Below are 57,671 nucleotides of genomic sequence, written 5' to 3'. Positions count from 1 at the left end.
GGACATTTCAAGTGAGTCATGAAATGGCCCGCTCATTAATTCTGGTGGAGTCAAACCCATTTCTGCGCTTTCTTCCCTCATAATTTGCATAATATTTTCGTTACAAAATCGCGGCCCATTTCTCGTATCTTCATGGATTGTGTAGGTCAAGCCGTGCTCAGCTGCTATGTTGTCTAGGTCTTGACGGAAAGCTTGTTCAATTTTATCACGTCTACTTTCATCAATATCACGAAGATCTACAGTGAACGTAACTTTTTCGGGAATAATGTTGCGCGAATCTGGAAAAACTTGCAGGCTTCCTACTGTGCTGACGGTCGGTGCCCCATTAACTTCTTGCGCTAATTCATTTAATTTTACGATGACTTTAGCAGCACCAACTAGTGCATCTTGTCGCATGGCCATAGGAACAGATCCAGCATGTCCGGCTAGTCCTTCCATTTCAACTGTCATCCACAGCGGTCCCGAAATACCTGTCACTATACCAATCGGTTCTTCCTTTGCTTCGAGCACAGGTCCTTGTTCAATATGAAGTTCTAAAAATGCTACTATCTTGGAAGTGTCAATCAAACATTCTTCAAACTTTGATGGATCACAGCCAAATTCAATTAGTGCCTGACGTCTCGTCATCCCCGTCTTGTCCTGTCGTTCCAACTCACCCTCTTCTAATTTATCCAATATCCCTCTTACACCAAATAAACCTTTATTGAAACGCGAACCTTCTTCGTCCGCAAACGCTATGACAATAATAGGAATATCCGGTGTAATTCCTTGTTCATGAATGGACTCTAGAACTTCAAGTGCTCCAATTACGCCAAGTGCCCCATCATATTTTCCACCGTAAGGCTGCGAATCAATATGTGAACCAATCACCAAAGCAGGTGCATCGTTTGCTACCCCGTCCATTCTTCCAATTAAGTTGCCGAAATGATCAATTTTCGTCTGCAAACCAATAGTGTCCATATGTTTTTTAACATGTAGCACAGCTTGCTTATCTTCAGGTGAATGGGCTAGTCTCGATACCCCTGTTGAACCGATTTTTCCTATCTGGGCTAAGTTTTGAAGATTGTTATTTAACCTAACTGCATTAATAGCCTTTGACAGTGCTTTCATTCCAACACTCCTTCTACTCTATTTCTTTATTATTCTACTAGTAAGTGTATAGCTAATTCTGTCAATCCTTGTTATACAAAACGTAAAGTGATTACATGGAAAAATTCACAGATAGTCTAGTCTTTTTGTTTACTACTATAAATTTTTGGTAGTAATCAACTGGCCATTCGTTCGTTGGCACACTTGTCGTACAAATCCCAACGAAGCTTCCCGTTATAATTAAAAACTCTCTAACCAAAAATCTGGCTAGAGAGTAAACTATCATGTGTAAATGTTATAAACGAGAATTCCAAGAGCTAGGTTCAAAAAAATCGTACCTACTTAGCAAACCGCTCAATCAACTCGCGCGTCAAGTTAAACCGCGGTTCCGATCGATCCCCATCTATTTCCTCTACCCCAATTAAAACTGAAATGACCCGCTCCCCATTAAATACTCCAGTCCCTGTAAAACATGGTCCCGCCGCATCTGTATATCCGGTCTTTAATCCATCCAGACCCGCCATCTGCATTCGCATACCCGGTAGAAGTAAATTCGTATTCCACATCGTCATTCCTTGTCTTGATTTAAAGCTAGGCAGCTTGGTGAATTCCAGTACATCGGGATGTTGTTTAATAAGCCGATCCGCGATAATGGCTACATCATGAGCAGACGCCAGATTGTTTTCATCCTCGCCCCTTCCTAAATAACGGCCATCTAACCCGTGCGGATTGTAGAACGTTGTATGCTTTAGTTTAAACGCACGCGCTTGTTCATTCATAATCGAGACAAACTCTTCTTCACTACCCGCCACGAGTTCCGCAAGGGCAAGCGCGGCATCATTCGCTGAGATGACCGTCATCGCGACGAATAGTTCATGTACGGTATAGCTTTCATTTGCTTTCATACCTAGTTTTGACGCACTCGCAAACTGTGTAAGGTTCACTACCGTTGCACTCGGCTGATAGACAGTGTCCCATGTGAGTGAACCGTTTTTAATCGCATTCAAGACAATATATTGCGTCATGATTTTCGTCATACTGGCAATCGGTAATGGCTCCTTGCTATTTTTCTCATAGACAACCTTGCCTGTCTCTGCGTTAAGAAGTATCATCGCCTCTGCCGATACGCTCCAGTTTTCTTCATCTACTGTAAAGTCGTCCCATTCTGTAACCCAGATATAAATTCCTAAGCACAAAAGTAAAATAAACACGATTTTTTTCATTCATACACCTTCCTATACTATACATTATGCGATAGGTGTCTTAAGAATAATAGTGAATGTTTATAAAGAATGTATGAAGAATAGGAAAAGCACGTTGTCCGAGAGGTATCTAGGGACAACGTGCTTTTACTATTTATTGAACATAGCTTCTTACATAGTGCTTCACATATCAGAAGGATATTTCATACTCGAACCCATTTCGACATGTAACACCGAGCCAATTTGCTGCACATTTATATGAATACCTGTGTATAAGCCTTTACTATCTGGGAAGGCAATCTCGAACATCCCTTTTTTCTTAGCCACTACATGGAATCGGTTGGTGTCGGGGTCTCTTGTAACAGTGCCAATTTTCTCTGCATTATTCGGAACTATGTATCTACCAATTGTTTCATCCTCACCCAAGTCTAGCATGGCTGTAGGGTTTTCCTTTAATGTCCAGATGGAATAATGAAAGTTTGTATTAATCAACTCTGCATTGACCGCATACCGTACTTTTTTCCCTTTCGCAAAGTGGAGCACGGCAATATACTGTCCCGCTTGATCGATATCGATACAAACATTGACCTTCGCACCGTAGCCACATTTTTTGAAGTCTACGCTGTCGGATAGCATCTTACCATCCATTGTGGAAAGGGAAATAGTTTCAACTGGCTGATTATCCACTAGAAATTCTGCTTGGGTTGGTAAAATATCATCCGATTCTTCTAATGTCACTTTTAGTTTGCCATTCACTTCTTTGACATGTACATAATATTTCCTGTAATTCCTCTTGTCGGGATCGCCCATATTCGTTTTGCCGAAACTTAGCGTACCTGTTCCTTCTTTAAGTGGAATAATCTTAATGGTGTTAAGAACGAACTCGTTTGGCTTCTGACCTTCGAACGTGATATTGAATACTTCAGAATCCGTATCATCACCCGTTGTCCAGCCAAAGTCATCCCAATTAAATTTATTCGCATGTAGCGTGATGATTTGCGACTTTGCTTCTTCCGTTGCTCTCATCAGTTTAGCCGCCTGTCCCCTTGTGATAAATGCATTCGGACTAAATGTGTCAGTAGACGTTCCTGTCGTGATGCCAAGTCTATAGATGATCAGAATATTCTTATCATGACCTGACATCCATTTCACATCTTTAAACGGGTTTTTGCTTGCAAGGAATGGGTAATCCGGCAAATCGAATGCTTTTACTAGAATCGAAGCCATCTGTCCGCGCTTGATCGGATCATTCGGACCAAAGCGCCCATCCCCATAACCACCAATTATTCCTTTCTCCGCCAATGCCGCAATCGCCTTGTAGTAGCCATTCGCTGTCGAAACATCCTTAAATCCAGGATTCTTCACATGAGTCGTATCTAATTTAATCAGCATTGTAATAATTGCAGCTGCTTGGCCTCTCGTAATCGAATTCCCCGGTTTGAACGTCCCATCCGGATAGCCCCCAATAATCTTGCGTTCCGCCAACTCATAGACTGCTTCCGCAAAGTGCTTGGTTGATGGTACATCTGAAAATAATTTTGTGCTTGCTACGCCTGATAAAGGTAGACTACATGCTAGCAAAAGTACACCAAGTACCGTTAGAAACTTCTTCCTCATATATGTTCATCCTTTCCGTAGGCTAGTTATCATTCTAGCAACGTACAGACGCAAAATTCTTGATAATGTTTCAAATGAAACAAAGTTATTTCCGATCAATAACCACGGAACAGGCATGACACCATTTTATACGGTTCTATCGATTTGGGTCGGCTGTTTGTTGCTAATTTCATTACTGTCTACAGACATTAACCGTGAAGGTTCATTCACTTCAAGACAAATTTATGTTGGCCGACTGTTCACATTCGTTTTAATCGGTTTAGTACAAACACTTATTGTGACTATTGGCGATATCGTTCTGCTCGGAGTAACAGTCAAAGAGCCCATACTATTCATCTTATTTGGTGTACTAATTTGCATAGTATTCATGTCGATCGTCTATACACTCGTTTCAGTCTTTGGTGATGTTGGAAAAGCGATGGCTATCGTCTTGTTAGTACTGCAAATTGCAGGTTCAGGCGGTACATACCCTATTATGCTGCTTCCTTCATTTTTCCAATGGATTAATCCGTTCCTTCCTTTCACGCATGCGATTGATTTGATGAGAGAGGCCGTCGGTGGTATTGTCTGGTCCCGCGCTTTACGAGATATTATATTTTTAGCAATCGTTGGGATCGTTCTGATTACATTTGGTGTACTTTTCAAGAAAAAAGTGAATAAGGCAACAAATCAACTATTAGCGAAATCACGTGAAACAGATCTATTTCATTGAACCCTTCCATTACATTGTGGAATTTCAGACCGGCAAACAGGACGATGTCCAGATTTCCCGCCAATATGACTATATATGTAGTATCTACACAAAAGTATGACATCATTTAGGGTAGTTCACATATACTAACATGAGGTGAATATATGCCAAGAGTTAAATATCGAGATACAGACGTTGATGTAATGGCACGGATGATGCGGGCCGAAGCGGAGGGTGAAGGAAATCTAGGGATGTTGTTTGTCGGAAATGTGATTGTCAATCGCGCAATTGCAGATTGTTTAGATTTTAACGATGTCCGAACAATCAACGATGTGCTCTTTCAGATTCAAGGTGGAAACTATTCGTTCGAAGCGGTACAAAAAGGAAATTTATTTTATCAACGGGCTCGATCTTCAGAAAAGAGATTGGCCGAACAGAATTTAAAATATTGGAGACAGCACCCAGCAAACTATGCTCTGTGGTACTTCAATCCTTATGCACCATGTCCACCCACATGGTATAACCAGCCTTTTACCGGTCAATATAAAAGCCATTGTTTTTATGAACCTATAGCAGGGACTTGTGAAAGTGTTTATATTGGGTGAGTAACGTTCCTAAAGTCATGACTTCTAGATTCTACATCTAGAGGGCATGGCTTTTTATGTTTCATTATTCACGTATCGATCTATAGCCGCCAAGCGCATCAATTACCATGAAGGATTAAGTGAAACTTTTGACGAATAATCACTAGTGAGTAGTATTCATTCGTAAGGTTTACGTTGTATATTGGAACGCAATGATCAAGACTAGTTACGTAATTGATTATGGTACTAAATTGAAGGAGGACGATATTCACATGAAAAACTTACACTCAACAACAAGACTATCTAATGGTGTAGAAATGCCTTGGCTAGGACTCGGCACGTATAAAATTCAAGACGGAACAGAATCAACAAACGTTGTAAAAACTGCCATCCAGCATGGCTATCGTAGCATTGACACAGCCACACTTTACGGTAATGAACGTGGTATCGGCGAAGGAATAATAGCGTCTGAAATAGATCGCAAAGAATTATTCATTACGACTAAAGTTTGGAATTCTGATCTAGGATACGAAAAGACATTAGCTGCATTTAATGAAAGTCTAACAAAGCTCTCTCTAGACTATTTAGATCTCTACCTCATTCATTGGCCAGTTGAAGGGAAATTCATAGAGGCGTGGCAAGCATTAGAGACGCTATATATTGAAGGTAAAGTAAAAGCCGTTGGTGTATGCAACTTTCAAATCCATCACTTAGAAGAGTTGATGAAAGATGCAAAAATTAAACCAATGGTCAATCAAGTCGAGTATCATCCTCGATTATCACAAAAAGAACTACAAGCATTTTGCCAACAACACGGAATACAGCTAGAAGCTTGGTCGCCACTTATGCAAGGTGAATTGCTAGAAAATAAAGCGTTACAAGAAATAGCAGAGCGTTATAACAAAACAGTTGCACAAGTGATTTTACGCTGGGATTTACAAAACGGTGTAATTACGATACCGAAATCAACGAATGCTTACCGCATCGCTGAAAATGCTGACATATTTGACTTCGAACTTGCTCCTGAAGATTTGAAACAAATCGATATGCTAAATCAAAACTACCGTATTGGACCAGATCCCGACAATTTTGATTTTTGATAAGTAAAGCCCTAATTTTTAACGGGGCTTTTAAATTGATTTAAAATTACTATATGTTTATGAAAGCCATAGTCTAAGACTACATAACGAGCACTGTAATATGTACATCTCTTTCAGACCCTAGTCTAGTCATTTCCCGATTCGCTTTCCCCTCAGGTGAAGTCGTATTATCCCATTCACCGTTAGGGAATAACTGCGGAAACTAGATAAACAGATTGTCATACTGTTGATATTTTGTGCTACCTCGTTGAAACCCCTGATAGCTAGGACCAAATACATTTGCCACATCAGCACATGATCTTTCAAATGCTTCCCTTTTGAATATATGTTTCTGGTGAAAACTTCCTTTCTATTTCCCAAGCAATAAATGCGGTTCTTAAATCCTTTACTTTTTTATTATTCACATTTTAGCTTCCCATCCTGTACTACATTCATTTCGTTTTTTGATTTTATCTCCTGGATAGATCAAATACTTTCTGCCCGTTGAACGCTCCTTTTGCTCAGTATATAGACACCAACATGCAAAAGGTAGACAGTGTGAATTTGTAAAATCAATAAAAATATACAACGTCGAGATTCATCTCGACACTATCTTTATTTTTATAATTCTTAAGTTCTTAAGTAATAGGCTTACCCAAACTGGGTTGATGGATCACATCAAATTGGGTTGATACAGCGCTCCATAGTGGATTGTCGATCTACCCAGTTTGAATAAGGATAGATGTTTAATACCATTTCCTGCTAATCGCATACGCTAAAGAAACTATATTACGTTGAAAGATGTGTAAATTATGGATTCTAGGTATACAAATCAGATGGGGCAGCAAACGATGTCACCCGAATTATGTGCTGCAAAGTTTTCATTACTAGGAGCCCACTTTCCACATTGGGTAACGACCTCTATACCATCGGAGCTGCAATTGCGCTCAGAGGGTTAGAGAATTCCGACCTATAAAACGTACAGAAACAAGAAGAAGTATCGAATCAATTAAAGGTTATACGACCGCTAGCATTTCACTCGATTTAGCAAGGAGCATTCGAAAAGAAACTTCCTACATAAAGCTGTTATCAAACAATCCCCCCATCCTTGCCAAAAACTCACCTATCCAACCTCACAATATCCACACAATCTATTCCTTATCATCCTTCACATCACACGGTGGCTTTCGAACAATCGTTTTACTACTAGAATACAACCCACTCGCAGACAACCCCATAATAATTCCGCTAAGTACCCCCGATTTCCAATCATCCGGAAATAGATAGAAGATCCCGCCACAAACTCCAAAAATAAGTGCAAAGACCGGCATTAGTTTCTTCGGTAATCCATAGACTTTCATGACCTCGATCAAACCAATAATGACTGGGATCAGTACAATATCTGTAATTTCCAACGCGTGTCCCTCCCTTTTTTTCTATTCTATTCACACTCTATGCAAGATGAATCGGCGCTTTGCATAGAGTGTAGAAGAAACTTTGGTGAAAGGAGATTACTATGGTCGCTGGATTGCTTATTATTTTAGTATTAGTGCTTTTTCTGCCTTTTACGGTTTCACGTATTGAACGTAATTTGGAGCTGTTTTTGTTTGTGATGGGTTGTGCTGCGGCGTTTGTTAGCGGTGTGCTGGATCCCGAGTTATGGATGCAGGCTGTGCGTGATCCATTGCATATTACGTTAGCGGTAATTGTAGCGGGGATATTATTTCGCTGGTTACGCAAGCCATTCGAGAAGGCCGTGCTGTCAGGTAGTCGGATTGTTCCGTTCCGATTGTTTCTTGCGCTCGTGATTATGGTGTTAGGACTGATATCGAGTATTATTACCGCCATCATTGCGGCTTTAGTGCTTGTGGCGATTGCTTCGGTATTACAGATGGACAGACAATCGGAAATTCGTTTTGTTATTCTCGCGTGTTATTCGATTGGTTTGGGGGCGGTTCTGACGCCAATTGGAGAGCCACTTTCAACGATTGCGACGAATAAATTGAATGAGGATTTCTATTATCTGATGAATTTGCTTGGGACCGATATTGTAGCGGGCGTTTTTGTCTTTGGTATTCTAGCGATTTTGTTGATTCGTCCACGCAATCGTTCGTTGTCGCGTTCATCCAAACAGACGGCAGAATCGTACATAAGTATTCTAGGACGTGGGTTGAAGGTGTATGTCTTCGTTCTCGCCTTGACGCTTCTTGGTGCGGGGTTCGAGCCACTGATTAGTTTGTACTTGCTCGATCTTCATCCGCTGACACTGTATTGGATTAATATGATTTCTGCGGTGCTTGACAATGCGACGCTCGCTGCGGCGGAGATTAGTCCTGCCATGGATGAGTCTACTATTCAGGCGCTATTGCTCGGTTTACTAATTAGTGGTGGGATGCTGATTCCGGGGAATATACCGAATATTATTGCGGCGGGTAAGTTAAATATTCGCAGTGGCGAATGGGCTCGGGTAGGTGTGCCGTTAGGATTGCTTGCGATGGTTGTGTATTTTGTAATATTGCTTGGCAGACAATGAAAAAGCACGCTAATTGATTTAGCAGATTGGGAGGATGCTTGGAAATTTATTGTAACAACGTTTTTGGGAAGGAAAGGTTTTGCTACTATCGAAAGGGCAACATGTTATACTAATAGAAGGAAATGTTGTAGATAGACAAGGAGCGGAAACTTTGAGGTTGAATCAATATATTAGTTCTTCGGGATTCTGTTCTAGAAGACAAGCGGAGCGGTATATTACTGCTGAAAAAGTGCTAGTGAATGGCAAAATTGCGCCTCATGTGTATTTTGTTGAAGCTCATGATCAGGTCGAAGTAGATGGTCATAAAATCAAGCACACTTCTCAAGAAATTTATATAATGCTTAACAAACCAAGCGGGATTATTTGTACAGCCTCGCCAACCATTGCTAATAATATTATTGACTTTGTATCCTATCCTGAACGTATATTCCCAGTAGGACGTCTGGATAAAGAAACAGAAGGTCTTATTTTATTAACAAATGACGGTAGCGTTGTAAATGAGTTAATGAAAGAAGAAAACCATCATGAAAAAGAATACATTGTAACAGTCGATAAAAAAATCACAGATACATTTATAGTCGGTTTATCAAGCGGTGTAGATATTTATAATCCAAGAAAAAAGGGCTATACACGAACGAATCCTTGCCCTGTCATTCAGTTGGATGAATATTCTTTTCGCATGACACTGTCACAAGGGTTGAATCGACAAATCCGCAGAATGTGCAGACGTTTTCAATATACCGTTACACACTTACAAAGGGTTCGAATCAAGCATATTCAGCTCGGCTCATTAGACCGCGGTCAATGGCGCTACTTGACTACAGAGGAAATAGCAGGGCTAAATAGGTAGAAGGGGGAAAACCAGTACTGGTTTTCCCCCCTTTTTATTATAAAATCCTTAATACAAATTATAAATAAATTTTTTATAATCGATAAGATCGATAAGAAAGTATAAGTCCCTTTTTATACAAGAATGCCACTGTATTCAATAAAGAGCTAGGAACTTTCTTCATAAAAAAGTATTTTCTGTAAAATTGACAATACGCATTTTTAAGATCACTCCATTGTCTACAGTCTTTGATTTGTCTATACCGTGCAACATCAATGAGCTTTATTTCATCATCGGGCGTGATGATTATATTACGCAAGTGAATGTCAGAAGGATTCAATCCCCTTTTTGAAGCCAATAATAGTGCGTGATCAATTTCTTTAATATGATCCACAGTAATCATTTTCCCTTGTGTTATACATTCAAAAAGTGTATCCCCCTCAATGTAATCCATGACAACATAATTCAAGCCAGTTTCATAAATCGATGGAAAGTACTGAATGTCTTCAAGCGATGTATAAATTTCAGCTTCTTCCCTTGCGATATACGCAAAATCAGGAAAGAACACTTTGATAGCTTTGTTTGAAGACTTCACTCTGAAAACAAACGCGCTTCTGCCTATTCCTACAATCTGTAACGATGGATCGCAGCTAATTAAACGATTTTTCTTGTTGATGATAACTGAATTTACAAGTTCTAGATAAGTACTCAAAGTGTGCCCTCCAATGATTTTCGGAATATAAAAAAGAGACATCAAGACCGATTATTGGTCATCATGTCTCAAATAATATAAAAGACCTCACCAAATAATTGGTAAGGTCTCGCAAACAACGTTAGTTGCCAATAAAGCCGAGGATCTATATCCTGTATTGACGACTTTTACTGTAGTAGCTACTCCCCTTAACGGAAGTTAAACGTATGATATTGTAGATTTACTATAAGTTTAATAAGCTCAAATGTCAATTCATATCCCTACTAAAGTTTGTCCTATTTTTTATCGCTCTTTAATCCACACTTTATATTTCGAGTCACCTATTTCCACGAGTTTCGTGGTAGGGTTCGGCGCTCGATTTTTCCGTACGAAACCAGCATCGAATGTAGATGTTGCGGTGCTTTCATCTAATGATTCTTCGCTAGGTCAAAATAATAACGCAATCGGGATCAAATAAGTGTCTAAACCTACAACCGAAAGAAGCGCAAAAATTATGTCTCCGTCCATAGTTACTACTTCCTTTTTTGCCGACTCACTAGACATACTCGATTAGTCGAGTGGTTTCTTCATAGAGACAACAGCCAGGCTTGTACCATCAGGTCTATGTAAAATTTCTTCATCGTAAATTGCATAGCCTATGTTTTGATATAGCGTAATATTTTTCGCTACATCTGCGCGGACTTTGCATAACAAGGCAGGCTTGTTGTGTTGTCTCGCATAATCTTCTAAAAACCGCAGCATCTTTTTTGCGATTCCTTGCCCTTGTCTTTCAGGAATGACAGAAAATCTTGAAAAGTACATACCGTTGACTTGCTGGCGAAAACGAATCATCGCGACTGGCTCATCGTCCATATAACCGATGAGCGCTTCTTCACCATCTTTCATTGCTGCTGTTATACTTTGCACGGTTTCTTCAAGTGCGGTAGTTGGCGGTGTTGCATTTTTATATTCCTGGAATGCTCGAATCATTAAATCGTGAATGATCGGTGTATCTGTGATTTCAGCTACTACAATTTTCATGACGGTCCTCTTTTCGTTTAGTTTGTTTTTTCTAGTAGACTTTCTACAGTACTATAAAGAGTGAATGTTTCTTTAATTATAGCATAGTAGGGTAATTCTCCATAAATGGATACAAAAAAACACCGCCAGTATAGACGATGTTTTTTGTTCTTCCCTCTTATAGACCTATTGAGAATAGGATAACTGCAAGCACCGCACCTAGTAAAGGTACAACGACAGACAATGCTCCAAACGCTGGGTACGCGTCTTTATGCGTTTCACCAGCAATCGATCGGATAGTCGTTACAACATATCCACCTTGAGGCAATGAATCCAAAGATCCGGAAGATATAGCTACCGTACGGTGTAATGCATCCGCATCTACACCTAAATCTAAATAATGTGGGGCTAGTAATGGTAGCGCAATTGCTTGTCCACCTGAAGATGATCCAGTTAATCCGGCAATGACCGCTACTGCAAGTGCTCCACCAATTAGCGGGCTACCTGGTATATCCGTCATTACATTCACCGCTACTTCAAAAGCAGGTGTCGCTTTAACTACCCCACCAAAACCAACGACTGCTGCTGTATTGGCGATTGCAATCACAGCGCCCATTGCACCTTCTCCAACGGCATGTCCAAAGTTTTGGAAGTACTTTTTATTGAGTAGAAATGTTGCTAATATACCGCCACTCAGAGAGATAATTAGCGCAGATGTTCCAAGTAAGTTGTGGAAAACTAATGTGATGCCAAGAACAACTACTAAAGGAATCATGCTAAGAAATGGATTCGGAAGTGCTCTTTGCATATCTACTTCCTTATCCGTATCTCTAGCTACAAATTTTTCCCCTTTAGCAACAGCTTTTGAAATCATACGCTTTAGCCACCAATACCCGAATACGAACATGAAGATGGCTACGAAAAGGCTAACTTGCCCTCCTGCATATGGAGTCGTTCCTAAAAACTCAATTGGAATCCAGTTTTGGATTTCAGGAGAACCTGCAGATGTCATCGTGAATGTTGTTGACCCAAACGCTAATGCAGCGGGTATGAATCTTCTTGGAAGATCGGCCTGCTTAAAGAGACTTAACGCCATCGGGTACACCGAGAACGCAACAACAAACAAACTGACACCACCATAAGTTAACACCGCACAGGCGATTACAACGGCCAATGCTGCCCGCTTCATACCAATTTTACTAACAATCCATTGTGAAATACTATCGGCAGCACCACTATCTTCCATGACTTTACCGAAGATTGCACCCGTCAGAAACATCAAATACCAAGAGGCGATGAATCCAGTAAATCCACCCATATAGTTCGTTAAGAAGTTAACCGCGCCTTCCTCTACTAACTGTGGGAAAAGAGGTATGCCATTCATAATTGCGATAAACAGTGCTGTGATTGGTGCCGCAATGAGAAGGTTCATCCCCTTCATTGTCAAAAAGATCAAGATCGCTAGTCCCCCAAAAAGGCCGATCATTCCTAACATAATTATTCCTCCTAAATGCCTTAACGCCTCAAAATCTTACGTTAGTTTTTGCCGTATCGCTTGACGCGAAGATCTGCTTGTCTAGCGTGTCCTTCAAAGTTTTCCAAACGGCAAAGGCGTGCTGCATACTCACCGATATACGCTGTAGCTTCAGGCGTTACTTTTTGATATGTAACCGTTTTGATAAACTTACCAACCCATAATCCACCTGTGTAACGAGCAGCTCCTTTTGTCGGTAACGTATGATTTGTGCCAATTACTTTATCTCCGTACGCAACATTTGTTTCTGGTCCTAAGAATAAACAACCGTAGTTTGTCATGTTCTCAAGGAAGTAGTCAGGATTCTCTGTCAAAATTTCTACGTGTTCGTATGCTAGGCGATCCGCTTCTACGCGTGCTTCTTCAATAGAATCTACAACTAATACTTGACCGTAGTCTTCCCATGAAACACTTGCCACGTCTGCTGTTGGAAGTGTTTCCAACTGACGAGCGATTTCTTTAATCGTTTCGTGTGCAAGTTCTTCAGAAGTCGTAATCAACGCCCCTGGAGATGTTGGACCGTGTTCTCCTTGACCCAACAGATCCGTAGCAATCATTTCCGCATCCGCTGTATGGTCTGCAACGACTAATGTTTCTGTAGGACCTGCAAAAAGATCAATACCTACGCGGCCATACAATTGACGCTTCGCTTCAGCGACGAATGCATTACCAGGTCCGACAATCATATCGACAGATTCAATCGTTTCTGTCCCAATTGCCATTGCTCCCATTGCTTGAATGCCACCTAACAAGTAAATTTCGTCTGCTCCTGCTAAATACATCGCCGCAATTGTAGCTTTTGGAATTTCACCATTGATGGGTGGTGTACACGCGATTACTCGCTTCACTCCTGCAACCTTTGCAGTCAAAACACTCATATGTGCTGAAGCTACCATCGGATAACGTCCACCAGGGATATAACAACCTACACTCTCTACAGGAATGTTTTTATGTCCAAGAATAACGCCAGGAATATTTTCAACTTCCACATCGTGCAATGAAGCCAATTGTGCTTCTGCGAACGCTTTAATATTTGTTTGTGCAAATTTAATATCCTCAATCACATGATCAGGAACTTGCGAGACAATTTCTTTAATTTCAGTTTCACTTAATTTAAATGATTCTGGCGACCACTTATCAAACTTCTCAGAGAGTTCTCTTACCGCTTGATCTCCGCGAGTTTCCACATCTTTTAGCGCTCCCGAAACGATTTCGGCAACCTTCGTGTCGTTAGCTACCACTTCTTCTTGTGATTTACCTGCTTTAATTACTTTTACCATCATTACGCCTCCTATTTTTCCCTGCCTTTTAAACCGCTTACAACCGATTTACTTAAGAGCATATCCTATTTGCATACGTATGCAAGTTTCTCTACGGGAAAATACTATTCTAATTTTCCGTTAAAGTCAATACCTTTACGTTGTTTTTCTTTCAACTAATTTCCCATCGACTTCGATTGTACGTACAACCCCTGTGTAAGACGTAACTTCTTCCATCAAATACGTTACGGTCGCTTCAATCATTTCTTCAATCGGTTGTTCCCATGTTGTCAGTTCATACGCGGGCCAAGAAGCCAAATCGATATTATCGAATCCAACGATTTTAGTATGTTCCGGAATCAAAATATTATACTTGCGGAGCCCATCCATTAAACCAAGTGCCATAATATCATTTGCGACAAAAAACGCAGAAGGTAATTGATTTTCTTTTAGTACAGTCATTGCTGTGTTATAGCCACCTTCATAGGTGTAGTCTGAATTATATGTATGATAGGTCACTTTTTGCTGATCAAGAACTTCGCAAAAACCTTTTTTACGCTCGATACTTGTAGACGTCTGTTCATCTCCTGTTACCAATGCCAATTCAGTTGCACCTTTGGATAGTAAAAACTGTGCAATCGAACGACCAGCTTCCAAATTATTACAACATACAGAATGAAACGTGCCCGTACGTAGCTTTCTATTAAAGAAAACGAGTGGAATATGATTCTTTTCAAACTCTTCTCCCACTTCTTGCGACATAGTAGCATCGGTCACAATAACACCCGCAACATTATAGGTAAGTAATGTTTCAATGTCCTCATCCTGAATTTCATCATTATTTGTATAGACAAATAAGATGCTGTAGCCTTGTTCTTTAAAAATTGAACTGAAGCGTTTCAATACGTGTGCGTAAAATGGATTTTGTACACCTTTCATAACAAGTCCAATAATTTTCGACTGGTTTGTTATGAGACTTCTTGCGTATACGTTAGGGCGATAGCCAAGTTCTGCTGCTGCTTCAAGAACTCGTTTCTTTGTTTTTTCAGAGACAGTAGCCCCTTCAAAATACACTCTTGAAACTGAAGATTGTGATACTCCTGCCAGTTTAGCAACGTCCTTCGCAGTTACCATTTCTTTCATTTCATCCATTCCTTTACAATCATTTTCTATTCCCAGTATGACTTCTTTGTCTTCTGAGATTTACTATATAGCATTAACTGTCTTCCAGCCTATTCCCATGCTAAATCAATAATTGTAATTATACCAAATTGTGAAATAAAAACTCCACTGTTCTCGTTAAACGACCTGGAATCTTTTCACAATCCGATACTAGTATTCCAAAGACATACAAAAACATTCGAATAAGTAAAAGCACCGCCAGTGAGGCAGTGCTTTTACTTATTTTCTTCGCTTCGTCAAACGTCCCAACACAAACGCACCCGCCGCCAATCCTATCATCGTATTGGTCTTCTTATTAAACACTTGCTTAACCATCAAATTCATATTTTGCGGACGTTCGGCCAGTCTTCGCATGAAGTACCCGTACCAATCCTCACCAAACGGAACATATGTACAGAAGCGATAGCCTTCGTTTGCTAGCGACAGTTGCAAATCTTTACGGAAGCCATACAACATCTGGAACTCAAACTGATCAAGTGGAATATCATGTGCTTTCACGAATTGTTTAACGTGATCGATAATTTTATCGTCATGCGTTGCAATCGACGTATACGTACCGTGAAGTAAATGTTCTTCGATAATTTGGATATAGTTTGCATCAATTGCCTGTTTGTCCTGATACGCGACGTCTGAAGACTCTTTATATGCACCTTTTACTAGACGAATCCGTGTGTCATGATACTTTCTCGTATCATCTAAGGCACGATGAAAGTACGCTTGAAGCACCGTACCGATGTTTGTGTAACCGTTTTCTTTGAGTTCATCTAGCAAACGCAATGTTGATTCGAGTCGTGGATAGTTTTCCATATCCATATTGACGAAAATATCATCTTTACTCGCTTTGTCGACGATTTCCTTGATTTGTTGTTTACAGAAATCGTAGTCAATGTCGAGACCGAGCTGCGAAGGTTTTAAAGAGATGTGCGCATCCGCTTGTTGTTCACGGATCGCGTCCACTACTGCTAAGATTTGTTCTTTTGCTTTGATGGCCTCGCTCTTTTCAAAAACAAATTCACCTAAGTTGTCAATCGTACAAGAAATACCTGCTTGGTTCAGTTCTTTGACGCTTTCCATCATTTCTGCAATATTGGTTCCCGCCACTACTTGTTGAGCTCCTAGTTGTAAGCCGTATTTTTGGGCAGCGGTGTTCAATAATTGGTTTTCCGATAAACCGATAAAGAAATCTCGTAGCATAAGTTTCCACCTCATTTGTATAATTCGTATACTGAAATTATATCACTATCCCTCTTACTATTCCTATCTTTTGCCGTATCTCTAATTTCCGATAAATGTCATCATGCGATCAGCTGGACTTCCTGGTTTAATGAGATCTTGCAAATCAAGTAGCGGGATCGGGAAATACGGGAAGCCTGCGACGTATGGAGAGATTTCATATAGTTGGAAATAGACGACGAGCGATGTATCTGCGATGTAGAAATCTTGATTTGGGCTAATTTGCTTAAAAGGCTCAAGTACAGGAATTTTCCATTGCTGGATATGCCTTCGAACGTATTCTGAAATACGTTGCACATAGGGACTCCCCGGCTTAAATAGATCAGGCAGGTTATACATCCTTCCAGTACGCGTGTCGAACGTCAGTGATTTCACGACGGTCATGCCGTGCGCTCCACCTGTAAAGAAATAGACGATTAAGTTGATACTTAAAATTCCTCGCTGATTATTTTTGATTTCATAAGTGGCGAATAATTCCACAAGACTCGGTTCATAATAACTATTATCAATGAGTAATTTATTCATTTCTTTGAAGAGCATTTGATTAAGTTGTCGCTGCATGTTGGAATCATCTAGCTGAATGATCACCGGATAATAAATATCTACCTTTGGCCTAGTATTTGATACATGATACGTCTGAATGACGGCAGGCATTTTCATCGATTCATCCTTTCGAGACATTTGTCTACTATATGCAATGGATGAACGGAAAGTTTCTCGCTTTTTTTGTCGTCCTATGGTAGGATGGACTCTTAATAGAATGAGGATGTGAAGTAAAATGATTACAATTCAAATACCAAAACCAGATGTAACGATCGTTCGCAGAAAGCAACAACTAGGACCGGACGAAACACCGATTAAGCCGATCTACGGTTTTATCGACTTTCATGAGATCCCTCGTGATAAGGGCGGCCTTTTGTTGTTCTTCAACCAAAGTGATGAACTTTTATTCGTAGGAAAAGCAAGAAAATTGCGCCCACGTTTGAAAAAACATTTTGAAGATCAAGTGTCTCCACTACGAAATCATCGTGAAGAAGTAGCTAAGATTTCTGCTATTTATGTCGATGATGCAATGGAACGCGAAATCTACGAGACGTATATTATTAATACGCAATACGCGAAGTATAATACTGAAAAAGCTTTTTACAAAAACTAAGCTGTCTGCACTCGCAGATGGCTTTTTATTTTGCCTTTATGCCCCATCGACGTTTTTGGCTAGTTGTACGTCCATGATATCAGCTACTTGAATAGTTTCCGTGCCGAACGGATCGCGTAGGATGATGGCGGCAGATTGCAGATTCAGTACTTCAATGATCCCTTGATGACAGCGCACTTCCCCATCGTGCCATGTTTTCAGAAACACTTCACAGCGACGTCGGGACGCTACGTCTAACGTCTCTTGCATCGCCTGGAGTTCCCAATCCGATAACTCTGGCCGTTCAATGTAGTCATCCTCCTGCTGCCATTCACGCAGCCTTTCCAAGTGCTCCGGCAACATTAATGAAGTCCATTTAATCGATCCACGGTCCCGATTTTTATCCATAAAAACCTCTCCCTTAGTTTACGTATGTATGTTCGCTAGTATACAGAACGTACATTCTAATTGCAATGTAAATAAGGACCAATCGGAGAAGAAGCCTCCAGCATAATCACAGGACGTAGTTGCGCGATCACACAACACAAAAAGTGCTGAGAACTCCAATGAGTTTTCAGCACTTTACAATTACACGTCTTTCGGCAATTTGAACGAACCAACAAACACTTCAAGTTCATGTGCCATCGTATTCGTTTGCGTTGAGCGATTGGCAATTTCTTCGATACTCGCTGTCGTTTGCTCGGCAGCTGCCGCAATATTATTTGTCATATCTTCAATTTCTCGTACAGAATGTGTTAAATTCTCGATTAATTGTGCAACTTCAGTTGACTTTTCTGCCTCTGCTGTCATCAAATTCGAGATATCCTTAATTTCCTTCACCGTTTCCGCAACAGCTGTAGAAATATTGCTCAATGACTGGGAAGTAAGTCGAACGGTTTCGGTACCTTTTGTAATATATTTCGTATTTTCTGATGTAGAAGAGATCACTTGCTGGATGCGTTCAGATATATCTTGCACCAACTTTTCTACTTCCAATACTTCTTGATTGGATTGCTCTGCCAATTTCCGAACTTCCTCGGCTACTACCGCAAATCCTTTACCATGTTCGCCTGCACGTGCAGCTTCGATGGATGCATTCAGTGCCAGCAAATTCGTCTGGGCGGCAATAGCTGCGATGGAGCCTGTGATATTCTGAATCTTCGTCATTGATTCGACTAAATTTTGAATCGTGTCGCCAACTTCTTGAGAACCGTTTCGGATTAATTCCATATCGCGACTAATTTCATCCGCACGTTCCGCACCTTCTAATGCAATCTTCATCGTTTCATTGGAATTAAAAAGCATTGCATCGGCATCCTGCTTTGCATTGCGTAAGTCATGGGCTAATGTTGACAGAATGCCCGAGGCGCTTTCAGCAGTTGTTGTGCCGTCTGTTACAGCGGTAGCGACTTCTTCTATACTATTTGCGACCATAGTAACGGCTTCACGCATTTCCTCTAAAGAAGAAGAGGTCTCACCCGCATTTTCTGATAGATTATGAGACGTCGTATTCATCGTAGAAATCATTCCTTGCAAATTCACCGTCATACGATTCAATGTGCGAGCCAAGTCGCCTACTTCATCGTGTGAAGTCACTTCAGTCGCTTTCACGGCTAAATCACCATCCGCAATTTTCTTCGCTTGTTCAATCAAGCTAGAAATCGGCTTCGTTTTACGGCGAATCAGGAAAACTGTACCGATAGAAGCTAGAACCATCGGAATAATACTGATCAAAATCCCATCACGCACAACATCCCATGTACGGTTTTTGACAATATTCGCATCAAAATCAATGACGCTGAGCGCGACTACTTCTTTACTCGTATCGTGATCTTTGTAAATAGGCGCGTAGCCGGATAAACGTTTCGTACCAGCGAAATCGTAGGGTTGTGAGTAAGTCGGGTGATTATGCGCTAATAATTCATCTACTGCTTCCCGATCAAATTGGAACGCATCGCCTGGCTTGAATCCTATCGCTTTCAAATTATCATCTAAAGCAATTATATTTCCATCTAAATCTAAAATATATTGTGTTTCAAATATATTTTTATGATCTGTCGTCCAGTTCAAGATCTCCCCTAGTTCGTCCTGTATTTCAACATCCCCAGATAATGCTTTTTGCATATCTTCTGGTCGAATCAAACCAGTAGTAATATTGGCACACCCATACGCCTCAATTCCTGCTGCGTCATACAATTTATCATACGCAGTTTTATAAGTGGCAATTGATGATATCATTAACATGACCAATAAAATACCTGCAATGATTGTCCCAAGTTGAAATGTCAGTGAATCCTTTAACTTCGTCAAACCTTATGCCCACCTTTCATACTTTCATCATCTAGTTCATTCGATGTCTTTATAATACGCTACTACTCATCAATAAAAAAGGACTTAATGAAAAACTCTTTCAATTTTAAAGCAAATAATGCAGAAACATGAAATCTTTGTCATAGAAATGTTCTAATTCGCTAAATTGCTGTATGATAAATAGTATATAAACATAAAGAATAAGGATAAAGGGAGGAGTTTAACTTGAAAGAAGAACAAACGATTTTTGATTTGCTGCATATAATGGATCAAGTGACGAATAAAATGCTCATTCGCTTCCAACAAGAGTCCAAGCTGTCCCTTGGTATTTCACATATCCTAGTACTGCTTGAATTACATACTAAAGGGGAACAACGTCCTTCCGATTTGGCCGAGACGCTAGGCTTCACACCTGCCTCTCTGACACATTTATCTACCAAGTTGATAAAAAATGAATATATAACGTTGCGAAATGATGAAAATGATCGACGCACGAAATATTGGAACCTCACACCGCTCGGCTTGGAAATTTTGACGGATGCGAAAAACTACGGCCAACAGGTTCGAACAGAGTTTTTCAGTCATTTATCCAAAGACGAACGACAGAACTTGCTAGAGATCTATACGAAGCTTAACAATACGTTTATTTGATAAACAACGAAGCTGGGACACAAGCAAAAAATCTTGTGTAACTACCAAAATGGACAATACTAAAACCGCATGAAGCCAAGGTTCATATAACTTGGCTTCACGCGGTATTTTAATTTTATTGAGTGGTGTGCCAGCCTCATCGTTTATCGTAATTTAATAGAACCGCCATCGACCATCATCGTCTGGCCTGTAATGTAGTTTGCATCTTCACTCGCTAAGAACACCGCTGTACGTCCTATATCCGCTTCTGGGTTGCCTAGGCGGCCAAGGGGGTTCTTGTCTAGCATCGCTTGGTACGTATCTGGATGCGCAGCTGCCCATTGCTCGACACCTGGTGTAAGGGCAATAGGTGAGATCAAGTTACACGTGATGCCGTACTGGCCCCATTCATTCGCCGCCACTCTTGTGATCGCACGGATCGCCTCTTTTGCCGCTGCATAGGAAGCTTGATGAACGTCGCCGTTAAGTCCGGCACCTGATGCAAAGTTGATGACTGTTCCTTTCGTTTCTTTTAAATGTGGTAACGCCGCCTGCATTAAATAGAACGTTGGATAAAATCCTGTGTTGAATGAGAAATCAAAGTCCTCTTGTGTGAGATCTTCGAATGATTTCATGCGAGATGCATGTGCATTATTGACAAGAACATCTAACTTGCCGTACGCTTTGATTACTTGGTCTACGATGGACGGCAATGCTTGCGTGTCAGATAAATCCGCCTGAATAAACATAGAGTTTGGAGAGATTGCCTGCAATTTTTTGATTGCTTCTTCGCCTGCTTGCTGATTCAGGTCGACAATCGCTACAATCGCTCCTTCTTTGGCAAACGCAGTAGCGATTCCCAAACCGATGCCTCCAGCGCCACCAGTGATAATCGTAATTTTGTTTTCTAATCTCATCTAAAACATCTCCTTCACGCATCTAGTTTAACATTAAAGTAATTCTAATGGAAATATATTATACCTCGGTGTTCTATAATCAAATGGAAATACCCTTCTGCTTCAGCCATTCAACATCCTCTCCTTACTTGATTCCTTCCGCTAACGGAACCGCGTCGATGGACAGCCCTTTTCCGAAAAACTTCCCTGCCACGCGCTGCTTCTCCTCATCTGTTGAAACACTTTGCACATACTTTATAACAGTTGCATTTCTTTGTATTTCTAGTTATTTGGTGAGCTAGTGTTTAAGTTGCCTCGATTTGTGGAAAGACAAGAATATAGAACGTTTACCCTTTTCGATTGAGTATTTGACGTTTAACAGGTAAGATTTTTAAAATGCACTTATTATGTGGAGGTGACTAGAATGAAGGTACTTTTGTACATTAGTGCCATAGTCGCCGTTGCGGCTTTAGTGGTCATTGCAATTGCTATTATCAAAACAGCCAAAGCGGTTAAGAACGCGCTGAAGGACATCACAGACACGATGCAACGAGTAGAATTAAAAGTGGGCGGCATTACGGAGAAAACAGAACAGCTCATGAATCAAACGAATGACATTGCAGAAGATGCGAACGCGAAGCTGCAATCCGTGGAAGGATTAGCCGCATCAGCGAAACAACTAAGCGAAACCACCGCCTACGTTCAGCATTCTTTGACGAAAATGGCCGACCAGGTAGCAGCGCCTCCTGGTAAATACGCAAAGTTGATGCAACAAACGACTGCTTTGTCAGAAGCGGCATCAAAAATGTATTACAGCATGAAGCAGAACAATGGAAAGAGGTGAACTTGATGGATTGGGTACTAGGTATAGGCGTCTTGCTCATTGGCATCGCGCTACTCGTGATCTCATTTGTATTGATTAAACCCCTTGGAAAATTAGCTGAAGTATTGGAGAGCGTCAAACAAACAACGGATACCTTGCCATCAACGGTAGCGGATATCACAGGTCAGACACAACAAATTCTCCATACTAGTAATGAAACGATTAGTAATGTAAACAAACAAATCACAGAAATTACACCGGTGTTTCAAATTGTTGGCGATGTAGGAGAAGCTTCACGCGAAGTAACAACTGCCGCACTCGATACAACGATACGTTTCAAAGATCGTGTAGCCAACGCTAGTGATTTTGTTAAAGAGAAAAAGTACAAAGGGTTATACGGTGTTGTGACATTGGTGTTTTATTTAATGCAACAGCGAAAAGTATTAAAGAAAATGCGCCCGTAAGATGCGCGCGTGCTGGGAGTCCTTGGATTCCCAGCATTTTTTTGTGGTGGTTTTGAAGGCTATGAGCGTACGGACTAGTTCTATGAGCGTGAAACCTAGTTCTATGAGCGCCTAGCCAGGTTCTATGAGCGCACAACCTAGTTCTATGAGCGCCTAGCCAGGTTCTATGAACGCACAACCTAGTTCTATGAGCGCCTAGCCAGGTTCTATGAGCACGAAAAAAGGATTTGAAAGCATAATAACTTTCAAATCCTTTTTCTATACGCGCTTCTATTTAATTTGCATCAGGTGCGGGTAACTTTTTAACTGGTTGTGTTGTCGTAGCAACTCCAGACTCTTTACGTTTCTTAAAGATGTAATAACCTAACATCGCCGAACCGTAAATGCTTCCTAATTTTTTATTTTGATCCGACACATCGGTGTGTGCTCCCTTTTGTTGGACTGACGATGTGACGTCAACCAATGATGAAGTTAGCATATGTGTCGATTCACCTAAATCACCAACTACTTTAAATAATGGCGTGAGATTTTCGATCTTTGAATTTAAATCCGCTAATGAATTATTACTGTTTTTAAGTAATGTTCCGGTTTCACCCAAAATACCATCTAACTGGCGAGGAAGTTCCTCTACCGTTTTGTCTACGTCTTGTAAGATGTTACCAACTTGTTGCAATACTTTGGCAAAATAAATCGCCAAAATAATAAAGGCAATGCCGATTAATACGACGCCAATTCCTACCAGATCCATTGTCATTCCTCATTTCTTATCTTAGTAAGTATTTTTCGCATCTTCTTTACCGCGCTTCCATGATTCCAGAAGTTTTGAACCAAACTCTCCATATTGAATCGCTTGGATAAAAGGTTCTGTTCCCGGGAGTGAGCCGTCCTCTTCAAATTGCTTCGTTCGTTTATTCACTTCTTCACTCAAGTATTGACTTGAACGCCCGACATTTTCGATCGTTTCGAACATCGGTGTCGTAGCAACCAATTTTACTTGTACATCTGTTGCCAATTGTTCGGTTTCATGTAATGTTGCATATAATTGCTCTAGACTTTGATCCAACTCCGCTTCTACATCTTTTACAGTGTGGGTTACGGTCAATAATAAATGAGACGATTTTGTCAGTAACAATGAGAAATAGATAGCGATGATCAAAAGTGAAGTCGCGATAAATAATAAGCCAAGATACGCCATACACACATCCTCCTTTCTACAAACTTAAATACACCTTATCATTCTATACCACTCTGCATTTTTCTAAAACATCAAAAAATCCTACACTCCATAAAGGAAGTGTAGGATGCTTGTATTCATCAATCTTGGTGACGACCGACACAGCGTTCGCACTCATACATCATAGACTCTCGCTTTTCAGTGAACTTGTTTCCACACTCTGTACAAACCTTTTCAACCTTTTGTCTTTGCTCTGTTGTCATTTTCATCTTTCATTCCCCCATTCGTTTTTTTGTACTCCTCTGTACTCATACAGCTTCTTTTCTTAAAACTAATATATAACAGAAGGTGTGACCTTGTCACCGAATTCGGATAAAAGCGGTTATTTGACGACAGAATACAAAAGAGTGCGACGGAATAAAAAGAACAATTTGAATTGCAAAAAAATTCAGCGTGCCTAGTGAATAGCACACTGAATTTACTTCTTTACATGATTAAACTGTAGACCATTACCGCAACGATGATCACAAGAGTGATGACAAGCATCGTCCACTGGGCATTATCCGGCTTTTCGGGTCTGCTATCCCATTTTTGCATGGTGTAACACTTCCCTTCATAAAATTAACTAAATACCTTTTGTCTTATTAGTTTCCCCTCGCATTTGGAATTAAACCCACAGTTTATTTCCAATTGAAAATTACAAACATATTGAATAAAAATAGAAAAGAAATAACGAACCGCGCATTGAATCAACACCTTCCACACCTAGCAAACGCTTACATATAAAGAAGTTCAAAGATTTGAAAGAAAGTCCGTTAAATAAACGCACAATTTAGAACCTTCTTGTGTTCAATCCGATTTTTTCATGTTATTATGAGTAAACGTTAGGTAACGGAGGTTAAATTATATATTATGAAGGTGAAAAGTATGGAAACCCAAAGTATTCAAGTAGAAGATATCTTAATTGCTAATCAGCTACTAAAGGATGTAGTAGCACACACACCGTTACAGAAAAATGATCGTCTATCGGAAAAATATGACTGCCATGTATATATTAAACGCGAAGACTTGCAGCACGTGCGTTCATTTAAATTACGCGGTGCTTATTACAAGATGAAGCGAATCGAATCAGAAGCGCGTAAGCAAGGAATTGTTTGTGCGAGTGCAGGAAACCACGCGCAAGGCGTGGCTTACGCTTGTGCCAAACTGGATATCGACGGCAAGATTTTCATGCCACAAACAACACCTAAACAAAAAGTAAATATGGTGAAAATGTTCGGGCGCGACCGCATTGAAATCATTTTGGTCGGCGACACATTTGATGATTGCTTCGAAAAGGCCATCGAATTGGTGGATAAAGAAAAGCGCATCTTCATTCACCCATTCAATGACAAAGATATTATCGCAGGGCAAGGTACGGTTGCGGTAGAAATCATGAATGATATCGAAGAGCCAATTGACTATGTTTTTGCGAGTATTGGCGGCGGCGGTCTAATGTCCGGACTAAGTACGTACATAAAGAACCTATCCCCTCACACAAAGATGATTGGTGCTGAACCAGCCGGTGCTGCTAGTATGAAAGCTTCCATTGACGCACAGAAAGTAGTTCCCCTACAAACAATCGATAAGTTTGTAGACGGTGCAGCCGTTAAATGCGTCGGAGACTTAAACTACGAAATTTGTAACGATTATGTAGAAAACATCGTCAGCGTCCCTGAAGGAAAAGTATGTACCGCTATTCTAGATCTATACAACGAACACGCAATCATCGCAGAACCCGCAGGCGCGTTACCGATTGCGGCACTTGATTTCTATAAGAATGAAATCAAAGGAAAATGCGTAGTTTGTGTCATTAGCGGCGGCAACAACGACATCGGACGAATGCAAGAAATTAAAGAAAAGTCGATGATCTACGAAGGTTTGCTGTATTACTTCCTAGTCGACTTCCCACAACGAGCAGGCGCACTACGTCAGTTCCTCGACTCAGTACTCGGACCTGATGACGACATTACAATGTTTGAATATACGAAGAAAAACAACAAAGAAAGCGGTCCAGGTCTCGTCGGCATAGAAATCAAACGCATAGAAGACTACAACGGCCTTATCGCAAGAATGGAAAAAAACGGCTTCCCTTACAAAGAAGTAAACAAAGACAGCACTCTATTCGGTCTGTTGATCTAACAAAAACGCCTGATACACATCGTATCAGGTGTTTTTTGTTCACGGAAATTGAATGGCCAGAAATAGGTTAGTAGTCCGCTATTTATGATAATGCTGAGGACCCTTTCCGAAGGGCGTCCGCCTAAAGCACATAGTATTGCTACCCTTCAAAATTTCAACACTCTACTTCGTTGAAATCCCATCCATGTTTCCAAAATAAAATATTCGGGTAATTTAATAGTAAAACGCGCACAATATGCACATGCTGTACATACATAAGAAGGAATCTTTTTATGCAATTTACAGGGAGGCGGTGACTTGAACGTGAGCACCCAACGAAACAAGCATAGAAAAATAAGTGTAGCGATTCTCTTTATTATTCCCCTGCTCATTCTAGCCAGTCTCGCGATTCCTCACTTTACCACCATTAGAACTGGTGCAGATGTCTATCTACAAACCGAACCCATCACCCAAGAAGACGCCAATGAAAACTACATCGTCTTACGCTATGAAGTGGAAAAAGTACCAAAAGAACGCATGTCCGATAGCTTAGTGACGCTATTGAAAGCATCCGCGGAATTAGGTCAGACAAAAGTATTTGGCGTACTGGAAAGACGCGATGGAGTCGACCAGCTAGTCTTTCTTAGTGAAAAACAACCAACAGAAGGTGTCTACCTAGCTGGCTGGCTACCACAAACAACTGAACGCGAATACAGAGAAAGTGATCATTATATTGTGAACTTCGGTCTGGATCGCTTTTACGTGCCGAAAAAAGGGCATCGGGTATCAGCAGATAGTCTACACAATGTAACAACAACTGCTCACTTTAAAGTACGGAATGGGCATGGAATTTTACGCGGAGTAGAGGCAAAATAATAAGAAGCAGAAAGGATGAGTAAACCTCTTCCTTTCTGCTTCTTTTTATAGGCCAAGCGAAATATATTTTACTTCCAAGTACTCATCCATACCTTGGTGACCGCCTTCACGTCCGAGTCCACTTTGTTTTAATCCACCAAATGGCGCTTGTGGTGTGGAAGGTAATCCGTCATTTAATCCGACAATCCCATATTCAAGAGCCTCACACACTCGAATCCCTTGCGTAATGTTTTCGGTAAAGACATAAGCGGCAAGTCCGTAAATCGAATCATTGGCACGTTGAATCACTTCTTCGGTCGTTTCAAACAACGTAATCGGTAAAACAGGACCAAATGTTTCGTCTTTCATACAGAGCATATCATCCGTTACGCCTTTAAGCACAGTTGGCGCATAGATTAAGCCTTCGATCCGCTCACCGCCTGTTACCGCTGTCGCTCCTTTGGCTACTGCATCCGCCACATGTTCTTCTACCTTTTTAACTGCAGAATCATCAATCAATGGTCCGATTTTCACGCCTTCTTCCAGACCATTACCGACTTTCAATGCTTTCGTTTGCTCACTAATTCGCTGCGTGAACTCTTCCGCGATAGATGAATGAACATAGATCCGATTCGCACAAACACACGTCTGTCCTGCGTTACGGAATTTTGCTGCGATGATTCCCTCGACCGCTTTATCAAGATCCGCATCTGCCATAACAATTGCAGGTGCATGTCCACCAAGTTCCAATGAAATTTTCTTCATCGTATCCGCTGCACCTTTCATCAACTCTTTACCAACTTCTGTAGAACCGGTAAATGTTAATTTGCGTACGCGTTCATCTGACTGCCATGCGGCTGAAATCTCACTTGCACTACCTGTTACGACGTTCATCACACCATCTGGAATCCCCGCTTCTTTAGCAAGTTCCACTAGACGAATCGCTGTTAGCGGTGTTTGAGAAGCTGGTTTCATCACGACTGTACAGCCCGCGGCAAGTGCCGGACCGACTTTCCGTGTAATCATCGCTGCCGGAAAATTCCACGGCGTAATGGCCGCTACGACGCCTACTGGTTGTTTATGGACAAACAATCGCTTAGATGATTGTGATGCAGGAATTGTTTCTCCATAAATCCGCTTTCCTTCCTCCGCATACCAGCTAATAAAGCCATTCGCATAGCGTATTTCACCAAGCGCTTCAGCTAACGGCTTGCCTTGCTCCGTTGTCATCGTCTTCGCCAAACTGTCTTCATGTTGTTCAATCAACGCATGCCACTTCATGAGTAATGCGCTACGTTCGTACGCCGAGCGCGCAGACCACTCGGCTAGCGCTTGTGAAGCTGCATCTACTGCTTGCGCGGCTTCATCTGCCCCGCCTTTTGGTACTGTTGCGATTATTTTGCCCGTTGCCGGATTGACTACATCGATTGTCGGCAAATCAGATCCTATCCACTTGCCTTCGATCATCATGTGGACTATATCCATCGTTTATCTCTCCTTTATTTGGAATCATTGACACGTTCAACCGGAATATCCGCCACTATGTCATTTAATACCCAACTGGCGAGAATCAAACCAGCGACGGACGGACAAAATGCATTCGACGCTGGCGGCATTTTGGCTTTTCGGATTGCCGCGTTGGGATTGCCAACAGTTTCAACTACATCTTCACGCACGACGATTGGACTTTCATCGGAGAACACGACAGGTACACCTTTAGGAATACCAAGCTTGCGTAAACGAAGACGCATAACTTTCGCTAGTGGATCAGTATGCGTTTTAGAAATATCAGCAATTCTAAATCGAGTCGGATCGGTCTTATTGGCAGCACCCATACTTGAAATCACTTTGACTCCGCGCGCTAAACATTGCTGAATTAAATGAATTTTATAGCTAATTGTGTCTGATGCATCGATAACATAATCAGGCTTGTACGAGAAAAACTCTTCCGCCGTTTCTTCGGTGTAAAACATATGTAGATCGATTACTTCACATTCTGCGTTAATATCCGCAATACGCTCTTTCATGACCGCTGACTTAGAGCGTCCAACGGTTGAAAGGTAAGCTACTAATTGACGGTTAATATTGGTGATGTCAATTGTGTCTTTATCGACTAAGATGATCCGTCCAACACCTGTACGCGCACATGCTTCAGCCGCGAATGAACCAACGCCACCCACTCCTAGAATAGCCACTGTCTTGCCTTTCATCCGTTCTACGCCTTCTGTACCTATAGATAATTCATTTCTTGAAAACTGATGTAACATGCCATCCATCCTTTGTTGTGGTTTAGTGTATCTTGCTTTTTATTATAAAGGAAAGGTGCAGTGTACGCACTTATTCCGCTAGTTTTTCATCTAGCTAAGCGGCGCTTTCCACTTTTGAATTACATCTAGTTGTAAGCGCCAGCCTCTCGGTCACTTCGGTCTTTCCAAAAAGGTGCAAGTGCACACCTTTGTTGGAAAGCCCTCCAGTGCCTGTCGAGGCTGAGCGGCGCTTTCCGCTTTTGAATTACATCTAGTTGTAAGCGCCAGCCTCTCGGGACGTTTCAGACTAGCAGTAAAGGCAAAGGACGCCTTTATTGCTAGTCCTCCAACGCCTGTCGAGGCTAAGCGGCGCTTTCCACTTTTGAATTACAACACACAAAAAACCTCCTTGCAATTATTGCAAGGAGGTTTGTAAGTTTGATAGAAAGTAAAAATCCCGACTGTGCCGTCTTTGAATATCGCTTTGAACCCGCTAAAAGCAGGTGGGTGTCCTATATAACACTTTTGACGTCCCGGTTAAAGGCATGCCAGCTGGGCTATAACTCAGACTCCCGACGATTTGATGTTGGGTCAATGCTAATTTACAAATGACGAACACTTCAGGACTTTTACTAACTTTATCTTATCACATGTTTTTTTATAATTCAATCAATTTAAATAAACTGTTTGAAAAATAGTTGGTTCCTCACTTTTTAACAGGTTCAGCTGCCACTTTAATCCCAAGCTCTTTTAATTGTGCTTCGTCTACAGCACTAGGAGCTTCAGTTAATAAGTCGCTTGCACTCGCTGTTTTAGGGAATGCGATTGTGTCGCGTAAGTTTGTGGATCCAGCGAGCAACATAACGATACGGTCTAGACCGAATGCGATTCCGCCGTGTGGAGGAGTTCCGTATTCAAATGCATCCAACAAGAATCCGAATTGCTCTCTCGCTTGTTCTTCGGTAAAGCCAAGTGCTTTAAACATCGCTTCTTGTACTTCACGCTGATAAATACGCAATGATCCGCCACCAAGCTCGTAACCGTTCAATACTAAGTCATATGCTTGCGCTTTGACCTTTTCAGGATTTGTTGTCAATTGTTCAACATCCGCTGGCATCGTGAATGGATGGTGAGCAGCATAGTAGCGGCCGTCTTCTTCGTCGTATTCGAATAGCGGCCATTCTGTTACCCATAGGAAGTTGTATTGAGACTGATCGATTAGCTCAAGGTCTTTACCTAACTTCAGACGCAATGCGCCAAGTGAATCCGCAACGACTGATTTCTTATCCGCTCCGAAGAGGAATAGGTCTCCTGTTTCACCTTGTCCCGCTGCTTTTAGTGCTTCGCCGATTTCGCCGTCGAAGAATTTAGCAATTGGACCGTTGAAGCCGTCTTCCGTTACTTTCAACCAAGCCAAACCTTTTGCACCGTATACTTTTGCAAATTCGCCTAGTGCGTCGATATCTTTACGAGAGTATTTTTCCGCCGCACCTTTGACGTTGATTAATTTAACTTGTCCGCCTGTTTCTACAGCACCTGTAAACACTTTGAATGAAGAGTCTTTAACAATCTCAGATACGTCTGTTAACTCCATTCCAAAGCGTGTGTCCGGCTTATCTGAACCAAAACGGCTCATCGCTTCATCGTATGGAAGGCGTTTGAATGGCGCTTCAATCTCTACACCTTTTACGTCTTTCATGACTTTTTGAATTAAACGTTCGTTCAGCTCCAAAATGTCTTCGATTGACATGAAGCTCATTTCCATATCGATTTGAGTGAATTCCGGCTGGCGGTCTGCACGCAAATCTTCATCACGGAAACAGCGAGCGATTTGGTAGTAACGGTCGAAACCAGATACCATCAATAGCTGTTTAAATAGTTGTGGTGACTGTGGCAATGCGTAAAACTCGCCTTCGTGCACACGGCTTGGTACGAGATAGTCACGCGCGCCTTCTGGAGTTGATTTTGTTAGGATTGGCGTTTCAACTTCTAGGAATCCTTCGTCATCTAAGAAATTACGCACCGTTTTTGTAATGTCTGAACGCATTTTGAAAACTTTAGCTAGCTCAGGGCGACGCAGGTCTAAGTAGCGGTATTTTAGACGTGTTTCTTCGTTTACGTCTGTGTCGTCTTCAATTGTGAATGGTGGATTTTTTGATTCGTTGATAATTTTTAATTCGGCGACTTGGACTTCGATTGCGCCTGTTGAAATGTTGTTGTTTTTTGTGCGCTCTTCACGTTCGATGACAAGACCTTTGACTTCGATAACGTATTCATTACGCAATGTTTCCGCGATTTCTAGTGCTTCTTTAGAGATGTCGGGGTTAAAGACGGTTTGGACGATGCCCGCGCGGTCGCGGACGTCAATGAAGATCAGTCCTCCGAGGTCGCGACGCTTTTGTACCCAGCCTTGAAGAGTAACTTCTTGGCCAATTTGTTGTTCTGTTAGATTTCCACAATAATGTGTGCGTTTCATAATAATTGCACTGCCTTTCTGGTGTTTGGATTTTAGTTTGAGAATAAAAGTTAGTGTTGTCAAAGGGAGCTGCGCTACAGTCGGGACGCTTTCCAGGGGGCGTGGTCCTTGAGCCGCTTCCCTCCTATATGAAGACTATAAGTAGTTTTAGACTTCATTTTAGTTATTGTGTGACTTTGTACTGCTTCTTTACTTTTTTTAAGTTCAAAATCAAAATCATACAATAATTACAAAGTACAAGAAAAGTATCACGTACTCTTTAAGTAGGGATTGTAATGCAGAGCGGCGACTCCCGCGGGAAAAGCATGAGCCTTGAGACATCGCAGGAACGCAGTGACGAGGAGGTTCAAGCCATGCCCGCAGGAAAGCGTCCGCTCGGAACGAAAATCCCCTTTGCACTCACAAAGGCTTACTTCGTCAACTCATCAATCAACTCGTCAATAGGGACTTTTTTCTGTTGTCCGTCTGCCATGTTTTTAAGTTGGACGGAGTTTTCGTTTACTTCGTCTTCACCAATAACGATCACATGATTAGCTTGCAGGCGGTCTGCGGATTTCATTTGGGCCTTCATCTTGCGGTCCATGTAATCCATTTCACTGCATAATCCATTTTCTCTTAATTTGCCTAAGATCTCGAAGCCTTTTGCACGGGCTGCGTCGCCTAGCGTGACAAGATAAACGTCAAGTGATGGTTCGTCTGTCCAAGCTTTGTCTTCTGCGTCGAGCGCTAATAATAGACGTTCAATACTTAGTGCGAAGCCGATGCCGGGTGCTGCTGGTCCACCGATTTCTTCAGCAAGTCCGTTGTAGCGTCCGCCACCACATAACGTCGTGATCGCACCAAAACCTTTAGAAGTGCTCATAATTTCAAACGCTGTGTGGTTGTAGTAATCAAGTCCACGCACAAGGTTCGGATCGTATTCATATTCAATGCCTGCGAGTTCCAAGTAGTGTTTCACTTTTTCGAAATAAGCAGATGACTCTTCGTTCAGATAATCTGCCAACGAAGGGGCTGTTTTCATCAATGGATGCTCTCTATCCACTTTACAGTCCAAAATACGCAATGGATTTTTCTCCAGACGGTTTTGGCAGTCCGAACAGAATTCACCGATATGTGGGCTGAAGTGTGCAATTAATGCTTCACGGTGTGCGTTACGGGATTCTTTATCACCTAGTGAATTCAGCACGAGCTTAATGTCGGATAAACCTGCACGTTTATAGATTGTCATCGCAAGTTCAATCACTTCTGCATCAATTGCTGGATCATCACTACCAATTGCTTCTACGCCAAACTGAACGAATTGACGGTAGCGACCTGCTTGCTGACGTTCGTAGCGGAACATAGGACCTGTGTAATACAACTTCACGGGTTGATCTGCGTAGCCAAACATTTTATTTTCAACGAATGAACGAACGACAGGTGCCGTACCTTCCGGGCGCAATGTCATCGAACGATCGCCTCGGTCGGTGAATGTGTACATCTCTTTTTGCACGATATCTGTCGTGTCACCGACTGTGCGTTGGAATAATTCCGTTTGTTCAAAAATAGGTGTGCGGATTTCTTTGTAGTTGTAAACGTCGCAAATCGAACGGGCGATTTTTTCAACGCGTTGCCACTTCCAAGAAGCATCAGGTAAAATATCCTGTGTTCCGCGGGGGACTTTAAAGTTCATAGGTAAGACTCCTTTCAATGGTCTGATAGCAGGTAAGAAAACACAAAAAAGCTCCCATCCCTAAAAAACTAGGGACGAGAGCTTGTAGCTTCCGCGGTTCCACCCAAATTGACACAAAATGTGCCCACTCGAATCCGGATAACGGCCGGTTCCGTCCACGCCTACTAATTTCAGCATGAATCCTCCATGGTGTTGTTCGCTTTGTTGTTCTGTCAGGGAATTTCAGCCACGTTCCCCGTTCTCTTTCCAGCCGGTTGCAAAGGTACTTTCCATATCATCGGTAAATAAATTAATTCGATTACTCTCTATGTTAGTCGTATCTGCTCGACCTGTCAACATTTTTGGCGAATGCAGGCCGTTCGTTGAAAAAAGTCTACTTCGATTCGATCAGCAATGTCACCGGTCCGTCATTCGTCAACCGAACGTCCATCATTGCACCAAACGTTCCTGTTTCGACTACTAGTCCTTGCACACGCAGTTGTTCATTGAAATACTCCCAAAGCGGTTCAGCATCTTCAGGTCTAGCTGCCTCAATGAAACTAGGACGTCTACCTTTTTGAACATTACCGTACAGCGTGAATTGGGAAACAGAAAGAATCGCACCTTCTACTTCATTGATGGAACGATTCATCTTACCGTCTTCATCTTCGTAAATCCGTAAACCTGCAATCTTTTTCGCTACATAGTTAGCATCGGATTCACTATCTCCGTGAGTGATACCTACTAATAACACATAGCCTGTTTCGATGGAGCCAACGATTTCACCATCGACTGTTACAGACGCATCTTTTGCCCGCTGTAAAAGTACCCGCATGCTAGCCCCTCCTTTTAATTCATCACACGTTCTACAGAATAAACATCTTTAATTTGCTTAATTTTCTCGACCGTACGCTGTAAATGCGTAATGTTCTGAATCTTAATCGACATATGAATATGTGCGATATCATCTTTATCTGCTTTACCACTGACCGCGCTAATCGGCGTATTCATATCCGCCACGACCATCATCACTTCATTCAATAAACCTTGGCGATCGAATGCCGAAATTTCGATATCCACTTGGAATTCTTTACGAATTTTATCATCTTGCAAAGCCCATTTAACTTCAATAAGTCGTTCCTGCTGGTCTTGTTCTGATAACAAGTTCGGACAATCCGTGCGGTGGACTGAAACACCTCGTCCTCTCGTGATAAAGCCGATGATTTCGTCACCGGGTACTGGGTTACAGCACTTAGAAATACGAATCAGCATATTGTCTATGTCTTTGACGATGACACCTGATTCCGTCTGTTTTTCCGGCTGAGGTGCTTTCATATCTGAGACAATTTTATCAATCGTCTCTTTTTTCTCACGTTCTTTACGCATTCGTTCCGCTAATCGATTGACGACTTGTTGCGCGGTGATGCCTCCAGAACCTACTGCAGCATACATGTCTTCCTCTGAAGTGAAACTGAACTTATCAATTGTCCGCTGAATATTATCATGATTTAACGCTTCTTTTGCATCATATTCTTGCGCCTTCAACTCCCGCTCGACCATTTCACTGCCTTTGTCGATATTTTCATCGCGCAATTGCTTCTTGAAATATTGGCGGATTTTGTTTTTCGCTTGCGAAGTATGTGCGAGTTTTAACCAATCTCGGCTCGGACCAAATGATTGCTTCGACGTAAGAATCTCGACGATATCTCCTGTCGAAAGTGACGAATCGAGTGGAACAATTTTGCCGTTGACTTTCGCTCCAGTCGTTCGATTGCCGACTTCAGAGTGTACACGATAGGCAAAGTCAATTGGCACAGAACCCGTCGGTAATTCGACAACATCTCCGTCCGGTGTAAAGACATAAACCATATCCGAGAATAAATCAAACTTTAATGATTCCATAAATTCCTGCGCATTGGAGGATTCATTTTGGATTTCCAAGATTTCGCGGAACCATGTCAATTTCGAATCAATATCATTCGAAGGCCTTGCCATCTGCTTGCCTTCTTTATATGCCCAGTGTGCCGCCACACCAAATTCAGAAATTCGGTGCATTTCTTCTGTACGAATCTGCACTTCCAACGGATCTCCTGCTGGCCCTACGACTGTTGTATGAATAGATTGATACAGATTTTGCTTCGGCATGGCAATATAGTCTTTGAAACGACCTGGCATCGGCTTCCATAATGTATGGATAATTCCTAGCGCCGCATAGCAATCTTTAATGCTTTTAACGACAATGCGAACCGCTAAAAGATCATAAATTTCCGTGAATTCTTTTTTCTGGATGACCATTTTTTGATAAATAGAGTACAAATGTTTTGGTCGGCCATGAATTTCTGCAGCGATGCCCATATTGTCGAGCTCGCCACGCATTTGACTCATAACATCTTGTAAATATTGTTCACGTTCTGTACGTTTTTGTTTCATCAGATTCACGATCCGATAGTATTGCTGAGGATTGGAGTAACGTAATGCGATGTCTTCGAGTTCCCATTTAATTGTGGAGATTCCTAGACGATGTGCTAGCGGAGAGAAGATTTCCAATGTTTCTTCTGATACGCGACGTTGTTTAGCGGCCGGAACATGTTTCAATGTCCGCATATTATGCAAACGGTCTGCTAGTTTGATTAAGATGACGCGGATATCCTGCGCCATAGCGATGAACATTTTACGGTGGTTTTCTGCCTGTTTTTCTTCATTGGATTTAAATTTCAATTTATCTAGTTTGGTCACACCATCTACTAGCATCGCGACCTCTTCACCGAAGTCGCGAATAATGTCTTCTCGACACACTTCTGTATCTTCCACAACATCATGCAAGAAGCCAGCTGCCACGGTTTCAGGGTCCATTTGAAGTTCAGCTAAAATACCAGCCACTTGAATTGGATGGTTGATATACGGTTCACCTGAACTTCTAAACTGCCCCTCATGCGAAGCTTTTGCCACAACATATGCCTTCTTAATAAAATCGACATGTTCTTCGTTCATGTACTTGGCGACAAGCTCAAATATATCTTGTTCTGTCATGTCTTGATTTTTCGCCATACTCTTACCCCTTTCAACCTATTCCGAAATATTCAGATAATTTATCTATTATATGTATACTATCACCTATATGTAAAGCTTATCAAACGCAAAGCCTATTGGATATAACAAGAATCCTCCGCGGTATGCGAAGGATTCTCCAATCAATAAGTAATTAATGCTCGGATATCGTGGTTTTTTAATTTCTCGCGTCCATTCAAGTACGTAAGCTCAATCAAGAATGCACAGCCAACTACTACACCGCCAAGTTTTTCAACTAACTCGACAGTAGCGCCAACGGTTCCACCTGTTGCAAGCAAATCATCAACGATTAATACACGCTGTCCTGGTTTTATTGCATCTTTGTGAATCGTTAGTTCATCTTGTCCGTATTCTAGATCATAGAATACCGAAATCGTTTCACGAGGCAATTTCCCTGGTTTACGAATTGGTGCAAAACCAACTTCTAATGCATAAGCCACAGGGCAGCCAATGATGAATCCACGTGCTTCCGGACCGACAATAATATCCACGTCTAAATCCTTCGCGTAGTCAACAATTTGGTCAGTTGCGTATTTATACGCTTCACCGTTATCCATGATTGTTGTAATATCTTTAAAACTAACGCCTGGTTTTGGATAGTCATCCACGATTGTTACAAATTTCTTTAAATCCACAATTTTTCCTCCTCAACAGCATCTATCTTTCGTAAAGAATCGAAAACTTTCTTTAAGTCCTGGTACGGCGCATAAAGAAGCAACTCTTCCAACTTGATTTGCTGTTGGCGTTTTTTATAGGATGGTGCTTCTGCCAAATCCCGCTTCCCGGCAGATGCAAGCATCGTAATCTCACCATTCTCTAGTGTAACAAATTCTAGCTCATAAAACACTTTTGTCATGAATTTAATCATGTTTTTTTTCCAACCTTTATGTTTCGAAAGTGCGTCTAGTTGATTTTGCATATCAAAACTTCCTCGTTGCTTCAAAAAGCTGTAATACCACCCAAATTGCTGGCGATCTGGCATCTTTTTGAAGTACATCGAATCATGTACATACAAATGTAAATAAATCCGGTTCGGCTGTGTCGCTTCGACCGTTTTCTGCAGCTGTTCGTTATCTTGTGGCATATCAAGCAAGACAATTGAACCCGATGGAGCCAATTCATCTCTTCCTACTAGCAAAATTGTTACATCACGCAAAAAAGGAGCGAAATGTTGAATCGCTTGCTCCGTAAACGCAATGAACATCGCATTTTCGGGAATCATTGGCAACCATCTCGCCGGGTCGCGTACCCCACGGTAATCGAATAATTGCCATTCATCACACTTGACGTCTCCAACGAGCAATTGCGCTTTCTTACGGCCATTCCATTCATTTATCTGCAAATCACCTGTCAAACTCAATTTACTTTGCGGCGCCATTTCATCCGCTAAGGCACCAGCACCGAAGTAAATCGCATCTAGACGCTCTTCATTGTCTCCCATTTCAAGTTTCAAATGATCTTTTGACGCACCGATTTTTCGAGTAGATATCGTCTCAAGATTTTCAAGTAAAAAGACGGGCTTCGGGAATCCCACACCAAAAGGACGAATGAGTTCCAAAGCTTCAATTGAGGCAATTTCGATTTCATCGAGCGCCAACGGTACATCGATTGACAGTTTCGGTTGTAAAAGTTCATCTGTCAGTACTTGTTTTGCTTGCTCATTCAAATTCTCACGCAGTAATTCAACATCTTCAATTTTCAACGACATACCCGCTGCCATCTCATGGCCACCGAAATGCGGTAGGATCTCTTTATTTTTCGTCAGTTCTTTAAATAAATCAAAACCTTCGATACTACGCGCGGAGCCTTTTGCAATGCCTGTTTCATGATCGACTGACAATATAATCGACGGTCGATAGTACTTCTCCGTCAAGCGAGAGGCCACAATCCCAACAACACCTGGATTCCAGTCTTCCCCTTCGATCACAAAAACATGCGGAATTTTTTCGCCATAACGCACAGCTACTTGCTGTTCCGCTTCTTTGGCGATTTCTTTAACTAATTGCTGTCGTTCTTTATTGATTTCATTCAACTCTTCGGCAATTCCCATTGCTTGCTGTTCGTCCTCAGATTTCAATAAATGTACCGCTGGATCCGCATCACCGAGACGACCCGGTGCATTTAGGCGTGGTCCAATCGTAAAGCCAATCGTCTCTTCTGTTAACCCATTTTGCTCATGACCACTTACTTGCATCAACGCTTTAATCGCTGGAAGTTTAGAGCGACGCAATCTACGAATTCCTTCTTTCACCGCGTACCGATTTTCATCTTCTAGTGGCACTAAGTCGGCCACTGTTCCAATTGCCACAAATTCCAATAAGTCAAGCGGCGGCTCCCCTAGTAAGGCAGATGCCAGTTTAAATGCCACACCGACACCCGCAAGTTCTCCAAACGGATACTCGCCTTCCGGATGACGCGGATGAATCACCGCATCTGCTGCGGGAAGTTCTTCACCTATTTCATGGTGATCGGTCACGATGACAGTCATGCCGAGCGATTTCGCAAACGCTACTTCCTCAATACCAGAAATCCCATTATCGACTGTGATTAGTATTTCTGTTCCTTCTGCATGCAGTTGTGCAAAATAGTCTTTATTCGGCCCATAGCCGTGTTCAAATCGGTTTGGAATAGCGAAGTTGACGTTTGCATGTAGTCGCTCAAGTGCAGTCGTTAGGACTGTTACACTCGTCACGCCATCACAATCATAATCACCATAGACGGTAATTTGTTTTTGTTCAGTAATTGCTTGTGTAATTAATTCAACTGTTTCTTTCATGCCATATAATAAAAAAGGATCATGCAAATTGGATTCGTCCATCTCTAAATACGCTGTCGCTTGTTCACTCGTTGTGACCCCTCGAGCGACTAAGATTTTCGCAATCATTGTTGAAAGCTTTAAATCTTTTGCGAGTTGAGACACGAGCTGTTCGTCCGGACGTTCAATTTGCCATCTTTTTTTGGATTGTATCAATACTCTCACTTCCTCTTCTAGTATTATATCCAATCTGGTGTGAGACGGAAAGGAAACGACATGAAAAAGAATGGGAATCTGTCCGGGGGCGCTCATTGAACACACCCACGCGATCATAGAAACACCACTAACGCTCATTGAAAACACCCACGCGATCATAGAAACACCACTAGCGCTCATTGAACTCACCCGCGCGATCATAGAAACACCACTAGCGCTCATTGAACTCACCCGCGCGATCATAGAAACACCACTAGCGCTCATTGAACACAACCGCGCGATCATAGAAACACCACTAGCGCTCATTGAACACACCCGCTCGATCATAGAAACACCACTAACGCTCATTGAACACACCCACGCGATCATAGAACACCACTAACGCTCATTGAACACACCCACGCGATCATAGAAACACCACTAACGCTCATTGAACACACCCACGCGATCATAGACAAATAAAAAACAAGCACAATGAGCAAATTCTTCGCTCACCATGCTTGCGCTCTCTCAATATAACCGCTCAGGCGAAATGATTTCCGCATCCACTACAGGAATACGACCTTGTAATTCATCAATCCGTTCTTCCTTTTCCTGTATCTGACTTGTTAACGCTGTAAGTTCTAGCTCTTTCGTATGCAACTGTTTCTCCAAATCTTTCACACGTCGATTACCTCGATACGATTTATAAATAGCAAATAGTCCACTGACCAACGCGCCAAGCAATGCAGAGCCAAGAATAATCAATACGAGTGGAATCATTTCTGTAGTGAACAAGAAATTAACCAGTACTGAATCCACATTGAGAACCGCAAATACCGCAATTAGAACAGCAAATACCAAACCGAGTAACACCGTCCACTGGAACTTCATAGCGCCCATTCCTCCAATCAAAAAAGCAGGATATACCGTAGTATACCCTGCTTTTCCTATGGTTCAAACGTCTTAAACGACTGGTTCGTCTGAGCCCCATTGCTTTTTCTCTTTTTCTACTTTTAAGCCGCCGCTCTTTGTGATTTGCTTTTTCTTCATATCAAACCAAAGCTGTGCGGAAATCAAGATGGATGAATACGTACCAGCAAGTAAACCGATCAACAACGCGATAGAGAATGGTTTGATTGATTCTGCACCAAGCATCATCAACGCAACAACTACAAAGATGACAGTCAAGACGGTGTTAACCGAACGACCGAGTGTTTGACGCAATGATTTATTAACAATCAAAGCCAATTCATCTGCATTATCAATATGCTTCGAGCGGTTCAAGTTTTCACGAATCCGGTCGAAAGTAACAATCGTATCGTTAATCGAATAACCAATGATGGTCAAGACCGCCGCGATAAACGTAATGTCTACTTCGAGACGTAGAATACTGAAGACCGCGATCATGAAGAACGCATCGTGTAGTAAACCGATAATGGCCGCTAAACCCATACGCCATTCAAAGCGAAGCGCTACGTAGATAATAATTCCGAGTGCCGCAATCGCTAGTGCATAAATCGCATTACGTACGAGCTCCTTACCGACTGTACTCGAAACTGTCGAAACGTTAGGCTCTGCACCGTAAACGGCTTGTAATTCTCTCTTAATACTGTTGACTTCTTCTTGTGTGAAGTCTTCTTTATAACGCGCAACTGCTATATTCTTCGTATCACCTGAAATAACAACATCAGATGTCGGATGACCGATATCTTCGAGTTGCTTCGTTACAGCTGTTTCATCTAACGTCTGCTCAGCAAGCACCTCGACCCGTGTACCACCGGAGAAATCAATTCCGAGATTAAGTTTAAAGACACCTAGCATGATTGCACCAACAATCAATAGCACAATAGATATCGTATAGAAACGTTTTCTCACACTTACGAAATCCAAACGATCGAATTTCGTCGTTAAATCCAGTGTTTCATAACCTTCATCTGCTGAGTGTACGGCTTTCTTAGAAAGTCCGAACCAGCCGACTTTTCCGTCAAGGCTACCACTGTGAACGAGTAGTCCAAGCAATAGACGAGAGCCCCAAACCGCTGTTAAGAAACTGACTAGAATACTAATAATTAGCATTGTCGCGAAACCTTTAACAGAGCTTGTCCCGAAGATGAACAATACAACGGCAGCTAAAAGCGTCGTAACGTTCGCATCAAGAATGGCTGTGAACGAGGATTTTGCCCCTGCTGCGAACGAAGATTTAACGGACTTTCCAACACGCAATTCTTCTTTAATTCGCTCATAGGTGATGATGTTGGCGTCTACCGCCATACCCACCCCTAGCATCAATGCCGCGATACCCGGTAGTGTCAATACACCGTTGATTTTCGTAAACACTAGTAAAATTAAGTAGATATAAACAGAAAGTGTAACGACTGCAATAACTCCTGGCAAACGATAATAAAGTGCCATAAAAATAAAGATTAAGCTGACACCAATGATTCCTGCGAACACCGTCTTGTCTAGCGCTTGTTCACCGAATTGTGCTCCAACAGATGTAGAGTAAATTTCCTCCAAGTCTACTGGTAACGCACCTGCGTTCAATATACCTGCAAGATCTTTCGTCTCTTCAACGGAGAAGTTTCCTGAGATTTCGACGTTCGATGAATTAATCGTTTTTGAAACATAAGGAGCTGAGATAAATGCAGGTTCTGGTTTCATTGCTTCTTCTTTAAAGGAGTTCTCGCCTTCTTTAAAGTCTAACCAGATAACCAACATATTGTCTGGCTTCTTTTGTACAATTTGAGATGTGACATCACCGAATTTATTCGGATCTTTCATTTCCAATGTGACAACTGGGTTGTTGTTTTCATCGAAATTGGCTTTCGCTTTGCCTTCCTTCAAATCTTTTCCGTCAAGCATCAAGTTGTCGTCCGCATCACGGAAGGATAGATTCGCTTGAGTGGATAATAATTCACGGGCAGATTCCTGATCCTCGACTCCAGCTAGCTGTACACGGATCCGGTTGTTCGATTCGATCTGGATGCTTGGTTCACTAACACCGAGCACGTCGATTCGATTTGTCAACGCGCGGGCCGTATCGGCTACTGTAGACTCCGTAATCTTCTGACCGTCTTTTAACGGTTTCACCTGGTATAGGACCTCGAAACCGCCTTGCAAATCAAGACCGAGCTTGACGTCTTTTAATATCGGATTAGTCGTAGGAATAATCGTTGATGCTAGAATAATGATCAGTAGCAAAAACGCGACAATCCTTCCTCTGTTTTTCATATTTCCTTTTCCCCCTCATATACTAGAGCGGCACAGCACTTGCTATGTACTTCGTTCTCTCATTGTACAACATACCAATTATGAAACAGTCAGTTGTCTGTGTCAAATACTTCACGACATTATTGGCTAATCAATGCGCTTTTTTGGCGAAAATAGCAGGGCGAGTTCTTCGTCACTTAATTCTGGATACTCTTTGCTGTTGCGCTGAGCTTCCGTCTGCGTATGTGTCATGAATTGAGCGGGTGTCAATGCGAAGACATCGGCAATCATTTCATAAGCATGCATAGTCGAAACATCTTTTTTTCGCCACTTTTTCATGACAAAATATTCCCACAACGCCTCTTCCGTAATATCCGCATAGCCATAAAAATAAAATTCATTCTTTTTACTTTCAAGTGCAGGAAAAACCTGGGCATATAATTCTTTTACTGGTTCATTCAACGTAGCTTCCCCCTATCGCGGAATAAACTCAATTATAACACATACACTTAACTATATTTGGGATTTCCATACCTTTATACACATAGCTATGGGGATTGAGAAGGAGTGGTTTACGTTGTCATCCTTTATCCGCGGTACAATGTTTTTAATGGCGGCTGTATTTTTATCAAAACTACTCGGGTTTGTCTATCGAATTCAATTCATGCGAGTCGCGGGAGAAGAAACGGTTGGAATTTATATGACTGCGTATCCAGCGTTTGTATTTTTCCTTTCGCTTGTACAATTAGGGGTTCCGATAGCACTCGCCAAAGTCATTGCTGAATTAAAAGCGAAAGGCGGCACGGTGCAATTACGGCAAGTGATGCGAACCGCCACATTCATCACTATATTGTCAGGTGCCGTATTCATTCCTGCGAGTATTTTATTCATTCCTTTCTTGGCGGGCAATTTGCTAGGTAATGCAGCTACCTCCAATGCGCTCTATGTAGCGATTGCAATTGTTCCGGTGGCAGCGATTGGGGGATTGGTTAGAGGATATTTCCAGGGGATTGCGCGCATAGAGGAAACAGCATGGGCGCAAGTGATTGAGCAAATTTTCCGTATCATACTCATTACGTGGATGCTGCCGTATATTCTCGCACCAGAAGATCCGATGATCAACGCAGCGTATGCAATGGCTGTGACATTTTTGGCGGAAGTCGTTTCAGTGCTGTATTTGCTACATAAATATAGACAACATCAAAAGACACTGCCAAAGAAACGTGAAAAAGAACCCCGTTATCCAATGGAGCCCATCCTTGAAGTCGCTCTTCCTTCATCGGGTAGTCGGTTGTTCGGAACTTTCACTTGGTTTCTAGAGCCAATCATCTTTTTACGTGCATTGAGTATGGCGGGCGTCGGTACTGTAGCAGCGACTTCGTTATACGGTGTCATTTCTGGAGTACTTATTCCGTTACTGTTGTTTCCGGCCTTTATTCCGTATGCATTGTCTGTCGTACTCGTTCCTGCTGTTAGTGGAGCAGCCGCTTCGAGCAACGTCAAAAAATTGCAGGAACGAATTCATCTAGCACTGCGTTTATCCGCTTTGACAGGTGCATTTGCAGCGACTGTATTTTATATTCACGGTCAAGAATTGGCGGAAAAATTATTCCATGTAGTAGACGGTGCCAGTTATATGACATTATTAGCTCCGGTCTTTTTCTTTTATTATATTCAAAGTCCACTGTATTCGATTCTGCAGGCGACAGGCGATGCGAAAGCTGGCATGATGAACTCGGTATATGGCGGGATTGCGAAACTTGCGGTCATGTTCATTCTAGCGTCACAACCGGGTTTGCAAGAAACGGGTGCAGTTCTCGCTATCGGTTTTGGTGTGCTTGTGACTTCATTTTTGCATATCGCTACGTTGCGACAAAACAAATCAACAGCGACAGGTTTCTCAATGTTCGCGATGACCTATGCCGCATTCTTATTAACCGTCGTCATGCGTCCGATCTTCATCCCCGTCGGATCGTATCATCTATTTACAGAATGCGTGATCACGTCCGCTATGTTACTGGCGCTATTATTGTTAACGAGGCAAATTAAAAAGCAAGATTGGATTATGTTACGGAACTTAGTGAAACGCTACTGACTTTCCTTCAACTGTACTTTAACCTCACCTTGCTCATAAGAACAATAGAAAATTGTAGAAATATCCGTCAGTTGTTTGGCTTTCAATTCATCCATCAACCATTTTTCTGTCTTGCCAACCAATTGAAGATGTTCAAGCTGGATCTCCCCGTCGAGAATCAGCCCAACAATCGGTGAACCACTATCTTTTGTAAATACAGATAAATTTCCGGAAGACTCCAAATAAGCAAATGTAACGTCGTGAATCGATGCGACTTGATTTTCGCGCAGTTGTTGGAATAAATCATCTAAATTATAGCGCTGCTTCCTCATTTCATGCTCTTGTATTTGCCCATGTTTAATAATCAGTGTCGGATCGCCATCTACTAAATCTCGAAACTTCTTACTTTTTAATGAAATCATCGATGAAATGTATTGGATCACAAGTAATAGGAGAATTGGCAAAATGCCTTCAATAATCGGTTTGTCGGGGGATTCTACAATCATTGCGGCTACTTCTGCCATGATGATGAACACTACAATATCAATAACACCCAGTTCACCGACTTCCCGTTTACCCATAATTCGTAAAATCACTAATAGAAAAACGTAAAGAAAAACCGTTCGGAAACTAATAATCAAAAGCTCATGCATTACGCATCTGCCTCCTTACAACTTTAGTGTTGCTTGAGGAGGGAATTCTATACGCGGAAATACAAAAAAGCGGCAATCTATGGACATTCCATTAGATAACCGCTTTTTATCATGCTGCTATTACTCTACCAACTGCTTGCTTGTCAAAACGCAAAACTGTTTTGTCAGATACGCGCAAGAAAATTGACGTTTCGTCTACTGCGTCTACTGTTCCATGAAGCCCACCGATTGTTACAACTTCATCTCCACGCTTCAATGAGTTTTGCATCTCTTTCGCTGCTTTTTGTCTCTTCTGAGCAGGACGAATGAGTAAAAACCACATAATCGCAACCATGATTACTAAAGTGAAAATACCACCATATTGTTCCATCATTTTATATCTTCCCCCTTCCTGAATCTTCAATATTTATTATACTTGATTTAAAAGTTTTTTGCATTCGGTTTATTAAAGCCGTACCGCTCAAAAAATTCTTCACGGAAGTCACCTAGACGATCTTCACGTATAGCCTGTCGTATTTGCTCCATTAAATTCAGCAAAAAATGCAGGTTATGATAAGACGTTAAACGAATACCAAATGTTTCTCCCGCGCGAATTAAGTGACGAATATACGCACGACTATAGTTTTTACATGCATAACAATAACAATTCGGATCAAGAGGACCAAAATCGCGTTCATATTTCGCATTTTTCACAACTAACCGGCCTTCACTCGTCATCAATGTACCGTTTCTCGCAATACGCGTCGGCAATACACAGTCGAACATATCAATTCCACGAATCGCACCGTCAATCAACGAGTCCGGAGAACCAACACCCATCAAATAACGAGGCTTGTTTTCAGGCAATAAAGGCGTCGTGAATTCCAACGCACGATTCATAATATCTTTCGGCTCACCAACAGATAATCCACCGATTGCGTAGCCTGGGAAATCGAGTGACACTAAATCTTTCGCACTTTGCTGGCGAAGATCTTTATATTCCCCCCCTTGCACAATCCCGAATAATCCTTGTTCATTCGGACGTTGATGCGCTTCTAAACAACGTTCAGCCCATCTTGACGTCCGCTCAACACTGGCCTTCATATATTCATGCGTTGCTGGGAATGGCGGACACTCATCAAACGCCATCATAATATCCGGGCCAAGCGCGTTTTGAATTTCCATCGCTTTTTCAGGGCTCAAAAATAATTTATCTCCATTAATATGATTGCGGAAATGAACGCCTTCTTCTTTAATATCCCGGAACTTACTTAATGAAAACACTTGGAAACCACCAGAATCCGTTAAAATCGGACGGTCCCAGTTCATGAACTTATGCAGCCCGCCTGCTTCTTTAATGATCTCATGTCCTGGACGAAGCCATAGGTGGTATGTATTGCTTAAAATAATACCCGCACCCATTGCTTTCAATTCCTCCGGTGCCATCGTCTTAACGGTCGCTTGTGTACCGACGGGCATAAATGCGGGCGTTTCAAATGAACCATGGGGCGTATGGACAATTCCTAGACGCGCTCCTGTTTGTTTACATGTTTTTATATGTTCGTACGTAATAGCTGCCAATTAATCTCGTTCCTTTCTTGTAGCGGGACGAATAAACATCGCGTCCCCAAAACTGAAAAAGCGATACTGCTCTTTCACGGCTTCTTCATAAGCGGATAATACCGAGTCACGTCCTGCAAATGCCGACAACAACATCAATAACGTTGATTTCGGTAAATGGAAATTCGTTACTAAGCCGTCAATCGCTTTAAATTCGTAACCTGGGAAGATGAAAATCGAAGTCCAGCCACTCGCAGCGACTACTACACCATCATTTTCCGAAGCAATCGTTTCAAGTGTACGCGTTGATGTCGTACCGACCGCAACAACTCGGCCCCCACTCGCTTTCGTCTCGCGCACAAGTGCTGCTGTTTCTTCCGTCACCACGTAATACTCCGCATGCATCGTATGATCAGCAATAGATTCCACACTAACCGGACGGAATGTACCGAGTCCAACATGTAACGTGATAAAAGCAACTTTCACACCTTTGTCACGCAATGTATCCAAAATTTCATCAGTAAAATGAAGACCCGCTGTGGGTGCAGCTGCTGAACCACGTTCTTTTGCGAATACTGTCTGATAACGTGACTGATCTTCTAGTGACTCCGTAATATAAGGTGGCAATGGCATTTGTCCAAGGTGATCGAGCAACTCATAAAAAATCCCATCATAGATAAACGTAAATTCGCGTCCACCTTGTTCACCGATTGCCGTACACTTCGCCTGCAAACGTCCGTCACCAAATGTTACGACCGTGCCTACTTTCACACGTTTCGCCGGTTTCACAAGCGTCTCCCAACGATCTTCGCCAATTTCTTTTAGTAATAATACTTCAATCGTCGCACCCGTATCTTCTTTCGTCCCGATTAAACGAGCTGGAAGGACCTTTGTATCATTTAACACGAGCAAATCGCCCGCTTCTAATTCTTCCACTAACTCACGGAAATGCTTATGTGCTACCTCTCCATTGTCTCGATCCATTACGAGTAACCGGCTCGCCGTACGATCTAGAAGTGGTGTCTGAGCAATTAAATGTTCCGGTAAATCAAAATCAAAATCTTGTACATCCATCATGCTAACTCCTATCTGTCATTGCGGGAGTGGATAGCCGAAATGTGCATACGCCTTTTCCGTCGCCATCCGCCCACGCGCTGTGCGTTGAATAAATCCCATTTGTAATAAATACGGTTCATAAACATCTTCAATTGTCACCGACTCTTCGCCAATACTCGCAGCGAGTGTATCGATACCGACCGGCCCGCCTCGAAAACGTCCAATCATGCTGTGCAGTAATTGATGGTCGATTTGATCGAGACCATGACTGTCTACTTGCAACATATCGAGCGCTTCTTGTGCAATCGTTTGTGTAATCGTCCCGTTACCACGCACTTGTGCATAATCCCGCACACGACGCAACAAACGATTGGCAATCCGCGGAGTGCCCCGTGAACGCATCGCCAATTCGACGGCTGCTTGCGGATCAATCTGTACATCAAATAGTCCAGCGCTTCGAATGACGATTTCCGTCAGCGGCTCTACTTCATAATATTCAAGACGTAATGGCACACCGAATCGATCACGTAACGGTGCAGACAATGCTCCTGCACGCGTCGTCGCGCCAATTAACGTAAACGGGGGCAAATCGAGTCGTACAGATCGCGCAGTCGGACCTTTACCAACCATAATATCCAAGCAAAAATCCTCCATTGCCGGATAAAGTACTTCCTCAATCGCGCGGTTCAACCGATGAATTTCATCGATGAACAACACGTCCCCTGGCTCCAATGAAGACACAACGGCAGCCAAGTCACCCGGACGTTCAATCGCTGGACCGCTCGTCATGCGCACATTCACGCCCATTTCATTACCGATGACTGTTGCCAACGTTGTTTTACCAAGCCCTGGTGGACCATACAGCAACACATGATCCAAGCTTTCTTGCCGACCTTTTGCCGCTTCGATGAAGATCGATAAATTATCTTTCGCCTGCTGCTGACCGATGTATTGCTGCAGTAATTGTGGACGTAACGATTGTTCAAAGCTATCGTCAAACTCGGTCACTTCATTCGTCAATATGCGTTCTTCCATTGGAACCACCTCCATCGTGTTAGCCTTGTTTCAATAATAGTTTTAACGCCAGACGCATATAACCTTCTGTGTCGAGTTCTTCCTTTTCAAGCTGTGGGCGTACTTTCTTCAGTTCACGCTCCGAATAACCAAGTGCCGATAACGCAAGAATCGCTTCATCCAGATCATCACTTTCAGCAAGTGTTAATAGCGTATCTTCTGAATCCGGCAAGTCAATTTCCGTAAACAAATCATGCAACTTCCCTTTCAAATCTAGAATCATCTGACGAGCCGTTTTCTTACCGACTCCCGGGAATTGCACAAGGAACCCTTCATCTTCGCGTTCAATCGCGCTGACGACTTGAGATGGCAATCCATTTGCGAGTATAGCAAGCGCACCTTTTGGACCGATACCCGACACCGTAATTAGCTTACGGAACAGTTCGCGCTGTTCAAGCGTTTTAAAGCCAATTAGTAACTGTGTGTCTTCTCTGACGTGCAAATAAGTGAAAACTTGTTGCTGCTCATCTGTAATATGGAATGCAAACGGGTTCGGCGTCATCACTTGCCAGCCAATTCCTTGCTGCTCCAAGACAATATATTCCGGTGTCACACGTGTCACTAACCCTTTTATGTAATCGTACAATGCATTCTCCCCCTAAAGTATACCTGCTATTATAGCATACGAACGGGTTTTCTACTTGTCAGACCTCTAGTTTTTGTCGCAAAAAAATGGACACGTGAAAGTCGTGTCCATTTTTACCAGTTACGCTAAGTGTATAGCTTGTTGTTTGTTGTGGAACTCGACAAAGTTATTAACAACTGTATCCAGGAAAGCAATCGTCGGCTCATCCGTCAAATCGCCTTGCTCATTCAGCTTCGTATGGATCGCACCGATATAAACTTCGTTACCAGGCAATAAAATTGGAGCCAATGCTGGGTTCGATAGGATTTCACGTAGGTGAATCTGTGCTCTTACAGAACCGAAGACGCCCATTGAAGATCCAACGATAAAACCTGTCTTACCGTGCAGCGTGAAGTCACCGCCACGTGATAACCAGTCCACCGCATTTTTCATCGCACCTGGTATAGAGAAGTTGTATTCTGGCGTTGCGAACATAACTGCGTCTGAATCTTTAACGTCATCTTTGAACGCTCGCACTGCCGCGGACGGTTCGCTCTCGATATCTACTGAGAACATGTCTAAGTCGTTGATGCGTACAGGTGTGATGTCTAGCTGTTCTTTATAGCGCTTCGCCATAAATTCGACTAGTTTAAGGTTATATGATGTGGAACTTGTGCTACCTATGATTGCTTTTACTTTGATTGTCATGATGAATTGCTCCTTTTTTGTGTGTTTAAGCTTTATTATCATAGCGCTTGTGAATTTTATTCTCTAATCATTTGCTCAAACTTTGTAACTTTTTCAAGGGTTGATACGTCTACCTTAAACAGTGAATAGTGATCACATTATATTCGGGCTTAACCCAATTTGTTAGTACGTTACCCATTAAAAAGGAGGTTTATTCATGCGAGATGTATTGTATACAAGTGTAGCCGTAGCCTTTTTGTTAGTCGGCTGTAGTTCACCGGAGAAGACAGAGGATCCTGACGTGGATGCACCTGTAGAGGTACCGACAGAACACAAGGCAGAGACGCCCGTGACGACGCCAATTGATCGCAAGCCAACGAAAGAGATTATACACTCTGTTGAAGGTCAAGACGAAACGATTAAGACGGACTTGGTAAAGGGTCACGACTCGCTGTATTCGCTGTATATCGATAAAGAACGCTATATATTTGAAACAAGCGAAGATAAAGACGTGCTAAGACCTGTCGTTGACGGTCCTAAAGGGTATCCTGAGGTAAAGATGGAATTTCTTATGATCGATGATAAAAAAACCGAAGAAGTAAAAGAAGACTTGAAGAAGGACTCTATTTACGCAATGGAAGAGGAGTATGTCACGTCGCCTGTAGCTGCAATTTCACTTCATGGCAAAGAAGGGGTTACGCCAGAAAGTGAAGTGACAACTATGTATCTACTAGAAGCTGGCGCTGGAACATTACTCATTACAGAGACGTACTTCCTTGAAGCGCAAGAAGGTCATGGCGCACGTTTCCTTCAGATGCTTGAGACACTGGAACTGAATGAATAACGCAAAAAAATCCGACTGGAGTATTTCCACCAGTCGGATCTTTTTATTCACCTGCATTATGATACACGTTTTGCACGTCGTCATCGTCTTCAAGCGCATCAATCATTTTCTCAAACTGTTCTTCTTGCTCTGCAGTCAACTCTGCATAGACAGACGGAATCATATCAACTTCCGAAGAAATTAATTCATGCTCCTCTGCTTCAAGCGCTTCTTTCACGGATAAAAAATCAGCAGGTGTCGTTACAATCTCAAATCCTTCTTCCGTGGAGATGATATCTTCCGCTCCCGCTTCAAGTGCCGCCATCATCACAGCATCTTCATCCGTTGCGTCTGTTCGCTCAATAAACAAGCGTCCTTTGCGTTCGAATAAATAATTGACGGAGCCAGTTTCTCCTAAACTACCGCCATTTTTATTGAATGCTACGCGGATATTAGGACCTGTACGATTGCGGTTTTCCGTCAGACAATAAACGAGAACAGCGGTTCCGCCTGGTCCATAACCTTCATAGATTACTTCCTCATAGTTTTCATCCGCCCCAGCACCAGTTGCTTTATCAATCGCTCGTTGAATTACATCATTCGGGACATTCTCACTCTTTGACTTATCAATCGCTAGACGTAAAGCTGGATTTGTGTCCGGATCACCTCCGCCAGACTTCGCCGCCACATAAATTTCACGTGACATCTTCTGAAAGATCTTTCCTCGTTTTGCATCCTGTGCGCCTTTTCGGTTTTGGATATTCTTCCACTTTGAATGGCCCGCCATGGATCAAACCTCCTACTTCATCATTCGCTCTACATCATACCATAATCTTGGCCAATGCGAGAGAGCGGTTTCTGTAAACTGCAGGAGTTTGTTGACCATTCGCTGTTGTTGCGCAACAGGAAGCGATAACAGGTGCAACCATTCACGCAGGACTTCATTCGGATACAATAGTTTAGCTAATGATTGATTGGATAACGTTTGTAAATCAGGATGCTCTCCCATTAAAAATACGGAATTATAGGAAATTTGCGGCAGAACGCGATGCATCCACAACACACGCTCATCCTCGGCTGTCCCTAAACACGCCAAATCAAAATCAATAAAGCGAATTTGACCTAATGCGTCACGCAAAATATTATGATGCACTACATCGCCATGCAGTAGGGTTAACGAATTGACGGGTGGCGCTTGCTTCTTACAAATCTTCAACGCATCTTGACCATACACAAGCAACTCTTCAATCAAACGAAGAGGAAGGAACTGCTCGCACATCTCTTGCAGTTCCGAAAACTTCGCTAAACGGACGTCCCATTTCTCTAACATATGATAATAAGGAAGACAGGAAACAGCTGACCAATCAATGTGGGACTTCGTATCATGTAACGCTTGTAACGCTTTAAATGAATCTATTCGATCGATCCTACGCTTAAAATTGACAGCCCGCGCCCCTTCAAGCCACGGTTGCATCAGTAGCAACGGATCTTGTTTCTCTAAAACAGGTACGATATGCGGAAAATCATGGGCGCTAAGTACTTGATGAACTTGTCGAACTTTTACTGCTTGCGCAAGAGATGCGTATTTCTTTACAGAATATACCGCTCCGCCAGATTCCATTTTCCAGACGTTCTGTTTTATTTTCGTAAATCGCTGGTGTTCTGTCATATCCCATTATGGTTTTCTAGGCCAATCATCCTGACTCGGCATCGGATAATTTGGCATATTTTGTGGCCCCGGCGTCGGATTCATCGGGTGTGGCCATGGTTGCATCATAGGCGGTGTTGGCGGACACACAGGTAACCATTGAAACGGTTGCATCGGCGGCATGGGGTGCATTGGCCATTGTGGCTGTTGCTGACCCGGCCATTGTGGTGAACAAGGGTCTTGATAGTCTTGATTGGACGGACACCATGTTGCCGGTGTACACGCTTTCGGCGGAATCGATGGCTGAGCTGGCGGCACCATTGGCATCGGCATAGGTTCCGGCGCAGACTGTTCAGGCATCACGACAGGTGGCTTCGGCATCGGTGTTGGTCTTGTCGACATGTGCAGGGAGCTAGATTCTATTAACTGCCAACCATCCGGCATTGGCATGGGTGCCGGTCTATGGTGATGATGCGGTGATTCCTCATACCATTTCGAAGACTCTTTTGGTGGCAACGGCTTAATCGGCGCTTGCACCTGTGGAGGCATCGGCTGTTGTGGCATATGCGGATGACAGTCCGCGTCGAAAATTGGCATCCAACCGCAAATAGGGAACACGGCTTGCCACATCGGCACAGCTGGCATTTGTGGCATTTGTGGCATTTGTGGCATTTGCGGCATCTGTGGCATTTGCGGCATTTGCGGCATTTGCGGCATCTGTGGCATCTGTGGTTGTGGTGGTGTCTGCGGCAACGGTGGTACTTGTTGTGCAGGCGGCTGTGGTTTTGGTTGCGTTGGTTTTGGTTGCGTTGGTTTTGATGGCTTCGTCTGCGATTGTGGTGGTTTCACTGGTTTCTCCGCCGGCTTATGATGTGGTTTCTCTGCCGGCTTATGATGCGGTTTCTCTTGTGGCTTCGATTGCTCACCTTTATGAATTGGCTTTTTCTTATCCATCGGCAAAAAGATCTTCATCCCCGGTACAATGTAGTCTGGATTCGCGAGATGTGCGTTCACCCGCTTTAGTTCCTCGAATGGAATATTGTATTGTCTTGCAATCTTCCATAATGTATCACCTTTGACGACAATATGAACTTCCACTAACATTTCCCCCTTCCATCAATCCATCGTATGAACGGACGCCTAATTTGGTGACTTATAAGCATCCTCTCTTGTCATGTATATTCGTCAGAAAAACGTTTATTACAAAAAAAATCCACCCAACCAGCGTTAGCTAGTGGATGGATTACTTTCATAGACGTAGTAAGATCCGAATGAACGAGCTGTGCAACCAAGCGCTGCTAACTCCTCCATTGCACCTTTCATCATCGGGTGCTCTTCGGATTCCATAATGTCTATAATAAAGAAATATTGGCCAAGTCCTGTTTTTAGCGGTCTTGACTCAATTTTACTCAAGTTTAATCTGCGCCATGAAAAAACTGATAAAATTTGGTGCAACATACCCGGTCGATCATCTTCAGGCAATTTAACCATCAACGTCGTCTTCAATGAAGCTTCATGCTTCGTATGTTCAAGCTTTTCTTTTCGTAAAGACAAGACAACAAAACGTGTATGATTGAAATGGAAGTCATGAATATTTTCTTCTGCTATATGTAGGCCGTACGTTTCTGCCGCCAAACGGTTACCAATTGCTGCAACGCGCAATTCTGGCTGCTCAGAAATAGATTTAGCTGCTGCTGCCGTCGAAGTCGTCTGAATTAAAGGAACACGGCGATAGCGATACTGTAAAAACTTATGGCATTGTGCGAGCGCGTGCGGGTGAGATTGAATCGATTCTAATTCATCCATATGATCCATTTGCGCTTTATTTACTAGTAAGTGTTGTTCAATGGGTGTAGAAATTTCTGCCGTGATGAACAATTCACCACCATGGAATAAGTAATCAATTGTCAACGGTACAGAACCTTCAAGCGCATTCTCTAATGGAACGAGCGCATACGCAACATGTCCCGCCGTAACGGCTTCAATACAATCCGGAATCGTTGGACGCGGCGTCAGCCCTTCTGTACCAAATAGATTAACCGCTGCAATATGCGTAAACGAAGCTTCAGGTCCCAAATACGCAACGGACGGTGTATATTTCTTGTCTGTCATTTTACGTTCATCTCCTAAGCTGTTCAAGCGATTAAATTAAAACACACCTGAACTAATTAAATCAACGGAATCAATAAATCGAGGCGCTTTTAATCGCTGTAAAAAGGCTTCTACTTTTATTTCCATCTCCGTCACATCAAGTGACAATGTAATATTGGCACGACCTTGTACAGGTATTGTCTGATGGATCGTCAAAACATTGCACTTCGAGTCAGAGACGATTTCCAATAGTACAGCCAATGAGCCTTTTAAGTCTTCTAGTTGAATAAAGATTGTCAAAATGCGGTCCCGTGCGATTGACTCGAACGGGAACACGGCATCACGATATTTATAGAAGGCACTGCGTGAAAGACCGACCCGTTTAGTTGCATCTTGGATCGTTGTCACTTCACCTCTTGCTAACATTCTTTTCGCTTCCAGCATCTTCTGCATAGATTCTGTCAACACATCTTCTCGGACCAAATAAAACTGGCCTTCCCCAATTTGCTCCATTATGATCCCCCCACAACGAACAATTACAAGTCTTACTCCAAGAATTCGAACTCGTAATTCATGATCCGAACGATATCCCCGTTCTCTGCACCACGTTCACGCAATGCATCGTCGACACCCATTCCACGCATCTGACGAGCAAACTTTCGAACGGATTGATCGAAGTTGAAGTCCGTCATCTGGAACAAGCGCTCTAATGTATAACCTGATAACACATACGCACCATCGTCGTCGCGTGAAATAACAAAATCCGGCCCCGTCGCTTCATGTTTGTACAGTACTGAGTTTTCGTCTTCCTCAACATCTTCTAGCATCGGGAATTCTGGTGTTGTTTCTAATAAATCTAGTACCGAATACAATAATGGATCCAGTCCCGTTCTCGTCAATGCTGAAATTGGGAAAACTTGTACATCTTCTTCACCTAAAGCTTCCTTGAATGTAGCCAAATTCTCTTCCGCATCCGGCATGTCCATTTTATTCGCTACGACAACTTGTGGACGTTCTGTCAAACGCATATTGTACTGCTCAAGCTCTGCGTTAATCGTACGGTAATCGTCAATTGGCTCGCGACCTTCTAATCCAGACATATCAATAACGTGGACTATAACACGCGTCCGCTCAATATGACGTAAAAACTGATGACCTAGTCCAACGCCTTCATGTGCACCTTCAATTAATCCAGGCAAATCAGCCATTACGAATGTACGATGATCATCCGTTTCCACCAATCCTAAATTCGGAACAAGTGTAGTGAAATGATAATCGGCAATTTTCGGCTTTGCTGCAGAGACAACTGATAATAATGTCGATTTACCGACACTTGGAAACCCAACAAGACCAACGTCTGCTAGTACTTTTAATTCCAAAACGATATCACGACTAACGCCCGGCTCCCCTTTTTCAGAAAGTTCAGGTGCTGTGTTCTGAGGTGTAGCGAAACGGCTGTTTCCCCGTCCACCACGTCCACCACGAGCGATCACTGCTGTCTGGCCGTCTTCCACCAAATCCGCAATAATCGTTCCAGTTTCAGCATCCTTAACAATCGTACCTGGTGGAACTTTTACGACCATGTCCTTACCGCCACGTCCGTGCATATTCTTGTTACCGCCATGCTCTCCACGCGGCGCTTTAAAATGACGCTGGTAACGGAAGTCCATCAACGTACGCAAACCCTCGTCTACGATAAAGATAACGTCTGCTCCTTTACCACCATCTCCACCCGCCGGTCCTCCATAGGCAATATACTTTTCACGACGGAACGCAACCATACCGTCGCCACCGTCGCCACCTTTAACAAATACTTTTACGTGATCCACAAACATAATTTATAATCCTCCTAATTGTCCACCGATAGTAACCGTCCATTGATTCGATTCTTCGTGGACTTCGACCGTAAACTGAGATGAGTTTTCTGGGATGTCTAGTTGCTTTGTACGTAATTCTGAAAACGCCAATTGAATAGACCAAGACGTCTCGTTTGTCACCACTTCAATGGCTACCGCACAATTTGTATAGCGCTCGATTGTTGGAATAACGAGCTGTACTAGGTTTTCTAAATACACTGCAAGCACTTGGTCGAGATCGCTCGAATCAATTTTCGAAACGATGTCGCAATACAGTTCGACTGTCAACACAGAATAACGCCACTCAAGTGTCGTTAGCCATTCTTCTGTACGCGGCAAGCGAAGCTTTTGAAGCGATGCTTGTCGTTGCATATCTGCTGTTTTTTCTAAGATGCAGTTTTTAGCTTCTGTATATTTCCCTAAGTCAATATACATCAGTAATAATTGAAGATCATTCATATGATCGTGTCGACTAAATTTCACTACTTGCGACACGTTCAGTTCATTCATGCCCATTATTTTCACCGCCAGCTCAATTCGTACTTCTTAGTATAGCATTTTCATACAGAAATCACTAAAATTATCTTCACGTTTGCGAAGTTTCGTGTTTTGGGATCGTGGAAGTGGAGGTGACGCTCGCGGAACATGGCTACGCGCTCATAGAACCTGGCCGTGCGATCATAGAACCTGCTCCAACGCTCATAGAACTAGGCTACGCGATCATAGAACTTACCCCAACGCTCATAGAACTGAACACGCGATCATAGAACCTGCTCCAACGCTCATAGAACTAGGCTGCGCGCTCATAGAACCCACCCCACCAATCATAAAACTAACCATGATATCATAAAACCTTCTCCAACGCTCATACTATATACGGTTCAACGTCAAATGTTGGGGTGACCGATAATCCACGTCACCCTAAATGAACCCCAATTTCTTTATACTTAATAGTTAATAAGATCTTCGCTCTAAAGTGATCGAAGCGTCGATAGCCATAGGCATTGCGT

Annotated in this window: 55 protein-coding genes, 1 other RNA gene, 1 pseudogene and 1 other annotated feature (1 of these 58 running past the window's edge); of the genes and pseudogenes, 15 read left to right on the top strand and 42 right to left on the bottom strand. The window is 42.4% G+C overall.

The annotated features are described in order from the left end of the window. The 3 genes from CSV79_RS05730 to CSV79_RS05720 form a co-directional block, all read right to left on the bottom strand. On the bottom strand, positions 1 to 1,110 hold the 5' portion of the coding sequence (locus tag CSV79_RS05730) for a M20 family metallo-hydrolase (protein ID WP_099688080.1). 144 nt of this gene lie to the left of the window's left edge; 1,110 of the gene's 1,254 nt are visible here — the first part of the coding sequence; the start codon lies at positions 1,108 to 1,110; its stop codon lies beyond the left edge, outside the window. Positions 1,111 to 1,427: 317 nt separating this feature from the next. Further along, entirely contained in the window at positions 1,428 to 2,312 is an 885-nt protein-coding gene (locus CSV79_RS05725) for a D-alanyl-D-alanine carboxypeptidase family protein (protein WP_099688079.1), read from the bottom strand. Between the two features lie 162 nt (positions 2,313 to 2,474). Further along, complete coding sequence (locus tag CSV79_RS05720) at positions 2,475 to 3,908, bottom strand: S-layer homology domain-containing protein (RefSeq protein ID WP_099688078.1); 1,434 nt, start codon at positions 3,906 to 3,908, stop codon at positions 2,475 to 2,477. Positions 3,909 to 3,981: 73 nt separating this feature from the next. Here CSV79_RS05720 and CSV79_RS05715 point away from each other — a divergent pair. From CSV79_RS05715 to CSV79_RS05705, 3 genes and pseudogenes are all read left to right on the top strand, one after another. Beyond that, positions 3,982 to 4,620, top strand: a pseudogene (locus CSV79_RS05715) (YhgE/Pip family protein); the annotation flags it as partial. Positions 4,621 to 4,763: 143 nt separating this feature from the next. Next, on the top strand, positions 4,764 to 5,204 hold the full coding sequence (locus CSV79_RS05710) for a cell wall hydrolase (protein WP_099688077.1): 441 nt from the start codon (positions 4,764 to 4,766) through the stop codon (positions 5,202 to 5,204). 245 nt (positions 5,205 to 5,449) lie between these two features. Next, on the top strand, positions 5,450 to 6,283 hold the full coding sequence (locus CSV79_RS05705) for an aldo/keto reductase (RefSeq protein ID WP_143560544.1): 834 nt from the start codon (positions 5,450 to 5,452) through the stop codon (positions 6,281 to 6,283). Between the two features lie 1,130 nt (positions 6,284 to 7,413). Here CSV79_RS05705 and CSV79_RS05700 read toward each other — a convergent pair. Then, complete coding sequence (locus tag CSV79_RS05700; protein WP_099688075.1) at positions 7,414 to 7,677, bottom strand: hypothetical protein; 264 nt, start codon at positions 7,675 to 7,677, stop codon at positions 7,414 to 7,416. A 101-nt stretch (positions 7,678 to 7,778) separates the two neighbouring features. Between CSV79_RS05700 and CSV79_RS05695 the strand changes: the two genes are divergently transcribed. Together CSV79_RS05695 and CSV79_RS05690 are read left to right on the top strand one after the other, a co-directional pair. Further along, the gene (locus CSV79_RS05695; protein WP_099688074.1) at positions 7,779 to 8,795 is read left to right on the top strand and encodes a DUF1646 family protein; all 1,017 of its coding nucleotides are present in this window, start codon (positions 7,779 to 7,781) and stop codon (positions 8,793 to 8,795) included. Positions 8,796 to 8,946: 151 nt separating this feature from the next. After that, positions 8,947 to 9,645, top strand: a complete 699-nt coding sequence (locus CSV79_RS05690) for a pseudouridine synthase (protein ID WP_099688117.1) — start codon at positions 8,947 to 8,949, stop codon at positions 9,643 to 9,645. Positions 9,646 to 9,718: 73 nt separating this feature from the next. Here CSV79_RS05690 and CSV79_RS05685 read toward each other — a convergent pair whose 3' ends face one another. The 7 genes from CSV79_RS05685 to CSV79_RS05655 form a co-directional block, all read right to left on the bottom strand. Next, positions 9,719 to 10,336, bottom strand: coding sequence for a serine/threonine protein kinase (locus tag CSV79_RS05685; RefSeq protein ID WP_099688073.1), 618 nt, complete (start codon positions 10,334 to 10,336; stop codon positions 9,719 to 9,721). Between the two features lie 549 nt (positions 10,337 to 10,885). Next, positions 10,886 to 11,356 carry a GNAT family N-acetyltransferase gene (locus CSV79_RS05680; RefSeq protein ID WP_099688072.1) on the bottom strand — a complete coding sequence of 157 codons (471 nt, stop codon included), beginning with the start codon at positions 11,354 to 11,356 and terminating at the stop codon, positions 10,886 to 10,888. Positions 11,357 to 11,513: 157 nt separating this feature from the next. After that, the gene (locus tag CSV79_RS05675) at positions 11,514 to 12,830 is read right to left on the bottom strand and encodes a GntP family permease (protein WP_099688071.1); all 1,317 of its coding nucleotides are present in this window, start codon (positions 12,828 to 12,830) and stop codon (positions 11,514 to 11,516) included. A gap of 41 nt (positions 12,831 to 12,871) precedes the next feature. Further along, positions 12,872 to 14,149, bottom strand: coding sequence for a histidinol dehydrogenase (hisD, locus tag CSV79_RS05670; RefSeq protein ID WP_099688070.1), 1,278 nt, complete (start codon positions 14,147 to 14,149; stop codon positions 12,872 to 12,874). 135 nt (positions 14,150 to 14,284) lie between these two features. Then, positions 14,285 to 15,271, bottom strand: a complete 987-nt coding sequence (locus CSV79_RS05665) for a LacI family DNA-binding transcriptional regulator (protein WP_158232476.1) — start codon at positions 15,269 to 15,271, stop codon at positions 14,285 to 14,287. A gap of 258 nt (positions 15,272 to 15,529) precedes the next feature. After that, positions 15,530 to 16,504 carry a proline dehydrogenase family protein gene (locus tag CSV79_RS05660; RefSeq protein ID WP_099688068.1) on the bottom strand — a complete coding sequence of 325 codons (975 nt, stop codon included), beginning with the start codon at positions 16,502 to 16,504 and terminating at the stop codon, positions 15,530 to 15,532. 81 nt (positions 16,505 to 16,585) lie between these two features. Further along, positions 16,586 to 17,203, bottom strand: a complete 618-nt coding sequence (locus CSV79_RS05655) for a DUF3298 and DUF4163 domain-containing protein (RefSeq protein ID WP_099688067.1) — start codon at positions 17,201 to 17,203, stop codon at positions 16,586 to 16,588. 118 nt (positions 17,204 to 17,321) lie between these two features. On the opposite strand from CSV79_RS05655, the gene CSV79_RS05650 reads away from it, so the two are divergent. Then, positions 17,322 to 17,699, top strand: a complete 378-nt coding sequence (locus CSV79_RS05650) for a nucleotide excision repair endonuclease (protein WP_099688066.1) — start codon at positions 17,322 to 17,324, stop codon at positions 17,697 to 17,699. Positions 17,700 to 17,735: 36 nt separating this feature from the next. On the opposite strand, the gene CSV79_RS05645 is transcribed toward CSV79_RS05650, so the two are convergent. Continuing rightward, on the bottom strand, positions 17,736 to 18,086 hold the full coding sequence (locus CSV79_RS05645; protein ID WP_099688065.1) for a YolD-like family protein: 351 nt from the start codon (positions 18,084 to 18,086) through the stop codon (positions 17,736 to 17,738). Positions 18,087 to 18,266: 180 nt separating this feature from the next. Continuing rightward, positions 18,267 to 19,988: a methyl-accepting chemotaxis protein gene (locus tag CSV79_RS05640; RefSeq protein ID WP_233201376.1), complete on the bottom strand. Its 1,722-nt coding sequence runs from the start codon at positions 19,986 to 19,988 to the stop codon at positions 18,267 to 18,269. A 225-nt stretch (positions 19,989 to 20,213) separates the two neighbouring features. On the opposite strand from CSV79_RS05640, the gene CSV79_RS05635 reads away from it, so the two are divergent. Beyond that, positions 20,214 to 20,639, top strand: coding sequence for a MarR family winged helix-turn-helix transcriptional regulator (locus tag CSV79_RS05635; RefSeq protein WP_099688064.1), 426 nt, complete (start codon positions 20,214 to 20,216; stop codon positions 20,637 to 20,639). A gap of 143 nt (positions 20,640 to 20,782) precedes the next feature. Here CSV79_RS05635 and CSV79_RS05630 read toward each other — a convergent pair whose 3' ends face one another. Further along, positions 20,783 to 21,535 carry an SDR family NAD(P)-dependent oxidoreductase gene (locus tag CSV79_RS05630; RefSeq protein WP_099688063.1) on the bottom strand — a complete coding sequence of 251 codons (753 nt, stop codon included), beginning with the start codon at positions 21,533 to 21,535 and terminating at the stop codon, positions 20,783 to 20,785. 403 nt (positions 21,536 to 21,938) lie between these two features. Here CSV79_RS05630 and CSV79_RS05625 point away from each other — a divergent pair, with 403 nt between their 5' ends. After that, positions 21,939 to 22,358 carry a DUF948 domain-containing protein gene (locus tag CSV79_RS05625; RefSeq protein WP_099688062.1) on the top strand — a complete coding sequence of 140 codons (420 nt, stop codon included), beginning with the start codon at positions 21,939 to 21,941 and terminating at the stop codon, positions 22,356 to 22,358. Positions 22,359 to 22,363: 5 nt separating this feature from the next. Next, positions 22,364 to 22,801, top strand: a complete 438-nt coding sequence (locus CSV79_RS05620) for a DUF948 domain-containing protein (protein ID WP_099688061.1) — start codon at positions 22,364 to 22,366, stop codon at positions 22,799 to 22,801. A gap of 274 nt (positions 22,802 to 23,075) precedes the next feature. On the opposite strand, the gene CSV79_RS05615 is transcribed toward CSV79_RS05620, so the two are convergent. Both CSV79_RS05615 and CSV79_RS05610 read right to left on the bottom strand, forming a co-directional pair. Next, positions 23,076 to 23,549 carry a DUF948 domain-containing protein gene (locus CSV79_RS05615; protein WP_099688060.1) on the bottom strand — a complete coding sequence of 158 codons (474 nt, stop codon included), beginning with the start codon at positions 23,547 to 23,549 and terminating at the stop codon, positions 23,076 to 23,078. Positions 23,550 to 23,570: 21 nt separating this feature from the next. Beyond that, the gene (locus CSV79_RS05610; RefSeq protein ID WP_099688059.1) at positions 23,571 to 23,996 is read right to left on the bottom strand and encodes a DUF948 domain-containing protein; all 426 of its coding nucleotides are present in this window, start codon (positions 23,994 to 23,996) and stop codon (positions 23,571 to 23,573) included. Between the two features lie 906 nt (positions 23,997 to 24,902). Here CSV79_RS05610 and ilvA point away from each other — a divergent pair. After that, on the top strand, positions 24,903 to 26,156 hold the full coding sequence (gene ilvA / locus CSV79_RS05600; RefSeq protein WP_369824924.1) for a threonine ammonia-lyase IlvA: 1,254 nt from the start codon (positions 24,903 to 24,905) through the stop codon (positions 26,154 to 26,156). 303 nt (positions 26,157 to 26,459) lie between these two features. Then, positions 26,460 to 27,011 carry a GDYXXLXY domain-containing protein gene (locus tag CSV79_RS05595; RefSeq protein WP_233201378.1) on the top strand — a complete coding sequence of 184 codons (552 nt, stop codon included), beginning with the start codon at positions 26,460 to 26,462 and terminating at the stop codon, positions 27,009 to 27,011. Positions 27,012 to 27,056: 45 nt separating this feature from the next. Here CSV79_RS05595 and CSV79_RS05590 read toward each other — a convergent pair whose 3' ends face one another. The 9 genes from CSV79_RS05590 to recJ form a co-directional block, all read right to left on the bottom strand. Further along, the gene (locus CSV79_RS05590; RefSeq protein WP_099688055.1) at positions 27,057 to 28,475 is read right to left on the bottom strand and encodes an NAD-dependent succinate-semialdehyde dehydrogenase; all 1,419 of its coding nucleotides are present in this window, start codon (positions 28,473 to 28,475) and stop codon (positions 27,057 to 27,059) included. A 14-nt stretch (positions 28,476 to 28,489) separates the two neighbouring features. Then, entirely contained in the window at positions 28,490 to 29,257 is a 768-nt protein-coding gene (locus CSV79_RS05585; RefSeq protein ID WP_099688054.1) for a tRNA threonylcarbamoyladenosine dehydratase, read from the bottom strand. 429 nt (positions 29,258 to 29,686) lie between these two features. Then, a non-coding RNA gene (gene ssrS / locus CSV79_RS05580) (6S RNA) lies at positions 29,687 to 29,866 on the bottom strand. Positions 29,867 to 29,942: 76 nt separating this feature from the next. Further along, positions 29,943 to 31,712, bottom strand: coding sequence for an aspartate--tRNA ligase (gene aspS, locus CSV79_RS05575; RefSeq protein ID WP_099688053.1), 1,770 nt, complete (start codon positions 31,710 to 31,712; stop codon positions 29,943 to 29,945). Between the two features lie 409 nt (positions 31,713 to 32,121). Further along, positions 32,122 to 33,384: a histidine--tRNA ligase gene (gene hisS / locus CSV79_RS05570; RefSeq protein ID WP_099688052.1), complete on the bottom strand. Its 1,263-nt coding sequence runs from the start codon at positions 33,382 to 33,384 to the stop codon at positions 32,122 to 32,124. A 67-nt stretch (positions 33,385 to 33,451) separates the two neighbouring features. Further along, positions 33,452 to 33,671, bottom strand: a binding site (T-box leader). Positions 33,672 to 33,757: 86 nt separating this feature from the next. Next, a complete protein-coding gene (dtd, locus tag CSV79_RS05565; protein WP_099688051.1) occupies positions 33,758 to 34,198 on the bottom strand; it encodes a D-aminoacyl-tRNA deacylase in 441 nt (146 codons plus the stop codon). Positions 34,199 to 34,212: 14 nt separating this feature from the next. Continuing rightward, a complete protein-coding gene (locus CSV79_RS05560) occupies positions 34,213 to 36,411 on the bottom strand; it encodes a RelA/SpoT family protein (protein WP_099688050.1) in 2,199 nt (732 codons plus the stop codon). A 143-nt stretch (positions 36,412 to 36,554) separates the two neighbouring features. Next, on the bottom strand, positions 36,555 to 37,067 hold the full coding sequence (locus CSV79_RS05555; protein ID WP_099688049.1) for an adenine phosphoribosyltransferase: 513 nt from the start codon (positions 37,065 to 37,067) through the stop codon (positions 36,555 to 36,557). After that, complete coding sequence (gene recJ / locus CSV79_RS05550; protein WP_099688048.1) at positions 37,058 to 39,403, bottom strand: single-stranded-DNA-specific exonuclease RecJ; 2,346 nt, start codon at positions 39,401 to 39,403, stop codon at positions 37,058 to 37,060. Before recJ ends, CSV79_RS05555 begins: the two co-directional genes overlap by 10 nt. Before the next feature lie 70 nt (positions 39,404 to 39,473). Here recJ and CSV79_RS05545 point away from each other — a divergent pair, with 70 nt between their 5' ends. Continuing rightward, complete coding sequence (locus CSV79_RS05545; protein WP_099688047.1) at positions 39,474 to 39,785, top strand: hypothetical protein; 312 nt, start codon at positions 39,474 to 39,476, stop codon at positions 39,783 to 39,785. 128 nt (positions 39,786 to 39,913) lie between these two features. Here CSV79_RS05545 and CSV79_RS05540 read toward each other — a convergent pair whose 3' ends face one another. The 3 genes from CSV79_RS05540 to CSV79_RS05530 form a co-directional block, all read right to left on the bottom strand. Then, positions 39,914 to 40,276: a LapA family protein gene (locus tag CSV79_RS05540; RefSeq protein ID WP_099688046.1), complete on the bottom strand. Its 363-nt coding sequence runs from the start codon at positions 40,274 to 40,276 to the stop codon at positions 39,914 to 39,916. Positions 40,277 to 40,348: 72 nt separating this feature from the next. Further along, on the bottom strand, positions 40,349 to 42,616 hold the full coding sequence (gene secDF / locus CSV79_RS05535; RefSeq protein ID WP_099688045.1) for a protein translocase subunit SecDF: 2,268 nt from the start codon (positions 42,614 to 42,616) through the stop codon (positions 40,349 to 40,351). Between the two features lie 126 nt (positions 42,617 to 42,742). Beyond that, positions 42,743 to 43,057 carry a post-transcriptional regulator gene (locus tag CSV79_RS05530; RefSeq protein WP_099688044.1) on the bottom strand — a complete coding sequence of 105 codons (315 nt, stop codon included), beginning with the start codon at positions 43,055 to 43,057 and terminating at the stop codon, positions 42,743 to 42,745. Between the two features lie 115 nt (positions 43,058 to 43,172). Between CSV79_RS05530 and CSV79_RS05525 the strand changes: the two genes are divergently transcribed. Next, entirely contained in the window at positions 43,173 to 44,690 is a 1,518-nt protein-coding gene (locus CSV79_RS05525; protein ID WP_099688043.1) for a putative polysaccharide biosynthesis protein, read from the top strand. On the opposite strand, the gene CSV79_RS05520 is transcribed toward CSV79_RS05525, so the two are convergent. From CSV79_RS05520 to CSV79_RS05490, 7 genes are all read right to left on the bottom strand, one after another. Next, a complete protein-coding gene (locus CSV79_RS05520; RefSeq protein ID WP_099688042.1) occupies positions 44,684 to 45,322 on the bottom strand; it encodes a DUF421 domain-containing protein in 639 nt (212 codons plus the stop codon). The genes CSV79_RS05525 and CSV79_RS05520 overlap by 7 nt on opposite strands. Positions 45,323 to 45,431: 109 nt before the next feature. Then, a complete protein-coding gene (gene yajC / locus CSV79_RS05515) occupies positions 45,432 to 45,692 on the bottom strand; it encodes a preprotein translocase subunit YajC (RefSeq protein WP_099688115.1) in 261 nt (86 codons plus the stop codon). Positions 45,693 to 45,742: 50 nt separating this feature from the next. After that, entirely contained in the window at positions 45,743 to 46,882 is a 1,140-nt protein-coding gene (tgt, locus tag CSV79_RS05510; RefSeq protein WP_099688041.1) for a tRNA guanosine(34) transglycosylase Tgt, read from the bottom strand. Beyond that, entirely contained in the window at positions 46,883 to 47,935 is a 1,053-nt protein-coding gene (gene queA, locus CSV79_RS05505) for a tRNA preQ1(34) S-adenosylmethionine ribosyltransferase-isomerase QueA (protein ID WP_099688040.1), read from the bottom strand. 18 nt (positions 47,936 to 47,953) lie between these two features. Then, positions 47,954 to 48,952 carry a Holliday junction branch migration DNA helicase RuvB gene (ruvB, locus tag CSV79_RS05500; protein ID WP_099688039.1) on the bottom strand — a complete coding sequence of 333 codons (999 nt, stop codon included), beginning with the start codon at positions 48,950 to 48,952 and terminating at the stop codon, positions 47,954 to 47,956. A 19-nt stretch (positions 48,953 to 48,971) separates the two neighbouring features. Beyond that, positions 48,972 to 49,577: a Holliday junction branch migration protein RuvA gene (ruvA, locus tag CSV79_RS05495; RefSeq protein ID WP_099688038.1), complete on the bottom strand. Its 606-nt coding sequence runs from the start codon at positions 49,575 to 49,577 to the stop codon at positions 48,972 to 48,974. Positions 49,578 to 49,697: 120 nt separating this feature from the next. Beyond that, on the bottom strand, positions 49,698 to 50,264 hold the full coding sequence (locus CSV79_RS05490) for an NADPH-dependent FMN reductase (protein WP_099688037.1): 567 nt from the start codon (positions 50,262 to 50,264) through the stop codon (positions 49,698 to 49,700). A 196-nt stretch (positions 50,265 to 50,460) separates the two neighbouring features. Here CSV79_RS05490 and CSV79_RS05485 point away from each other — a divergent pair, with 196 nt between their 5' ends. Further along, complete coding sequence (locus CSV79_RS05485) at positions 50,461 to 51,087, top strand: hypothetical protein (RefSeq protein ID WP_099688036.1); 627 nt, start codon at positions 50,461 to 50,463, stop codon at positions 51,085 to 51,087. A 43-nt stretch (positions 51,088 to 51,130) separates the two neighbouring features. Here the strand turns inward: CSV79_RS05485 and CSV79_RS05480 are convergent, their stop codons facing one another. From CSV79_RS05480 to CSV79_RS05450, 7 genes are all read right to left on the bottom strand, one after another. Continuing rightward, positions 51,131 to 51,853, bottom strand: a complete 723-nt coding sequence (locus tag CSV79_RS05480) for a YebC/PmpR family DNA-binding transcriptional regulator (RefSeq protein ID WP_099688035.1) — start codon at positions 51,851 to 51,853, stop codon at positions 51,131 to 51,133. Between the two features lie 12 nt (positions 51,854 to 51,865). Then, a complete protein-coding gene (locus tag CSV79_RS05475) occupies positions 51,866 to 52,735 on the bottom strand; it encodes a phosphotransferase (protein WP_099688034.1) in 870 nt (289 codons plus the stop codon). A gap of 6 nt (positions 52,736 to 52,741) precedes the next feature. Continuing rightward, a complete protein-coding gene (locus CSV79_RS16965; RefSeq protein WP_233201375.1) occupies positions 52,742 to 53,812 on the bottom strand; it encodes a LysM peptidoglycan-binding domain-containing protein in 1,071 nt (356 codons plus the stop codon). Positions 53,813 to 53,941: 129 nt separating this feature from the next. Next, complete coding sequence (gene pheA, locus CSV79_RS05465; RefSeq protein WP_099688033.1) at positions 53,942 to 54,826, bottom strand: prephenate dehydratase; 885 nt, start codon at positions 54,824 to 54,826, stop codon at positions 53,942 to 53,944. Between the two features lie 36 nt (positions 54,827 to 54,862). Next, positions 54,863 to 55,318 carry an ACT domain-containing protein gene (locus tag CSV79_RS05460; RefSeq protein ID WP_099688032.1) on the bottom strand — a complete coding sequence of 152 codons (456 nt, stop codon included), beginning with the start codon at positions 55,316 to 55,318 and terminating at the stop codon, positions 54,863 to 54,865. A gap of 32 nt (positions 55,319 to 55,350) precedes the next feature. Next, positions 55,351 to 56,640 (bottom strand): GTPase ObgE, encoded by a 1,290-nt coding sequence (gene obgE, locus CSV79_RS05455; RefSeq protein WP_099688031.1) that lies wholly within the window; start codon positions 56,638 to 56,640, stop codon positions 55,351 to 55,353. 3 nt (positions 56,641 to 56,643) lie between these two features. Next, the gene (locus CSV79_RS05450) at positions 56,644 to 57,177 is read right to left on the bottom strand and encodes a Spo0B domain-containing protein (protein ID WP_099688030.1); all 534 of its coding nucleotides are present in this window, start codon (positions 57,175 to 57,177) and stop codon (positions 56,644 to 56,646) included. 107 nt (positions 57,178 to 57,284) lie between these two features. Between CSV79_RS05450 and CSV79_RS16750 the strand changes: the two genes are divergently transcribed. After that, entirely contained in the window at positions 57,285 to 57,428 is a 144-nt protein-coding gene (locus CSV79_RS16750) for a hypothetical protein (RefSeq protein WP_158232474.1), read from the top strand. Positions 57,429 to 57,671: the final 243 nt, after the last annotated feature.

This window comes from Sporosarcina sp. P13 (genome assembly GCF_002743055.1).
In the GTDB taxonomy this organism is placed as follows: domain Bacteria; phylum Bacillota; class Bacilli; order Bacillales_A; family Planococcaceae; genus Sporosarcina.
Note: the sequence above shows the minus strand (reverse complement) of the source record. Positions and strands in the feature narration are given on the sequence as shown.

Bases quoted from the DNA above. Each gene is read 5' to 3' on its own strand.
- CSV79_RS05720 (WP_099688078.1), bottom strand. From the start codon at position 3,908: ATGAGGAAGAAGTTTCTAACGGTACTTGGTGTACTTTTGCTAGCATGT.
- ruvB (WP_099688039.1), bottom strand. From the start codon at position 48,952: ATGGAAGAACGCATATTGACGAATGAAGTGACCGAGTTTGACGATAGC.
- hisS (WP_099688052.1), bottom strand. From the start codon at position 33,384: ATGAACTTTAAAGTCCCCCGCGGAACACAGGATATTTTACCTGATGCT.
- CSV79_RS05655 (WP_099688067.1), bottom strand. From the start codon at position 17,203: ATGAAAATGCCTGCCGTCATTCAGACGTATCATGTATCAAATACTAGG.
- CSV79_RS05545 (WP_099688047.1), top strand. From the start codon at position 39,474: ATGGGAATCTGTCCGGGGGCGCTCATTGAACACACCCACGCGATCATA.
- CSV79_RS05650 (WP_099688066.1), top strand. From the start codon at position 17,322: ATGATTACAATTCAAATACCAAAACCAGATGTAACGATCGTTCGCAGA.
- CSV79_RS05610 (WP_099688059.1), bottom strand. From the start codon at position 23,996: ATGGCGTATCTTGGCTTATTATTTATCGCGACTTCACTTTTGATCATC.
- CSV79_RS05560 (WP_099688050.1), bottom strand. From the start codon at position 36,411: ATGGCGAAAAATCAAGACATGACAGAACAAGATATATTTGAGCTTGTC.
- CSV79_RS05645 (WP_099688065.1), bottom strand. From the start codon at position 18,086: ATGGATAAAAATCGGGACCGTGGATCGATTAAATGGACTTCATTAATG.
- queA (WP_099688040.1), bottom strand. From the start codon at position 47,935: ATGGATGTACAAGATTTTGATTTTGATTTACCGGAACATTTAATTGCT.
- CSV79_RS05665 (WP_158232476.1), bottom strand. From the start codon at position 15,271: ATGAAAGAAATGGTAACTGCGAAGGACGTTGCTAAACTGGCAGGAGTA.
- CSV79_RS05615 (WP_099688060.1), bottom strand. From the start codon at position 23,549: ATGGATCTGGTAGGAATTGGCGTCGTATTAATCGGCATTGCCTTTATT.
- CSV79_RS05585 (WP_099688054.1), bottom strand. From the start codon at position 29,257: ATGTTACATCAGTTTTCAAGAAATGAATTATCTATAGGTACAGAAGGC.
- CSV79_RS05520 (WP_099688042.1), bottom strand. From the start codon at position 45,322: ATGCATGAGCTTTTGATTATTAGTTTCCGAACGGTTTTTCTTTACGTT.
- CSV79_RS05725 (WP_099688079.1), bottom strand. From the start codon at position 2,312: ATGAAAAAAATCGTGTTTATTTTACTTTTGTGCTTAGGAATTTATATC.
- CSV79_RS05450 (WP_099688030.1), bottom strand. From the start codon at position 57,177: ATGGGCATGAATGAACTGAACGTGTCGCAAGTAGTGAAATTTAGTCGA.
- CSV79_RS05695 (WP_099688074.1), top strand. From the start codon at position 7,779: ATGGTCGCTGGATTGCTTATTATTTTAGTATTAGTGCTTTTTCTGCCT.
- CSV79_RS05460 (WP_099688032.1), bottom strand. From the start codon at position 55,318: ATGGAGCAAATTGGGGAAGGCCAGTTTTATTTGGTCCGAGAAGATGTG.
- dtd (WP_099688051.1), bottom strand. From the start codon at position 34,198: ATGCGGGTACTTTTACAGCGGGCAAAAGATGCGTCTGTAACAGTCGAT.
- pheA (WP_099688033.1), bottom strand. From the start codon at position 54,826: ATGACAGACAAGAAATATACACCGTCCGTTGCGTATTTGGGACCTGAA.
- CSV79_RS05475 (WP_099688034.1), bottom strand. From the start codon at position 52,735: ATGACAGAACACCAGCGATTTACGAAAATAAAACAGAACGTCTGGAAA.
- CSV79_RS05490 (WP_099688037.1), bottom strand. From the start codon at position 50,264: ATGACAATCAAAGTAAAAGCAATCATAGGTAGCACAAGTTCCACATCA.
- CSV79_RS05625 (WP_099688062.1), top strand. From the start codon at position 21,939: ATGAAGGTACTTTTGTACATTAGTGCCATAGTCGCCGTTGCGGCTTTA.
- CSV79_RS05540 (WP_099688046.1), bottom strand. From the start codon at position 40,276: ATGAAGTTCCAGTGGACGGTGTTACTCGGTTTGGTATTTGCTGTTCTA.
- yajC (WP_099688115.1), bottom strand. From the start codon at position 45,692: ATGGAACAATATGGTGGTATTTTCACTTTAGTAATCATGGTTGCGATT.
- CSV79_RS05710 (WP_099688077.1), top strand. From the start codon at position 4,764: ATGCCAAGAGTTAAATATCGAGATACAGACGTTGATGTAATGGCACGG.
- CSV79_RS05620 (WP_099688061.1), top strand. From the start codon at position 22,364: ATGGATTGGGTACTAGGTATAGGCGTCTTGCTCATTGGCATCGCGCTA.
- CSV79_RS05480 (WP_099688035.1), bottom strand. From the start codon at position 51,853: ATGGCGGGCCATTCAAAGTGGAAGAATATCCAAAACCGAAAAGGCGCA.
- obgE (WP_099688031.1), bottom strand. From the start codon at position 56,640: ATGTTTGTGGATCACGTAAAAGTATTTGTTAAAGGTGGCGACGGTGGC.
- CSV79_RS05485 (WP_099688036.1), top strand. From the start codon at position 50,461: ATGCGAGATGTATTGTATACAAGTGTAGCCGTAGCCTTTTTGTTAGTC.
- CSV79_RS05630 (WP_099688063.1), bottom strand. From the start codon at position 21,535: ATGAGATTAGAAAACAAAATTACGATTATCACTGGTGGCGCTGGAGGC.
- CSV79_RS05675 (WP_099688071.1), bottom strand. From the start codon at position 12,830: ATGTTAGGAATGATCGGCCTTTTTGGGGGACTAGCGATCTTGATCTTT.
- CSV79_RS05680 (WP_099688072.1), bottom strand. From the start codon at position 11,356: ATGAAAATTGTAGTAGCTGAAATCACAGATACACCGATCATTCACGAT.
- CSV79_RS05590 (WP_099688055.1), bottom strand. From the start codon at position 28,475: ATGGATATAGTCCACATGATGATCGAAGGCAAGTGGATAGGATCTGAT.
- aspS (WP_099688053.1), bottom strand. From the start codon at position 31,712: ATGAAACGCACACATTATTGTGGAAATCTAACAGAACAACAAATTGGC.
- hisD (WP_099688070.1), bottom strand. From the start codon at position 14,149: ATGGTAAAAGTAATTAAAGCAGGTAAATCACAAGAAGAAGTGGTAGCT.
- ilvA (WP_369824924.1), top strand. From the start codon at position 24,903: ATGGAAACCCAAAGTATTCAAGTAGAAGATATCTTAATTGCTAATCAG.
- secDF (WP_099688045.1), bottom strand. From the start codon at position 42,616: ATGAAAAACAGAGGAAGGATTGTCGCGTTTTTGCTACTGATCATTATT.
- CSV79_RS05660 (WP_099688068.1), bottom strand. From the start codon at position 16,504: ATGCTACGAGATTTCTTTATCGGTTTATCGGAAAACCAATTATTGAAC.